Origin of the sequence: Comamonas jiangduensis, from assembly GCF_030162955.1 — a bacterium.
Taxonomy (GTDB): domain Bacteria; phylum Pseudomonadota; class Gammaproteobacteria; order Burkholderiales; family Burkholderiaceae_C; genus Comamonas; species Comamonas jiangduensis.
Window position 1 is genome coordinate 114219 of record NZ_JARXOV010000001.1, and the last position, 55543, is coordinate 169761.

General features: G+C 60.5%; 56 protein-coding genes and 1 pseudogene (2 of these 57 only partly in view). 23 read left to right on the forward strand and 34 right to left on the reverse strand.

From position 1 onward, the window contains the following. The 3 genes in view from tal to pgi are tightly spaced (at most 51 nt apart) and all read left to right on the forward strand, a layout consistent with a single transcriptional unit that may run on beyond the window. Window positions 1–451, forward strand: partial view of a transaldolase gene (gene tal, locus QEP12_RS00480; RefSeq protein ID WP_284213023.1) — the final stretch only. It extends 497 nt beyond the left edge of the window; only the last 451 of its 948 coding nucleotides appear in the window; the start codon falls outside the window, past its left edge; it ends in the stop codon at window positions 449–451. 51 nt (window positions 452–502) lie between these two features. Then, window positions 503–1621 (forward strand): beta-ketoacyl-ACP synthase III, encoded by a 1119-nt coding sequence (locus tag QEP12_RS00485; protein ID WP_174863916.1) that lies wholly within the window; start codon window positions 503–505, stop codon window positions 1619–1621. Between the two features lie 7 nt (window positions 1622–1628). Further along, window positions 1629–3230 (forward strand): glucose-6-phosphate isomerase, encoded by a 1602-nt coding sequence (gene pgi / locus QEP12_RS00490; RefSeq protein WP_284213024.1) that lies wholly within the window; start codon window positions 1629–1631, stop codon window positions 3228–3230. A gap of 167 nt (window positions 3231–3397) precedes the next feature. Here pgi and groL read toward each other — a convergent pair whose 3' ends face one another. From groL to metK, 8 genes are all read right to left on the reverse strand, one after another. Next, a complete protein-coding gene (gene groL, locus QEP12_RS00495; protein ID WP_219162888.1) occupies window positions 3398–5044 on the reverse strand; it encodes a chaperonin GroEL in 1647 nt (548 codons plus the stop codon). A gap of 171 nt (window positions 5045–5215) precedes the next feature. Beyond that, the gene (groES, locus tag QEP12_RS00500; protein ID WP_174862408.1) at window positions 5216–5506 is read right to left on the reverse strand and encodes a co-chaperone GroES; all 291 of its coding nucleotides are present in this window, start codon (window positions 5504–5506) and stop codon (window positions 5216–5218) included. A gap of 248 nt (window positions 5507–5754) precedes the next feature. Further along, the gene (locus QEP12_RS00505) at window positions 5755–6258 is read right to left on the reverse strand and encodes a GNAT family N-acetyltransferase (RefSeq protein WP_284213025.1); all 504 of its coding nucleotides are present in this window, start codon (window positions 6256–6258) and stop codon (window positions 5755–5757) included. Window positions 6259–6512: 254 nt separating this feature from the next. Further along, window positions 6513–7589, reverse strand: a complete 1077-nt coding sequence (locus QEP12_RS00510) for a bifunctional nicotinamide-nucleotide adenylyltransferase/Nudix hydroxylase (protein ID WP_284213026.1) — start codon at window positions 7587–7589, stop codon at window positions 6513–6515. A 119-nt stretch (window positions 7590–7708) separates the two neighbouring features. Further along, window positions 7709–8905: a nicotinate phosphoribosyltransferase gene (gene pncB / locus QEP12_RS00515; RefSeq protein ID WP_284213027.1), complete on the reverse strand. Its 1197-nt coding sequence runs from the start codon at window positions 8903–8905 to the stop codon at window positions 7709–7711. Between the two features lie 21 nt (window positions 8906–8926). Then, window positions 8927–9754 (reverse strand): cysteine hydrolase family protein, encoded by an 828-nt coding sequence (locus tag QEP12_RS00520; protein WP_284213028.1) that lies wholly within the window; start codon window positions 9752–9754, stop codon window positions 8927–8929. A gap of 112 nt (window positions 9755–9866) precedes the next feature. After that, a complete protein-coding gene (locus QEP12_RS00525) occupies window positions 9867–10052 on the reverse strand; it encodes a DUF1328 domain-containing protein (RefSeq protein ID WP_174862417.1) in 186 nt (61 codons plus the stop codon). A gap of 306 nt (window positions 10053–10358) precedes the next feature. Then, complete coding sequence (metK, locus tag QEP12_RS00530; RefSeq protein ID WP_219162882.1) at window positions 10359–11543, reverse strand: methionine adenosyltransferase; 1185 nt, start codon at window positions 11541–11543, stop codon at window positions 10359–10361. A 127-nt stretch (window positions 11544–11670) separates the two neighbouring features. Here metK and QEP12_RS00535 point away from each other — a divergent pair, with 127 nt between their 5' ends. Beyond that, entirely contained in the window at window positions 11671–12531 is an 861-nt protein-coding gene (locus tag QEP12_RS00535; RefSeq protein WP_284213029.1) for a lysophospholipid acyltransferase family protein, read from the forward strand. Then, entirely contained in the window at window positions 12528–13403 is an 876-nt protein-coding gene (locus tag QEP12_RS00540; RefSeq protein ID WP_174862410.1) for a lysophospholipid acyltransferase family protein, read from the forward strand. Before QEP12_RS00535 ends, QEP12_RS00540 begins: the two co-directional genes overlap by 4 nt. Here the strand turns inward: QEP12_RS00540 and QEP12_RS00545 are convergent. Next, a complete protein-coding gene (locus tag QEP12_RS00545; RefSeq protein WP_284213030.1) occupies window positions 13397–14356 on the reverse strand; it encodes an alpha/beta fold hydrolase in 960 nt (319 codons plus the stop codon). The two genes, QEP12_RS00540 and QEP12_RS00545, sit on opposite strands and share 7 nt — an antisense overlap. A gap of 56 nt (window positions 14357–14412) precedes the next feature. Beyond that, a complete protein-coding gene (yihA, locus tag QEP12_RS00550) occupies window positions 14413–15171 on the reverse strand; it encodes a ribosome biogenesis GTP-binding protein YihA/YsxC (RefSeq protein WP_284213031.1) in 759 nt (252 codons plus the stop codon). A 69-nt stretch (window positions 15172–15240) separates the two neighbouring features. Here yihA and QEP12_RS00555 point away from each other — a divergent pair, with 69 nt between their 5' ends. From QEP12_RS00555 to ccsB, 3 genes are all read left to right on the forward strand, one after another. Then, window positions 15241–15864, forward strand: coding sequence for a c-type cytochrome (locus QEP12_RS00555; RefSeq protein WP_174863901.1), 624 nt, complete (start codon window positions 15241–15243; stop codon window positions 15862–15864). A 116-nt stretch (window positions 15865–15980) separates the two neighbouring features. After that, complete coding sequence (locus QEP12_RS00560) at window positions 15981–18149, forward strand: cytochrome c biogenesis protein ResB (protein WP_284213032.1); 2169 nt, start codon at window positions 15981–15983, stop codon at window positions 18147–18149. Beyond that, complete coding sequence (gene ccsB / locus QEP12_RS00565; RefSeq protein WP_219162875.1) at window positions 18146–19486, forward strand: c-type cytochrome biogenesis protein CcsB; 1341 nt, start codon at window positions 18146–18148, stop codon at window positions 19484–19486. Before QEP12_RS00560 ends, ccsB begins: the two co-directional genes overlap by 4 nt. A 102-nt stretch (window positions 19487–19588) precedes the next feature. Here ccsB and QEP12_RS00570 read toward each other — a convergent pair whose 3' ends face one another. Both QEP12_RS00570 and QEP12_RS00575 read right to left on the reverse strand, forming a co-directional pair. Beyond that, on the reverse strand, window positions 19589–19780 hold the full coding sequence (locus QEP12_RS00570; protein WP_174862418.1) for a YqaE/Pmp3 family membrane protein: 192 nt from the start codon (window positions 19778–19780) through the stop codon (window positions 19589–19591). 49 nt (window positions 19781–19829) lie between these two features. Beyond that, a complete protein-coding gene (locus tag QEP12_RS00575) occupies window positions 19830–19964 on the reverse strand; it encodes a hypothetical protein (RefSeq protein WP_284213033.1) in 135 nt (44 codons plus the stop codon). A gap of 215 nt (window positions 19965–20179) precedes the next feature. On the opposite strand from QEP12_RS00575, the gene QEP12_RS00580 reads away from it, so the two are divergent. Then, a complete protein-coding gene (locus QEP12_RS00580; protein ID WP_174862413.1) occupies window positions 20180–20677 on the forward strand; it encodes a YbhB/YbcL family Raf kinase inhibitor-like protein in 498 nt (165 codons plus the stop codon). A 203-nt stretch (window positions 20678–20880) separates the two neighbouring features. Here QEP12_RS00580 and QEP12_RS00585 read toward each other — a convergent pair whose 3' ends face one another. Next, the gene (locus tag QEP12_RS00585; protein ID WP_174862414.1) at window positions 20881–21522 is read right to left on the reverse strand and encodes a histidine phosphatase family protein; all 642 of its coding nucleotides are present in this window, start codon (window positions 21520–21522) and stop codon (window positions 20881–20883) included. Window positions 21523–21858: 336 nt separating this feature from the next. Here QEP12_RS00585 and QEP12_RS00590 point away from each other — a divergent pair, with 336 nt between their 5' ends. From QEP12_RS00590 to QEP12_RS00605, 4 genes are read left to right on the forward strand one after another with little or no spacing between them, the layout of a single operon-like run. Then, window positions 21859–23457: an ABC transporter substrate-binding protein gene (locus QEP12_RS00590; RefSeq protein ID WP_284213034.1), complete on the forward strand. Its 1599-nt coding sequence runs from the start codon at window positions 21859–21861 to the stop codon at window positions 23455–23457. Window positions 23458–23461: 4 nt separating this feature from the next. Then, the gene (locus QEP12_RS00595) at window positions 23462–24427 is read left to right on the forward strand and encodes an ABC transporter permease (protein ID WP_174862415.1); all 966 of its coding nucleotides are present in this window, start codon (window positions 23462–23464) and stop codon (window positions 24425–24427) included. A 10-nt stretch (window positions 24428–24437) separates the two neighbouring features. After that, complete coding sequence (locus QEP12_RS00600) at window positions 24438–25376, forward strand: ABC transporter permease (RefSeq protein ID WP_284213035.1); 939 nt, start codon at window positions 24438–24440, stop codon at window positions 25374–25376. 2 nt (window positions 25377–25378) lie between these two features. Next, entirely contained in the window at window positions 25379–27115 is a 1737-nt protein-coding gene (locus tag QEP12_RS00605) for an ABC transporter ATP-binding protein (protein ID WP_284213036.1), read from the forward strand. Window positions 27116–27169: 54 nt separating this feature from the next. Here the strand turns inward: QEP12_RS00605 and QEP12_RS00610 are convergent, their stop codons facing one another. The 4 genes from QEP12_RS00610 to QEP12_RS00625 all read right to left on the reverse strand — a co-directional run bounded on the left by QEP12_RS00610 (window position 27170) and on the right by QEP12_RS00625 (window position 30535). Further along, a complete protein-coding gene (locus QEP12_RS00610; RefSeq protein WP_284213037.1) occupies window positions 27170–27460 on the reverse strand; it encodes a hypothetical protein in 291 nt (96 codons plus the stop codon). A gap of 63 nt (window positions 27461–27523) precedes the next feature. After that, window positions 27524–28540 carry a DUF3644 domain-containing protein gene (locus QEP12_RS00615; protein WP_284213038.1) on the reverse strand — a complete coding sequence of 339 codons (1017 nt, stop codon included), beginning with the start codon at window positions 28538–28540 and terminating at the stop codon, window positions 27524–27526. Between the two features lie 369 nt (window positions 28541–28909). Then, on the reverse strand, window positions 28910–29803 hold the full coding sequence (locus QEP12_RS00620; RefSeq protein WP_284213039.1) for an EamA family transporter: 894 nt from the start codon (window positions 29801–29803) through the stop codon (window positions 28910–28912). Between the two features lie 270 nt (window positions 29804–30073). After that, complete coding sequence (locus QEP12_RS00625) at window positions 30074–30535, reverse strand: methyltransferase family protein (RefSeq protein WP_284213040.1); 462 nt, start codon at window positions 30533–30535, stop codon at window positions 30074–30076. A 40-nt stretch (window positions 30536–30575) separates the two neighbouring features. On the opposite strand from QEP12_RS00625, the gene QEP12_RS00630 reads away from it, so the two are divergent. Both QEP12_RS00630 and QEP12_RS00635 read left to right on the forward strand, forming a co-directional pair. After that, window positions 30576–30749 (forward strand): hypothetical protein, encoded by a 174-nt coding sequence (locus QEP12_RS00630; RefSeq protein WP_284213041.1) that lies wholly within the window; start codon window positions 30576–30578, stop codon window positions 30747–30749. Between the two features lie 82 nt (window positions 30750–30831). Then, window positions 30832–31026, forward strand: coding sequence for a heavy-metal-associated domain-containing protein (locus tag QEP12_RS00635; protein WP_284213042.1), 195 nt, complete (start codon window positions 30832–30834; stop codon window positions 31024–31026). A 206-nt stretch (window positions 31027–31232) separates the two neighbouring features. On the opposite strand, the pseudogene cueR reads toward QEP12_RS00635, so the two are convergent. The 6 genes and pseudogenes from cueR to QEP12_RS00665 all read right to left on the reverse strand — a co-directional run. After that, window positions 31233–31610, reverse strand: a pseudogene (cueR, locus tag QEP12_RS00640) (Cu(I)-responsive transcriptional regulator); the annotation flags it as partial. A 284-nt stretch (window positions 31611–31894) separates the two neighbouring features. Next, a complete protein-coding gene (locus QEP12_RS00645; protein ID WP_284213044.1) occupies window positions 31895–34396 on the reverse strand; it encodes a heavy metal translocating P-type ATPase in 2502 nt (833 codons plus the stop codon). 205 nt (window positions 34397–34601) lie between these two features. Continuing rightward, the gene (locus QEP12_RS00650) at window positions 34602–35108 is read right to left on the reverse strand and encodes a YjjA family protein (protein ID WP_284213045.1); all 507 of its coding nucleotides are present in this window, start codon (window positions 35106–35108) and stop codon (window positions 34602–34604) included. Window positions 35109–35403: 295 nt separating this feature from the next. Beyond that, window positions 35404–36111: a DUF4136 domain-containing protein gene (locus tag QEP12_RS00655; protein WP_174862420.1), complete on the reverse strand. Its 708-nt coding sequence runs from the start codon at window positions 36109–36111 to the stop codon at window positions 35404–35406. A 169-nt stretch (window positions 36112–36280) separates the two neighbouring features. Then, the gene (ttcA, locus tag QEP12_RS00660; protein ID WP_431308047.1) at window positions 36281–37252 is read right to left on the reverse strand and encodes a tRNA 2-thiocytidine(32) synthetase TtcA; all 972 of its coding nucleotides are present in this window, start codon (window positions 37250–37252) and stop codon (window positions 36281–36283) included. Between the two features lie 5 nt (window positions 37253–37257). Continuing rightward, window positions 37258–37632, reverse strand: coding sequence for a dihydroneopterin aldolase (locus QEP12_RS00665; protein WP_045267681.1), 375 nt, complete (start codon window positions 37630–37632; stop codon window positions 37258–37260). A 246-nt stretch (window positions 37633–37878) separates the two neighbouring features. Here QEP12_RS00665 and QEP12_RS00670 point away from each other — a divergent pair, with 246 nt between their 5' ends. From QEP12_RS00670 to trxC, 3 genes are all read left to right on the forward strand, one after another. Further along, window positions 37879–38889 carry a class I SAM-dependent methyltransferase gene (locus tag QEP12_RS00670; RefSeq protein WP_313603862.1) on the forward strand — a complete coding sequence of 337 codons (1011 nt, stop codon included), beginning with the start codon at window positions 37879–37881 and terminating at the stop codon, window positions 38887–38889. Window positions 38890–38904: 15 nt separating this feature from the next. After that, complete coding sequence (locus QEP12_RS00675) at window positions 38905–39111, forward strand: DUF2905 family protein (protein WP_174862422.1); 207 nt, start codon at window positions 38905–38907, stop codon at window positions 39109–39111. Window positions 39112–39258: 147 nt separating this feature from the next. Next, a complete protein-coding gene (trxC, locus tag QEP12_RS00680) occupies window positions 39259–39699 on the forward strand; it encodes a thioredoxin TrxC (RefSeq protein WP_174862423.1) in 441 nt (146 codons plus the stop codon). 35 nt (window positions 39700–39734) lie between these two features. Here trxC and QEP12_RS00685 read toward each other — a convergent pair whose 3' ends face one another. From QEP12_RS00685 to QEP12_RS00705, 5 genes are all read right to left on the reverse strand, one after another. Further along, a complete protein-coding gene (locus QEP12_RS00685) occupies window positions 39735–40895 on the reverse strand; it encodes an aminotransferase class V-fold PLP-dependent enzyme (protein ID WP_284213047.1) in 1161 nt (386 codons plus the stop codon). 103 nt (window positions 40896–40998) lie between these two features. After that, window positions 40999–42177, reverse strand: a complete 1179-nt coding sequence (locus QEP12_RS00690; protein ID WP_284213048.1) for a GGDEF domain-containing protein — start codon at window positions 42175–42177, stop codon at window positions 40999–41001. A 71-nt stretch (window positions 42178–42248) separates the two neighbouring features. Then, window positions 42249–42614, reverse strand: coding sequence for a DUF779 domain-containing protein (locus QEP12_RS00695; RefSeq protein WP_174862426.1), 366 nt, complete (start codon window positions 42612–42614; stop codon window positions 42249–42251). Window positions 42615–42752: 138 nt separating this feature from the next. Next, window positions 42753–44273 (reverse strand): acetaldehyde dehydrogenase ExaC, encoded by a 1521-nt coding sequence (exaC, locus tag QEP12_RS00700; protein ID WP_284213049.1) that lies wholly within the window; start codon window positions 44271–44273, stop codon window positions 42753–42755. 145 nt (window positions 44274–44418) lie between these two features. Further along, window positions 44419–45660, reverse strand: coding sequence for a multifunctional CCA addition/repair protein (locus QEP12_RS00705; RefSeq protein ID WP_284213050.1), 1242 nt, complete (start codon window positions 45658–45660; stop codon window positions 44419–44421). An 83-nt stretch (window positions 45661–45743) separates the two neighbouring features. On the opposite strand from QEP12_RS00705, the gene QEP12_RS00710 reads away from it, so the two are divergent. Both QEP12_RS00710 and queC read left to right on the forward strand, forming a co-directional pair. Continuing rightward, window positions 45744–46199: a hypothetical protein gene (locus QEP12_RS00710; RefSeq protein WP_284213051.1), complete on the forward strand. Its 456-nt coding sequence runs from the start codon at window positions 45744–45746 to the stop codon at window positions 46197–46199. 68 nt (window positions 46200–46267) lie between these two features. Next, the gene (gene queC, locus QEP12_RS00715; RefSeq protein WP_284213052.1) at window positions 46268–46972 is read left to right on the forward strand and encodes a 7-cyano-7-deazaguanine synthase QueC; all 705 of its coding nucleotides are present in this window, start codon (window positions 46268–46270) and stop codon (window positions 46970–46972) included. Between the two features lie 14 nt (window positions 46973–46986). Here queC and QEP12_RS00720 read toward each other — a convergent pair whose 3' ends face one another. The 3 genes from QEP12_RS00720 to QEP12_RS00730 all read right to left on the reverse strand — a co-directional run bounded on the left by QEP12_RS00720 (window position 46987) and on the right by QEP12_RS00730 (window position 48631). Beyond that, window positions 46987–47670, reverse strand: a complete 684-nt coding sequence (locus tag QEP12_RS00720) for a glutathione S-transferase family protein (RefSeq protein WP_284213053.1) — start codon at window positions 47668–47670, stop codon at window positions 46987–46989. Between the two features lie 93 nt (window positions 47671–47763). Beyond that, window positions 47764–48039, reverse strand: coding sequence for a hypothetical protein (locus QEP12_RS00725; RefSeq protein WP_284213054.1), 276 nt, complete (start codon window positions 48037–48039; stop codon window positions 47764–47766). Window positions 48040–48058: 19 nt separating this feature from the next. Further along, window positions 48059–48631 carry a 5-formyltetrahydrofolate cyclo-ligase gene (locus QEP12_RS00730; RefSeq protein ID WP_219162849.1) on the reverse strand — a complete coding sequence of 191 codons (573 nt, stop codon included), beginning with the start codon at window positions 48629–48631 and terminating at the stop codon, window positions 48059–48061. 14 nt (window positions 48632–48645) lie between these two features. Between QEP12_RS00730 and QEP12_RS00735 the strand changes: the two genes are divergently transcribed. After that, window positions 48646–50628 (forward strand): lytic transglycosylase domain-containing protein, encoded by a 1983-nt coding sequence (locus tag QEP12_RS00735; protein WP_284213055.1) that lies wholly within the window; start codon window positions 48646–48648, stop codon window positions 50626–50628. Between the two features lie 126 nt (window positions 50629–50754). Here QEP12_RS00735 and QEP12_RS00740 read toward each other — a convergent pair whose 3' ends face one another. The 3 genes from QEP12_RS00740 to QEP12_RS00750 all read right to left on the reverse strand — a co-directional run bounded on the left by QEP12_RS00740 (window position 50755) and on the right by QEP12_RS00750 (window position 54362). Beyond that, entirely contained in the window at window positions 50755–51552 is a 798-nt protein-coding gene (locus tag QEP12_RS00740; protein ID WP_174863219.1) for an aspartate dehydrogenase, read from the reverse strand. A gap of 153 nt (window positions 51553–51705) precedes the next feature. Continuing rightward, window positions 51706–52650, reverse strand: coding sequence for an MBL fold metallo-hydrolase (locus tag QEP12_RS00745; RefSeq protein WP_284213056.1), 945 nt, complete (start codon window positions 52648–52650; stop codon window positions 51706–51708). Window positions 52651–52652: 2 nt separating this feature from the next. Beyond that, on the reverse strand, window positions 52653–54362 hold the full coding sequence (locus QEP12_RS00750) for an AMP-binding protein (RefSeq protein ID WP_284213057.1): 1710 nt from the start codon (window positions 54360–54362) through the stop codon (window positions 52653–52655). 212 nt (window positions 54363–54574) lie between these two features. Here QEP12_RS00750 and QEP12_RS00755 point away from each other — a divergent pair, with 212 nt between their 5' ends. Continuing rightward, entirely contained in the window at window positions 54575–55057 is a 483-nt protein-coding gene (locus QEP12_RS00755) for an Lrp/AsnC family transcriptional regulator (RefSeq protein WP_219162845.1), read from the forward strand. 328 nt (window positions 55058–55385) lie between these two features. Next, window positions 55386–55543: the start of a GNAT family N-acetyltransferase gene (locus QEP12_RS00760; protein WP_174863465.1), read on the forward strand. 553 nt of this gene lie beyond the right edge of the window; only the first 158 of its 711 coding nucleotides appear in the window; the start codon lies at window positions 55386–55388; the stop codon falls past the right edge of the window.

Here is a 55543-nt window from a genome sequence, read left to right on the forward strand (position 1 = left end):
GCTGATATCGCCTTTTGTAGGGCGTATTTACGATTGGTATAAAAAACAGGCAGGGGCGCAGTGGGATGAGCAGGCGATGTCTGGAGCCAACGACCCAGGCGTGCGTTCTGTGCGAGCCATCTACGAGTACTACAAGCACTTTGGGATTGCCACGGAGGTGATGGGGGCCAGCTTTCGCAACACCGGCCAGATTGTGGCCTTGGCGGGGTGTGATTTACTCACGATTGCGCCTGAGTTGTTGAGTCAGCTCAGCCAGAGCACTGCACCTGTGCACCAGGTGCTGCGCGCAGACACCGCTTTGCAGCAGTCGCTGCAAGCGGTGCAGTATGACGAAGCAGGCTTTCGCTTTGCGCTGAACGAAGATGCCATGGCCACGGAAAAGCTGGCGGAAGGCATTCGAGCTTTTGTGGCCGATGCCATCAAGCTTGAGCAGCTGATTGTGGCGGTCTGATCATTACACTTACGGGCTACGCCGCACATGGCGTGCCATGGAATTATTTTTATGCATTCAGTCGTCATTAGCGGCACGGGTTTGTATCAGCCTCCGCACACCATCACCAACGCTGAATTGGTGGAAGCATTCAACCGTTATGCGGATATTCAGAATGCGCGGTATGCGGCAGACATTGCCGCGGGCACCCATGGGGCGCTGCAACACTCCAGCGTAGAGTTCATTGAAAAGGCCTCGGGTATCCGCCAGCGGTATGTGATGGAGAAAACAGGGGTGTTGGATCCGCTGCGCATGTACCCGCGTTTTGAAGAGCGCGGCGATGATGAGCTTTCACTGATGGCTGAAATCGCCGTTGCTGCTGCGCGTGAAGCGTTGCAGCAAGCGGGCAAGACCGGTGCAGACATCGACATGGTGCTGTGTGCCGCCTCCAATATGCAGCGCGCCTATCCTGCCATGGCGGTGGAAATCCAGCAGGCTTTGGGGGCTGGGGGCTATGGCTTTGACATGAACGTGGCGTGCTCGTCGGCCACATTCGCCATAGAGCAAGCCGTCAACGCCGTGCGCTGTGGTACGGCCCAGTGCGTGCTGGTGGTGAACCCTGAGATTACTTCGTCACACCTAGAGTGGCGCGATCGCGATTGCCATTTTATTTTTGGAGACGTGTGCACCGCCCTCATTATTGAGCGCGCCGAGACAGCGGTCAGCACAGAGGCATGGGAGGTCGTCGGCACCCAGCTGGCCACCCAGTTCTCCAACAATATTCGCAACAATTTTGGTTTTATGAACCGCAGCGAAGACAGCGACCCGGCTGCGCGTGACAAGACTTTCCGACAAGAAGGCCGCAAGGTGTTCAAGGAGGTGGTGCCGATTGCCGCTGCACATATTGCAACGCATTTGGAAAAGCTGGGGCAAACCCCGCAGCAGGTGCGTCGCTTCTGGTTGCACCAGGCCAATTTGGGGATGAACCAATTGGTCTTGAAAAAGCTGGTGGGCGAGTCCACCGATGACCGCGCACCGTTGATTCTGGATGAGTTTGCCAACACGGCCTCCGCAGGTTCCATCATTGCCTTCCACAAATACCGCGCTGACCTGGCAGCCGGTGATACGGGCGTCATTTGCTCTTTTGGTGCGGGGTATTCGGTAGGCAGCGTGGTGGTGCGTAAGCGCTGAATGGAGTATGGGTTTGGTTTGTGATGCAACGCCGCAATGGGCACAGCTGGACGCGCACTTTCAGTCATGGGGGGCGGGGTTTGACTTGGTGCAAGCGTTTGCCTCCGATGCGCAGCGCTTGGAAAAACTCAGTCAGAAGGCACCGTATGTGTTTGCGGACCTGTCCAAAAATTGGCTGCAAGAAAGTACGGAACAGCAGTTGAGCGCACTGGCACGTGCCTGCGGTGTACACACGGTGCGCGATGCCATGCTGGCTGGGGCGGCGGTCAACACGACGGAGGAGCGCGCAGTGATGCACTGGCTGCTGCGTGCCCCCCCAGATGCGGGCTTGCTGCAAACCCATCCGGTGGTGCAGGCTTGGGAGGCACCTGTGCAGCAGGCGCTCCAGCAGGTGCACAGCACGCTGGATGCCATGCTGGCGCTGGCCGAGCAAGTGCGCAACGATGAGCGCATTACGGATGTGGTCAATATCGGGATTGGTGGCTCGCACCTGGGCCCCGAAGTGGTGGTGCAGGCACTGGAAGACTGGGTAGCGCCTGGTAAGAATTTCCACTTTGTCTCGAACGTCGACGGCCATGAGCTGGGACACGTGCTGCGCAAGGTCAAGCCACAGAGCACCTTGTTTTTGATTGCCTCTAAATCGTTCACGACGGCAGAGACCATGCTCAATGCGCACTCCGCGCGCACCTGGTTTTTGGCCAACGGTGGCACGGAGTCTGATATTCAGCGGCATTTCGTGGCCTTGACCACCAATACGGCTGCTGCGGCGCAGTTCGGGGTTACGCGCACACTGGGGTTTTGGGACTGGGTGGGCGGACGGTTTTCGTTGTGGTCTGCGATTGGCCTGCCGATTGCGATTGCGATTGGTGCAGAGCAATTCAAAAACCTGCTGCACGGTGCGCATGCCATGGATGCACATTTTTTTAGCGCCCCGGATGCCCACAATCTGCCTCTGCGCTTGGGTATGCTGGATGTATGGAATCGCAATTTCTGCGGTTTTGGCAGCCGTTGCATTGCGCCTTATAGCCATGGTTTGCGCCGCCTGACGGCTTATCTGCAGCAGTTAGAAATGGAAAGCAATGGCAAGCGTGTTACACGCGATGGCAAGCCCTTGCAGGTGGCTACCGCGCCGGTGGTGTGGGGTGAGCCCGGCACCAACGGCCAGCACGCTTTTTTCCAAATGCTGCACCAAGGCCCTGATGTGATTCCGGTGGAATTCATTGCGCTGCGCGATGGCGGCAAGTACTTGGGGGCCCACCACCAAAGTTTGGTGATCAATGCGATTGCACAAGCCCAAGCGCTGATGGTGGGGCGCAGTGGGGAAGGTGTAGAGCGGGATTGCCCGGGCAACCGGCCCAGCACCTTCTTGCTGCTGCAGGCGCTGGACCCTGCATCGCTGGGCGCGCTGATTGCCTTGTATGAACACCGCGTGTTTGTGGCGGGCGCGGTGTGGGGTATCAACAGCTTTGACCAGTGGGGCGTGGAGTTGGGCAAAAAGCTGGCGCAATCCCTGCGTGAGCGCCAACAAAGCAATGATTGGGCGGGGGTAGATCCTTCGACCCGGGCACTGATGCAGCGCTTGGCGGAGTCGCCTGTGAACGGTAATTAAAAAGCAGAGCTGCTAGCGCTTGCTAGATAAGCGCCACAGCCGCTTTTGATGCATGTTTCAAGCGTGCGCAAGGTGCGTAAGCAGCAAAAACAAAAGGCCGCTTTCGCGGCCTTTTGTGTGTGGCAGCAGCAACCGAAGCCGTGAAGCTTCGGTCAGCAGCGGGGCAATTACATGCCCATGCCGCCCATGCCACCCATACCGCCCATGCCACCCATGTCAGGTGCAGCGCCTTCAGCCTTAGGGGCTTCAGCAATCATGCACTCGGTGGTCAGCAGCAGGGATGCCACGGACGCAGCGTTTTGCAGCGCTGTACGTGTCACCTTGGTGGGGTCCAGGATACCCATTTCCAGCATGTCGCCGTAGGTGTCGTTGGCAGCGTTGAAGCCAAAGTTGCCCTTGCCCTTCAACACTTCGTTCACGACCACCGAAGGCTCGCCACCGGCGTTGGCCACGATTTCGCGCAGAGGCGCTTCCACGGCAGCCAACACCAGCTTGATACCAGCGTCTTGTTCCACGTTGCCAGTCTTCAGCTCGCCCACGGCTTGCTTGGCGCGCAGCAGGGCCACGCCACCACCGGCCACAATGCCTTCTTCCACCGCAGCGCGGGTGGCGTGCAGCGCGTCTTCCACGCGGGCCTTCTTTTCCTTCATTTCGACTTCGGTGGCAGCGCCAACCTTGATCACGGCAACACCGCCGGCCAGCTTGGCCACGCGCTCTTGCAGCTTTTCACGGTCGTAGTCGGAAGTCGCTTCTTCGATTTGCAGGCGGATTTGCTTGACGCGGGCTTCGATTTCAGCAGCTTGGCCAGCACCGTCGATGATGGTGGTGTTTTCCTTGCCGATTTCCACGCGCTGGGCTTGGCCCAGGTCTTCCAAAGTGACCTTGTCCAGTGTCAGGCCCACTTCTTCAGCGATGACCTTACCGCCAGTCAAGATAGCGATGTCTTCCAGCATGGCCTTGCGGCGGTCACCAAAGCCAGGAGCCTTCACAGCCACCACCTTCAGGATGCCGCGGATGGTGTTCACCACCAAAGTTGCCAGGGCTTCGCCTTCGACGTCTTCGGCAATGATCAGCAGGGGACGGCCAGCCTTCGCCACTTGCTCCAGGGTAGGCAGCAGGTCGCGGATGTTGCTGATCTTCTTGTCGAACAGCAGCACGAAGGGGTTGTCCAGAATCGCAGCTTGCTTTTCGGGGTTGTTGATGAAGTAGGGCGACAGGTAGCCGCGGTCGAATTGCATGCCTTCCACGACATCCAGTTCGTTGGCCAGCGACTTGCCTTCTTCCACGGTGATCACACCTTCCTTGCCCACCTTGTCCATGGCTTCAGCAATGATGCTGCCCACGGATTCGTCGGAGTTCGCGGAGATCGAACCCACTTGGGCGATTTCCTTGGAAGTGGTCGTAGCCTTGGATTGCTTCTTCAGCTCTTCCACCAAAGCAGTCACAGCCTTGTCGATACCGCGCTTCAGGTCCATGGGGTTCAGACCTGCGGCCACGTACTTGGAGCCTTCGCGCACGATGGCTTGGGCCAGCACGGTGGCGGTCGTGGTGCCGTCACCAGCGATGTCGTTGGTCTTGGAGGCCACTTCCTTCACGAGCTGAGCGCCCATGTTTTGCAGCTTGTCCTTGAGTTCGATTTCCTTGGCCACGGACACACCGTCCTTGGTCACGGTAGGGGCGCCGAACGAGCGCTCCAGCACCACGTTGCGACCCTTGGGGCCCAGAGTGACCTTGACCGCGTTGGCCAGAATGTTCACGCCTTCAACCATGCGTGCACGTGCTTCACCGCCGAATACTACGTCTTTTGCTGCCATTTTTGGCTCCTAAAGAATTTGGTTCAAACTGGCTGCTAAGGCTTATCTGTTAAGCGCTAGCAGCTATGAAATTCAATGTTCTGGGAAGAACTTGGGTCTTTAGCCGGACTTTGCGTCCTTTACTTTGCGGCGCAAAGTGAGCCTTCGACCCCAGTAAATCGCGAGCGCGATTTACTTCTCTACGACTGCGAACAGGTCGTCTTCCTTCATCACCAGCAGTTCGTTGCCATCGACCTTGACGGTCTGGCCCGAATACTTGCCGAACAGCACGCGGTCGCCCACCTTCACGTTCAGAGCGATTTGCTCGCCCTTGTCATTGCGCTTGCCGGGGCCCACTGCCAGCACTTCGCCTTGGTCAGGCTTTTCTGCAGCGTTGTCAGGGATATAGATGCCCGAAGCTGTCTTGGTTTCGTTTTCCAGGCGCTTGACGATCACGCGGTCGTGCAGAGGACGCAGGTTCATAACATCTCCTAGATATCAATCAACAAGGTTGAAGTGGTCAGCAGCTTGGCAGGTGCCCAGCTGCTTCAAAAAACTGTGGGGAGCGTTGTTAGCACTCAAGCCCATCGAGTGCTAATAATAAGGTGAAAAATTTGCCTTTCAAGAGGCAGGGGCTGTCCAAGCTGCTACTTTTTGGTGTTTGTTTTGTAAGTTGTTGTTTTGATTGGTGGGGTGAAGCTGGCGGCAGCAGGCGGTCAGGTGCGCATCCTTCATGCCGACGCAGGGACAGGTGCTTGCTGGGCCAGGGCTTGCAGTGCTTCACCGGTCATGCGGTAGCGAATCCACTCGCTTTGCGGCTTGGCGCCCAGGCTGTCATAAAACTCGATGGAGGGTGTGTTCCAGTCCAGCACGCTCCATTCAAAGCGGCCGCAGTTGTTGTCCAGTGCAATCTTTGCCAAGTGGCTGAGCAAGGCTTTGCCGGCGCCCTTGCCGCGCTGCTCGGGCGAGACGTACAGGTCTTCCAGGTACAGGCCGTGCTGGCCTTGCCAGGTGGAGTAATTGAAGAAGTACACGGCAAAGCCCACGGGCGTGTCGCCCTCCAGGCAGATCAGGCCAAACACTTTGGGGTTGTCGCAAAACAAGGTGCGGTGCACGTGCGCGGGCGTGGCCAGCACTTCGTGCTCGGCTTTTTCGTAGATGGCCAGCTCACGCACAAAGTGCAGGATCAAATCGGTGTCGGCAATCGTGGCGGGGCGGATGGTCAGCGATGTCATGGCAATTTCCAAAATGCGAAGTGCATTGTCTGCAAGGGGCAGGCGTAGCAAAAAAAGCAAACCCGGGCTGCGCAGGTGCGCTGCGGGGGACGGTGGTGAGTGTGATGCGGATGTGCGATCAGGTCGAATACTTGGGCTGGCTGGGCATGTTGGTTGGGGCTATGCAGGCCTGCTGGGCAGGCGCCTTCATTTGCTCGGCGATGGCGGGCGATGGATGGCGAGGCTTTGCGACAGGAGATGCGCTGTGGGGTGCACTACGGCAGAGCCACCGGCAGCCCTGCGCTGCCAAAGCGTGCCAAGCAGCGGCGCAGCACGTGGAAGTGGTCTTCAAACATCTGGGTTTCCAAGCCGGGTAAATCCCTCAGCGGCACCCAGCGCGCGGTAGCGGCGTCGTCGCCGCCTTGCACGGTGGGCAACTGGGTGCCGGGAACATGGAACACAAAGACGTGGGTGATGGTGCGCCCGCGCAGGCTGCGGTCGGGGTGGTCAAACACTTCCACGCCTTGCAGGGCTGTTTGCAAGGTGTCGGTGTTCAGCGGCAGGGCGGTTTCTTCTTCCAGCTCGCGCAGGCACGACTGCCACAGCGTATCGCGCGGCTCCACAAACCCGCCGGGCAGCGCCCACAGACCTTGGCCGGGGGCGTGGCCGCGCTGGATCAGCAGCACATGGCTGTGGCACAGCAGCAGCCCGTCAACCGTCACAAACACGGGGGGATAGGGGGCGCTGGCCCAGGCAGCGTGGTAGCCGCTGAGCATGCGCCACTCGGCGCGCAGGGCGGTGTAATCAGCGCTGGTTTGCCAATCGCGCAACCACTCGGCCACGGGGGCGGGCAGCAGTGGGGTGAGCTGTGCCCATAGCGCGTCGTGGGGCAGATCGCCCAGGTTCCAGTACAGCTCGCGCGTGGGGGTGCCGTCAAAGTCGCCTTGGCGCGGCAGGCTCAGCAGCTCCCAGCCTGGAAAGCGTGCCAGGTAGTTGCTGCTATCGTCTTTGAAGTGCCCGACCAGGGCCACACGCACACCGAGCGGTACTTGGGTGTGTACGGCGGCCATGACGGCCTGCACCCAGCGTGGCTCATCGTAATAGTCGCGCACAGGCACGCAGTGTACGCGGGCGACATCGGCGGCGGGCAAGCTGCTGCGGATCAGGGTTGCGCGTTCTTGCCAGGTGAACGGGTTTTTGGGGCTGCGGGCCTGAAAGGCACTACCCAGCACCACCACCACTTGCTGCGCGGTCTGCAAAGCCTGCTGCAGCAAGGCCAGGTGGCCGAGGTGAAAGGGCTGAAAGCGGCCAATCAAGACGGCGGTGTGGGGAGCGTGGTGGGGCACAGGCATAAATAAAAAGGAGCAGCTAGCGCTTGTTTTTAAAGGATTTCAATATGTTTTGTATTTGAAACTGCCTTTGAACCAGCGCAAGCAGCTATGTTTTTCTTTGAGGCGGGGTTGCAAACCATTTAAACAATCGGATCGGCAATGCCAAACACCTGGCGCAGATAGGCGAGATAGGTTTCGTCGTCGCACAGGGTTTTGCCGGGTGTGTCAGAGATTTTGGCCACGGGCTGGCCATTGGCGCGCACCAGCTTCATCACAATGTTCAGCGGCTGCAGGCCCACATCGTTGGTCAGGTTGGTGCCAATGCCAAAGCCCAGCTGAATGTGCGGCGCAAAGTAGCGCCATAGCTCCAGCGCTTTGTCGATGTTCAGGCCATCAGAGAACACCAGGCGTTTGGTGTGCGGGTTGATGCGTAGCTTGCGGTAGTGCGCCAGCGCTTGGTCGCCCCAGTCAAACGGGTCGCCGGAGTCGTGGCGCAGGCCGTCAAACAGCTTGGCAAAGTACAGGTCAAAGTCTTGCAAGAAGGCATGCATGCCGACGGTGTCGGTCAAGGCAATGCCCAGGTCGCCGCGGTATTCCTGCACCCAGTCTTCCAGCGCGGCTTTCTGAAAGTCGCGCAGGCGCACGCCCAGTGCCTGAAAGCTTTGCAAATACTCGTGCGCCATGGTGCCAATCGGCACGATGTTCAGCTCCTTGGCCAGCAGCACGCTGGAGGTGCCTTTGAACCACTGCGGCACCTCGCGCGTGAGGGTGGTGACGACCTCGCGGTGCCAGGGCTCGGAAAAACGGCGGCGCAGGCCAAAGTCAGACAGCTCAAACGGGTGCGCCAGGGTGGGCTCATCCCGCAAGGCGCGCAGCTGTGTGATTTTGGCTTGCAGACGGCGGCGACCTTCCTCCAAGGTGCCCGGCTGCGCCAAGCGGCGGAAATACAGCTCGTTGACGATGGCCAGCACATGGATTTCAAAGCCCATCACGTGCACCTGGGGGCCATGGGCTTCAATGCGCAAGCTACCTTCGGGCGTGGCCTGCACGCGGATGAAGTTGCGCTGGAACTGGAACAGACGCAGAAAGTCGATGAAGTCGCTTTTGATGTAGCGCAGGCTGGCCAGGTACGCCAGCTCATCGGGCGTGAAGCGCAGGCTGCACAGGTGATCCAGCTCGGCATTCACCTCATCCACCAAATCGGCCAGCGGATAGGCGGTGGCATTGCGGCATGCAAAGCGGTACTCGGCCTGCGTTTGGGGGTGGCGGTGCAGCATGGCCTGCCACATGGTGAATTTGTAAAGGTCGGTGTCGAGCAGGCTGTGGATGATGGGCATGTGCTGGGCGTTTTCGTGGCGTTACAGGCGCAATTCGGTGGTGGTGCACAACTGCGCGCCCGCAGCTTGCAGGTGCTGCAAGAAGGCGGTGTGCTGCGCCTCAAAGCCGCTGACAGGGCTCATGCCATCGGTCAGCACGGTGATGCGTGGTGCAAAGTCGGCAGGGGCTTGCTGCAGCAAATGTTCGATCGTGGCGCGCACGCAGTGGCTGCTGGCCTCGCCCGCCACAATCAGCCGCTGGGCTTGCAGCAAGCTGGTCAGCAAAGTCTGGTTGAGGCAGGTTTCGGGCGCGCTGGCATCGGGCACTTCGGCTTCCAGCGCACTGTAGTGCTCTGTCCACGGGTTGCTGCCTTTGAACACGTTGCACACGGCACGCTGGTGCTGGCGTTGCCAGTCTGCGCAGGCCGACAAAATGTGCGCGTGTACGCCATGGCCCCAGCTGCCGATCTCGCAGTGCACGGGCCACACCATCAGCGTGTAGCGCCCACGGGCTTCCAGCGCATCCAGATAGGCCAGGGTGCGTGCAAGGTGCGCAGCCTGGCGTGGCTGGAACTGCCCCTGGCGCACCTGGGCGGCGGTGATGGCAGTGAATGGTGCTACCTCATCGCCGCTGCCTTGCTGCCAAAACGCTGGGTGCGCCATGTCAAACACCTGGTGGGAATCGAGCGTGACGGTGATGTGGCCGATGTGTGCGCTGTGCAGGCGCAACCACGTGGCCACACGCTGCATGTCGGCGTGCGCACCGGGCACGGGCAGTGAAGGGCGCAGGCCACTGGGGCAAAAGTTGGCGGGCAAATCGCAAAAATCGTTTTGCGGATCAATCAACAGCAAGTGGGTGTGAAGCGTCATGGCAGCAGTGGCACAGCGAAGAAAGCATGCGCCTGAGTGTAGAAGCTTGTGCAGCCTGTCCCAATGAAAAGGGCTGCATGCGCAGCCCTTGGGAGGATGTTTTCAACACCGCTTACTTGAGCATCTTGCGCGCAGCGCCCACGCCCATGGCGGCCAGCACCACAAAGATGACGGCCAAAACCAAGAACAAAATGAACAGAACCTTGGCAATGCCGGCCGCACCGGCGGCAATACCGGTAAATCCAAACAGTCCGGCAATCAGCGAGATGATGGCAAAAATGATGGCGTACTTCAGCATAGTGCTCTCCTTGTAGTGGGCTGCCACGTTGCGGTGGTAGATGCGTTCAACCATAAAGGCGCGTGCCAAATACCGTTCGTCGGTGGTGCCTGGGTTGCCGTGTAGGAGTGCGGCCCACCTGGGCGCAGGCATGAAAAAGCCCGCATGCAGCGGGCTAGTGGTGGTGGGCCGAACTTGTTGCGGCCAGCAGCGCGAGCAGTAATGCAGTGTTATCTGTTATCTGTAGAGGGTATTTGTGCACATGGCTATCGCCGTATGCGCTGTGCCCTCAGAACACATACCGCGCTGATCGCGCGGCAGTTTGCATTACTTCAAACCGGCTGCGGCGCGCAGCAGCGCCGCTTTGTCGGTCTTTTCCCAGGTGAACTCAGGCTCTTCACGGCCAAAGTGGCCGTAAGCAGCGGTCTTGGCGTAGATGGGGCGCAGCAGATCCAGCATTTCGATGATGCCCTTGGGGCGCAGATCAAAGTGTGCCGCTACCAGCTTGGCGATTTCTGCATCGGGAATCACGCCCGTGCCTTCGGTGTAGACCGTGATGTTCATGGGGCGAGCTACGCCGATGGCGTAGGCGACCTGCACCTGGCACTGGCGCGCCAGACCTGCTGCCACCACGTTCTTGGCCACGTAACGCGCCGCATAGGCGGCGGAGCGGTCCACCTTGGAGGGATCCTTGCCGGAGAATGCGCCACCGCCGTGGGGGCAGGCACCGCCGTAGGTGTCCACAATGATCTTGCGGCCAGTCAGGCCGCAGTCGCCCTGGGGGCCGCCCACGACGAAACGGCCGGTGGGGTTGATCAGGTACTTGGTGTCCTGCAGCCACTCTTTGGGCAGCACGGGCTTGATGATTTCTTCAATGATGGCTTCGGTGAACGAGGCCTTCATCTTGGTGGCAGTTTCTGACTGGTCAGGACTGTGCTGGGTGGACAGCACCACGGTATCGATACTGTGGGGCTTGCCATCTACGTAGCGCATGGTCACTTGCGACTTGGCATCCGGGCGCAGGAAAGGCAGGCGGCCATCTTTGCGCAGCTGTGCCTGGCGTTCCATCAGGCGGTGGGCGTAGTAGATGGGCGCAGGCATCAGCTCGGGCGTTTCGTCGCAGGCGTAACCAAACATCAGGCCTTGGTCGCCGGCGCCAATGTTCAGCTCATCGTCGCTGGCCTTGTCCACGCCTTGGGCGATGTCCTGGCTTTGCTTGTCGTAGGCCACCAGCACGGCGCAACCCTTGTAGTCGATGCCGTAGTCGGTGTTGTCGTAGCCAATCCGCTTGATGGTGTCGCGCGCCACTTGGATGTAGTCCACATTGGCGCCAGTGGTGATTTCGCCGGCCAATACCACCAGACCGGTGTTGGTCAGCGTTTCGGCTGCCACGCGGCTGTGGGGGTCTTGGGTGAAAATTGCGTCCAGAATCGAGTCGGAGATCTGGTCGGCTACTTTGTCGGGGTGGCCTTCGGAAACCGATTCCGAGGTAAAGAGAAAGTCGTTCGCCATTGAATAAACTCCTGTGTTGGGCAATTGCGTTGCTCGGCTACACGGAAGTCGGGCGAACGCTTTAGCAGTTTTGTTTTACGTCGCCCTGCAAGTTGCTCTATTAACTCGGCGACACCCAGCTATTGTAATGCCAACCCTTTTTCGTTTTTTGTCTGCAGTGCCATTGCCCCTCGCACACCTCATCGGTGCCTGTATGGGCTGGTTGGCATGGGCGTTTTCACCGACCTATCGTCGTCGCTTTGCGGCCAATAGCGCACAGGCGGGTTACACCTTTGCACAGGTGCGGCCGGCCGTGGGCCATGCGGGGCGGATGGTGGCCGAGCTGCCACGCCTGTGGCTCAAGCAGACCCCAGTCAATACGGTGCATGGCACCGATGTGGTGGAGCAGGCATGGGCCAAGGGAAAAGGCATTTTGTTCCTGACGCCGCATCTGGGCTGCTTTGAGCTGTCGGTGCAGGGTGCCGCCAGTCTGTGGTCGCAAGCGCATGGCCCCATCACGATTTTGTACCGCCCCGCCAAGCAGCCATGGTTGGCGCAGATGATGCTGACGGCACGCAATCGTGGAGGCATTCAGGCGGTACCGACCACGTTGTCGGGTGTGCGCCAGATGATCAAAGCACTGCGCAAAGGGCAAGCGGTAGGGTTGTTGCCGGATCAAGTACCCCCGCACGGTCAGGGCCAGTGGGCCCCGTTTTTTGGCAAAGATGCCTACACCATGACACTGGCGGCACGGCTGGCATTGCAAACCGGGGCGAGCGTGATTTTGGCGCGCTGCGAACGTTTGCCAGCCGGGCGCGGTTATGAACTCTTTTTTGAAGCGCTGCCCATGCAACTGTCGGAGCAGTTGGATGCTGCGGTGGTGCAATTGAACCAGGCCATGGAACATACGATTCAACAATGCCCCACCCAGTATCTGTGGGGGTATGGCCGTTACAAACAGCCGCGCCAAGAAGCTGCTGCTTCTGCGGATGAAGGCGGTGCGGCATGAGCTGGAGCAAGCTGGGCATTGCCTGTATGCATGGTTTGGCCAAGCTGCCATTGCCCGTGTTGCGTGGGCTGGGGCGTGTGGTGGGCAATGTGCTGTATCTGGTGGCCGCACCCCGACGCAAGGTGGCATTGCGCAATTTGGAGCTGTGTTTTCCTGAAAAAACGCTGGCAGAGCGCAAGGCGATTGCCAGAGAAAGCATCGTGGTGTTTTGCCAGACGTTTTTGGACCGCAGCTGGCTGTGGTTTGGCTCGGAAGCCTTGGTGCGCAGCCGTGTGCAATTGACCGGCGCCGTCCATGAGCTGGAAGGCGACACCCCCACCATCGTGTTTGCACCGCATTTCTACAGCATGGATGCGGGCGGGCTTGCGCTGCCTTTGAACACCGAGCGTGAATTTACGTCGATCTTTGCCACCAACCCCGACCCGGTGCTGGATGCCTGGTTCATGGCGGGGCGCCAGCGTTTTGGCAAGGTGCGCATGCTCAACCGGGCAGATGGTGTCAAACCCATTATCTCGGTGCTGCGCAAAGGTGGCTTGCTGTATTTGCTGCCCGATATGGACTATGGCAAAAACGATTCGGTGTTCGTGCCTTTTTTCCAGGTGCCAGAGACGGCGACCATTCCCTCGCTCTCGCGTTTTGCCCGCTTGGGCAAAGCCAAGGTGGTGGGGCTGTACAACCGGATGACGCCCGAGGGCTATGTGGCGGAAATGACGCCCGCGTGGGACAACTTTCCCACGGAAGACCACGTCGCTGATACAGCACGCATGAACCGTGAGCTGGAAGCAGCCATTCGCACCATGATTCCGCAGTACTACTGGGTGCACAAACGTTTTAAGACACGCCCTGATGGGCAGCCATCGCTGTATCAATAATCAAGGGTAAAATCAGTGTTTTGGCTAGTGCTGTCAAGCGATGATAGCTCTCTTTTTGGTAAAGACTGGCTCAGTATCTGGTGCAGTTGGCGAATGACCAAGTCTGGGCGCTCGTGCACCAGCCAGTGGCTCGCATCTGGCGCATAGGTGAGGGAGAGGTGCGGCACCCATTGTTCCAAACCGTTCAGGAGTTCGGGGAGCAGGGCCTTATCTTGTTGCCCCCACAAAATATGGGTGGGAACCGCCGTATGCAGCAGCGCATCAGGCAGCTGAAGCTGGTGAATGCCTTGGTCATCGTCGCGAGGTGGGGCCAAAGGGCTGGCGCTGTAGTAGTGGCAGGCCGTGGCAAGTGATTGCTGCCAATGTGCCAGGTAAACGGCTTGCAACTGCGGTGTGAGCCAGGCCGGCAAGTCGCCCTGTGGCGTGCGGAAAAAATCCCACAGCCGCTGGGCACCATCGGCCAGGAGCAATGCAGGCGCATCGCTGCGGCGCAGAAAGTGCATGTATTGGCTGGCCGCTTGCTGCGCAGGGTTGTGCTGCAGCTCACGCACAAAAGCACCGGGGTGTGGTGCGTTGATGATGAGCAGCTGTTGCAGCGCAGTGGGATGCTGAATCGCCAAATTCCATGCCAGCGCGCCACCCCAGTCGTGGGCGATCACGGCGGCCGCTGGCCGACCGGGGCTTTCGGCGGCGATCAATGCCACCAAGTCCTGCACCAAAGCTTTGGGTTTGTAAGCGTCGATCGATGACGGCTTGCTGGATTGCCCGTAACCCCGTAAATCGGGCGCCAGGCAGCGCCAACGGTCTGCAAAAGGCGTCATCACCCCATCCCAGATAAAGGCTCCTTCAGGAAATCCGTGCAAAAACAGCAACAGGGGTTTTCCAGGGGCGCCACAGCTGCGGCACTCGAGCGTGACGCCGTGTGGGAGCTGGTGGCGGATGGTTTCGATCATGGCACTTCCTTGTAGGAGCCGCCATGGTGGCGCAGCGGCGCGCCCGCGTCTATGCGTTATTGCGCGGGGGTGTCGGTGGCAGGGGGCTGCACTGCGGGTGCGGTACCAGCCTCTGCGGCAGGGGGTGTTGCCGTAGAGTTCAAGCCTGCAGGGTGGCACCAGTGCCACAGCAATTGCGCCACCTCATCCACACCTTGCTTTTTCAGTGCCGAGAACATGCGCACTTCACCACCGCCCGCATTGAGTTTGGTGATGGACAAAATCTTGGCTTGCTCGGAGCGCGTCAACTTGTCGGCTTTGGTGAGCAAGATCAAAAACTTCAGGCCACGTTCTACGCGCGGGCGAATAGCATCCAGCAACGCTTCATCCAGCTCCGTCAAACCCAGGCGGGGGTCGCACAGCAGCACCACGGCGCTCAGGCTTTCGCGTTGCATCAGGTAGTTGAGCATCACCCGCTGCCAGCGCTCTTTGTCCGAGCGCGATACTGCGGCATAGCCATAGCCGGGCAAGTCAGCCAACACCGCATCGGTGGTGCCTTGTTTGCCCAGCGAAAACAGGTTGATGTGCTGGGTGCGGCCCGGTTTTTTGGAAGCAAAGGCCAGTTGCTTTTGCTGCGTTAAGGTGTTGATGGACGTGGATTTGCCTGCGTTGGAGCGGCCCACGAAGGCAATTTCAGGCACGTCTACCGTGGGCAGATGGTGCAGCTGAGCAGCCGTGGTTAAAAAGCGTGCCGTGTGCATCCAGCCCATGGCGAGCTTGGGATCAATCAGGTCAGAAGTTTGACCCGAAGCAAATGCGGGGGAGTTGGTCGTCATGGGGGGTATTAAGCGTTGGGGCCTCATTGTAGAATCTGGCAGTTTTGCGCACATAACCAGACCCACAATATGAAGTTGCTCGCCTCTTTGCTGACGTCTGCCGCACTGGCAGCACCCGCTCTCCCGGCCTTCGCGGCGGGCGATACACCGGCCAAACCCGACCTCGTCAAAGGTCAAGCCAGTTTCGAAGCTGTATGCGCAGCTTGTCATGGTGCTGATGGCAATTCGACTATTGTCCTCAATCCTAAATTGGCACAACAGCATCCAGAGTATTTGCTCAAGCAGTTGCATGACTTCAAGGATGACAAGCGTGCAGACCCGATCATGAAGGGTTTCGCCACGATGTTGTCGGATGAGGAAATGCGCAACATCACGGCCTGGTTGGCCACGCAGCCTGCGAAGAACGGTTTTGCAACCGACAAGAACCTGGTGCAGTTGGGTGAGCGCATCTACCGTGGCGGCGTACCAGATCGCAAGATTGCGGCGTGTGTCAGCTGCCATAGCCCTAACGGCGCTGGTATTCCTGCACAGTACCCTCGACTGTCCGGGCAGCATGCCGATTACACTGTCAAGCAATTGAATGCTTTCCGTGATGGCTCGCGTGCCAACAACCTTCAGATGAAGGATGTGGCTGCCAAGTTGAACGATCGCGAAATCAAGGCTGTGGCGGATTACATCGCCGGCTTGCGTTAAATCAAGTTTTCGCTGTTCAAGCGGGAACTTGCCGCCCATAACAAACCCCAATAAAGGCGGGACCATCGAAATCTGATGGCCCCGCCTTTTGTCTTTAGGGCCTTGTGTCTTTTTTCATGTCAGATTCTTCTTCCGGCAAGCCGTCCCATCGTGAGCAACCGCAGCGCATGCGCGCTTTGCTGGAATTGCTGGCTTCCATGCGCTTTGCGATTGCGCTGCTCACCATCATTTGTATTGCTTCGGTGATTGGCACGGTGCTCAAGCAGCATGAACCCAGTGTCAATTACGTCAACCAGTTTGGCCCTTTCTGGGCGGAGCTGTTTTTGGCGCTCAAGCTCAATGCGGTGTATAGCGCGTGGTGGTTCTTGCTGATTTTGGCGTTTTTGGTGACCAGCACCACGCTGTGCCTGCTGCGGCACACGCCCAAATACATGGCGGATTTGCGCAATTACAAAGAAAACATTCGTGAGCAAAGTCTCAAGGCTTTTCACCACAAGGCACAGGCTGTATTGAACGAGCAGCCACAAGCTGCCGCACAGCGCATTGGCGGCATTCTGGCGCGCAGCGGTTGGAAGGTAAAGCTGCAAGAGCGGGAGACGCCCGCAGGCAAGGGCTACATGCTGGCAGCCAAAGCCGGCGCGGCCAACAAGCTGGGCTATATCGCAGCACACTCGGCGATCGTGATGATTTGCATTGGTGGCTTGCTCGATGGCGATATGGTGGTGCGAGCCCAAATGTGGCTGGGAGGCAAGACCCCCTACACCGGTGCAGGGCGTATTTCGGATGTGCCGCCAGAGCACCGTCTGTCCCTGCGCAACCCCACGTATCGTGGCAATTTGATGGTGGCAGAAGGCACACAAGCGGGCACGGCCATCTTGAACCAGTCGGATGGGGTGTTGCTGCAAGAGCTGCCTTTCTCGGTGGAGCTCAAGAAGTTCGTTGTGGAGTACTACGACACCGGCATGCCCAAGCTGTTTGCCAGTGATGTGATCATTCACGACAAAGAAACGGGTGAACAGCTCGAAAAGCGCATTGAGGTGAACCACCCTGCCAGCTACAAAGGCATTGAGATTTACCAGTCCAGCTTTGACGATGGTGGCTCGCAAGTGAAATTGCGTGCCGTACCGTTTACAGCCGGTGGTGAGGCGTTTGAGGTGGAAGGCTACATTGGCAGCGCCACCGAGTTGATGCGCGCAGGCTCATCCAAGCCCGCAGATGTGATGACACTCGAATTCACCGAGCTGCGCACCATCAACGTGGAAAACTTCAGTGGCCAAAAAAATGCGAATGCGGCAGTGGATGTGCGCAAGGTGGATTTGCGCAGCTCTATTGAGTCCCGGTTGGGTGGCGGCCACAAAACGGCGAAGCCCCAAGATCTGCGCAATATTGGCCCCAGCATTGGCTACAAGTTGCGCGATGCCTCGGGCCAAGCGCGTGAGTACCAGAACTACATGAGCCCTGTCGATTTTGGCGATGGTGTGTCCATGTTCTTGCTGGGTGTGCGAGAGAACCCTTCTGAGGCTTTCCGCTACCTGCGTATTCCTGCCGATGACCAAGGCAGCATGCAAGGCTTTATGCGCATGCGTGCTGCACTGCAAGATCCCGCCATGCGCGAAGAGGCGGTGCGCCGCTATGCCAAGCAGGCCGTCCCCGCTGAGCGCGAAGATCTGCGTGAGGCCTTGACGCAGTCGGCACTGCGTGCGGTGAACCTGTTTGCTGGCAGCGGCAAGCTGGTCAACGGCGTGCCAGATGGCGGTTTGCAGGCGATTGGCCAGTTCATGGAAGCGAATGTGCCCGAGGCTGAGCGCGAGCGCGCCAGCGAAGTGCTGATTCGCATCTTGAACGGCGTGTTGTACGACCTGGCGCAGCTCAGCCGCGAAAAAGCAGGTCTGAAGCCGCTGGAAGCTGGCGAGCAAACCTTGGGGTTCATGACGCAGTCGGTCTTTGCCCTCAGCGATGCGCAGTTTTATCCCGCACCGATGGCCTTCATGATGGAGGACTTCAAGCAGGTGCAAGCCAGTGTGTTCCAGGTGGCGCGCGCTCCCGGTAAAAACATTGTGTATCTGGGCTGCCTGTTCCTGATCATCGGTGTGTTTGCCATGCTGTATATCCGTGATCGCCGCTTGTGGATTTGGGTAGCGCCGCAAGGCGATGCGGCACAAGCAACCATGGCGCTGTCCTCCAATCGCAAGATCATGGACACTGACCGCGAATTTGATAATTTGAAGCAAAAGCTGCTGGCCACTTCGGCTGCAGCCGCCTCTCCCACGGAGCGTTCTGTATGAGTAGCACCACGACTACTTCCACCATCACGTTGAATGAAGGCTATTTTGTGCGGCGCAACTGGTTTGACTGGTTGTTTGCCGTGCTGGTCGTCGCTGGTGGCTTGTTTTCCTTGAACCAGTACAGCCATGCCATGAATGGCTACGAAAAAGGGATTTTGATTGGCACGATGCCCGCCATGATTTGGCTGGGCTGGTTCTGGCGTCCGCTGAACAAGCTCATGCTGGCGATTGCGGCCCTGTCGCTCTTGGCCATCTGGCTCTACCACGGCCCTGATGGCGTGGCGCACATTGACCGCTCGGAGACGGTGTTTGGCCTGAAATACTTTTTGTCGAGCCAATCCGCCATTTTGTGGATGAGCGTGCTGTGCTTTATGGCCACCATCTTCTACTGGATCAGCCTGTTTGCGAAGGGCGAGCGCGATACGTTTGGCGCGATGGGCTCGCGCATGACCTGGGTGGCCATCACGCTGGCGCTGGTGGGCACCATGGTGCGCTGGTTTGAGAGCTATTTGCTGGGCCCTGATATTGGCCACATCCCCGTGAGCAATTTGTACGAAGTGTTCGTCATGTTCATCTGGATGACGGCGCTGTTTTATCTCTACTACGAAGACCAGTACCAAACGCGTGCCTTGGGCGGCTTTGTGATGCTGGTCGTCAGCGCAGCGGTAGGCTTTTTGCTGTGGTACAGCATTGTGCGTGAAGCACATGCCATCCAGCCTTTGGTGCCTGCGCTGCAAAGCTGGTGGATGAAGGTGCACGTGCCTGCGAACTTTATTGGCTACGGCACATTCGCCTTGGCCGCCATGGTGGCGTTTGCCTACCTCATCAAGCAGCAGGCGCAGGAGACCAAGTGGTACAAGCTGGCGCCTTTGTGGCTGCTGGGTGTGGCGCTGTGTTTTGAGCCTTTGGCTTTCCGCCAGAGCCAGGAAACCGGCAGCAGCTACTGGATCATTTATTTCGGTATTTCTGCGCTGATCGTCGCGGCCATTTTGGCAGCGCGCAAACCGATTGCCGCGCGTTTGCCCGCCTATGAAATCTTGGACGATGTGATGTACAAATCCATCGCCGTGGGCTTTGCCTTCTTCACCATTGCCACCGTGCTGGGTGCGCTGTGGGCGGCAGAGGCATGGGGCGGTTATTGGAGCTGGGATCCGAAGGAGACGTGGGCGCTGATCGTCTGGTTGAACTATGCCGCCTGGTTGCACATGCGCCTGATGAAGGGGCTGCGCGGTACCGTCTCGGCATGGTGGGCGCTGGTGGGCTTGGCCATCACCACCTTTGCTTTCCTGGGCGTGAATATGTTCTTGTCGGGTCTGCACAGCTATGGTGAGCTGTAAGCCGTAGGCCATAGCCGGTCAGCAGCATATCCGCTGCACACCCCCACCAAAAAGGAGCGCATTGCGCTCCTTTTTTTATTCGATTTTAGAGTCGCAGCCGTATCAGCGGCCACCCAGTGCTTCTTTGATTTTCTGATCGGTTTTGTATTGGCTCAAGGCATAGACCGCCCAGATCGCTGCTGGCACCCAGCCGATCAATGTGATTTGCAGAAGCAAGCGCAGCAGGCCCGCAAAAGGGCGGCCGATGGTGAAAAACACGGAAAAGGGCAAAAGCAAAGCAAGCAGCAGGCGCATGGCAGAACGGGGGTGAAAATCAGAAAAAGTCGACAACGAAGGTCGCAATCTAGCATTCGTCAGCCAAACCGTGGCTGCCTTGGGTCAAGGCGCAGGCAGGGATGCTGCCTGCTGTGGGGCGCGCTTCGGGCCAGATGTCGTGTGCGGTGTAGACCTGTGGGATCTGGCGCAGGGCTTGGGCCAAGGCGGCACCGTGCCCACCCCGGCTGCGCCAGCAGCGCAAACATCCAATTGCCTCCAGTACCTGCATCACTGGCCAGCCAAAGGCTGCGCTGGCAGCAAAGCACAAGCGTGGAAATAAGCGGTTTTCTTGAATAAAGCCATGCGCTTGAGGGCTCCGTGAAACGGGCTGTCTGCAGCAGGCATACTGCACAGCTTGTGACCAAGGAGATCGCCAACATGACAACTTTCACCCTGACCAGCCCCGACATTCCTGCAGGCGGCACGATTGCGCCCGTGTTTGAGTCCGACATGTTCGGATGTGGCGGTGCCAACGCATCGCCGGTTTTGCAGTGGAGTGGCGCCCCCGAAGGCACGCAAAGTTTTGCGGTGACCGTGTATGACCCCGATGCGCCCACAGGCTCCGGCTGGTGGCACTGGATGGTGGTGGACATTCCTGCCAGCGTGACCAGTCTGGCGGCCAATGCCGGGGAAAAAGGCGGTGCCAACTTGCCCGCAGGCGCGCGCCAAATGCGCAACGACTACGGCATTTTTGCGTGGGGCGGCATGTGCCCACCACCCGGTGACAAGCCGCACCGCTACATCTTCACCGTGCATGCGCTGTCGGTAGCCAAGCTGGATATGCCAGACGACGCCACCACCGCCATTGGCGGCTTCATGATCAACGCCAACACGATCGCCAAGGCGTCGTTCACATCGACCTATGCACGTGCCTGAATGGCGTGAGCTTGCATAGGGATTGCTTGCACCCGCCAGCAGGGTGGGCTGTCAAATAAAAGAGCGGCTAGCGCTTGTCTATCAATGGTTTGCGATACAAAAATATCGTAAATCGTTATAGAGCAAGTGCTGGCCGCTTCTTTTTTCTTCACTTGTGCCACAGCCCCGGTGTGCACAGGCGCTGCGGCCTGGCAGCTGATGAATCAGCTGATGAATTCGTCGCGTACCGCTTGCGACAGGTGGGCCGTATCGCCCCAGCCCACCAGCGTCAGCCCCTCGGGGGTCCACAGCAGGCGGTTGATGGCGGCGTTGCCCAGCTCCCAGCTGCGCGGCGCTTGCAGATCCTGGCGCGTGGCCAAGCGGTAGAGCATGTCCATCACGCCGCCGTGCGCCACCAGCGCAATTTGCCCACCCAGGTGCTGGGCCGCCAGACGGTCTACGGTGTGCTGAATGCGCCCGCGCAGCATGTGCAGCGATTCGCCGCCGCCGTCGGGCACAAATTCGGGGTCGCGCTTGCGCCAGCGCAGCGCGTGCTCGGGCGAATCGGCCTCAATCTCGTGGAAGGTGCGGCCTTCAAAACTGCCAAAACAGCGCTCGCGCAGCCCCGTGTCGGGCTGGACGGGGCAAGCGGTGGCGCTGCCCACGGCCTGCGCGGTTGCCAAGGCGCGCTGCAAGTCACTGCTGTAGATGGCGTCAAACTGCTCATCGGCCAGCGCAGCGCCCACACGCTGGGCTTGCCACAGGCCCACGTCATTGAGCGGAATGTCCAAATGCCCCTGGATACGGGCATCCACATTCCAGGAGGTTTCGCCATGGCGGATGGCAACGATACGGGTAGCGTGCATGCGGCATACAGGCGGGTTCAGCGCCCAGAGTCAAAACAGAGCAAACAGGCCCGAGCGCTGCAAAGCAGCAGCGCGGGCCAGCCCACCATTGTCCGGCATTCGTACATACCTTGCCTGAAGCGGCAGCACAAGGATTTTTGCGTGAAGGCACAGAAATGCATGAGCTTATTGCGTGGCGTTACGTGTGCTTCGCTATAAAGATGAGCGGATAACAAATCAAACGACAGGCGGTAGGGGCGCAGCAGGTGCATTTTTTGCTTGCTAGGCCTAACCCTAGAGCGACTTATCCGTGGCTCGTGGCATACCGTCAACCTCACCTTCCTTTTTGGAGACAACATGATCTTGAAGACCCTGGGCACTGCGATGCTGGCCGCTGGCCTTTTGACTTCCGCCGCATTGGTGCAAGCTGAAACCGTACGCTGGGCGCGCTCTGCCGATGTGACCACCCTGGACCCCCACGTCTTCAACACGGGCACTAACTTTGTGTTGATGCACCAGATGTATGAAACCTTGGTCAACCGTACCAACGACGGCAAGCTGGTGCCCCTGCTGGCCACCGAGTGGAAGTTGCTCGAAGGTGATCCGACCGTGTGGGTCTTCAAGATTCGCCCCAATGTGAAGTTCCACGATGGCAAGCCGCTGAGCGCCAAGGACGTGGTCTTCTCGCTCAACCGTGCCAAAGGCCCGAATGCGCAGGTGAAGTCGCTGCTGGCTTCGGTGGAAGACATCAAGGCGGTCGATGACTTGACCGTGCACGTCAAAACCAAAGGCCCGAACCCGATTTTCCCGAACAACCTGACCAACATCTTCATCATGAATGAAGCATGGGCCAAGGCCAACGGCGCGCTGGAGACGCAAGACGCCACCAGCAAGACCGAAAACGGTGCCACCCGCGCCGTCAACGGCACCGGCGCTTTCACGCTGGCCAGCCGCGAAGTGGACAGCCGCACCGTGATGAAGCAAAACCCCAACTACTGGGGCAAGGGCAAAGTGGGCGATGTGACCGAGCTGGTGTACCTGCCCATCAAGTCGCCCGCCACCCGCGTGGCGGCCCTGCTGTCCGGTGAGGTGGACTTTGCCCAAGACATCCCCGCGCAAGACGTGGCGCGCCTCAAGCAAGACGCCAAGCTGCGCATCAACGAAGGGCCAGAAAACCGCTCCATCTTCCTGGGGCTGAACGTGGGCACGGCAGAACTGAAGTCCAGCAACGTCAAGGGCAAGAACCCCCTGGCCGACCCCAAGGTGCGCCATGCCATGGAGCTGGCGATTGACCGCGATGCCATCAAGCGCTCGGTGATGCGTGGCCTGTCCAACCCCTCGGGCGTGATGGCGCCGTCGTTTGTCAATGGCTACGACAAAGCCATGGCCGCCTACCCCAAGGCCGATGTGAACAAGGCCAAGGCCTTGCTGGCGGAAGCGGGTTACCCCAATGGCTTCACCCTCACCTTGCACTCGCCCAACGACCGCTATGTGAACGACGAAGCCATCAGCACCGCGATTGCCGGCTTCCTGGGCCGCGTGGGCATCAAGACCGAAGTGTCCTCGCGCCCCATCGCGCAGCACAGCGTGTCCATCGTGAATGCCGACAGCGACTTCTACCTGTATGGCTGGGGTGTGCCCACCTATGACTCGGCTTACATCTTCGACTTCCTGGTCGCCACGCGCGGCAAGGAAGGCCGCGGCGCGCAGAATGCCACGCACTACAGCAATCCTGAGCTGGACGCCAAGATCATCTCGCTGTCTTCGGAAAGCGATGTGGCCAAGCGCAACGCCACCATCAAGGACATCTGGCAAGTGGTGCAAAAAGAGCGCTTCTACATTCCGCTGCATGACCAGGTCATCCACTTCGCTTCGGTCAAGTCCATCAACGTTCCCGTGCACCCCGACAACGTGCTGCACTTCAAGGACGTGAAGATCAACAAGAACGCGAAGTAAGCCTATGCTGGTCCATCTGCTGCGCAGACTGGGCCAGTCAGTTTTGGTACTGCTGGCCGTCTCGCTCATTTCCTTCATGGTGTTTCGCCATATTGGCGACCCCACCATCAGCCTGTTGGGCGAAGACGCCACGCTGGAAGAACGCACAGCCCTGGTTGAAGAGCTGGGCTTTAACAAATCCGTCCCCATGCAATACCTGTCCTATGTGGGCAAGGTGCTGCAAGGGGATCTGGGGATCTCGTACCGCTTGAAGCGCCCCGTGGCCGACGTGATTGCCGAACGTCTGCCCGCCACGCTGGAGTTGGCCATGACCGCCGCCGTGCTGGCGCTGGTGATTGGCGTGGTGCTGGGGGTCTATACCGCGATCAAAAAAGATGGGTGGCTCAGCCGCTCCATCATGACGGTGTCGCTGGTGGGTGTGTCGCTTCCGACCTTCCTGATTGGTATTGGTCTGATCTATCTGTTTGCCGTCGAATTGCGCTGGCTGCCGTCCTTCGGGCGGGGCGAGACCGTCAAGATCGGCGGCTGGGAAACCGGTTTCCTCACGGCCTCGGGCTGGGCAGCGCTCATCATGCCTGCCATCACGCTGGGCTTTTACAACATGACGCTGATCATGCGCCTGGTGCGCGCCGAGATGCTGGAGGTGCTGCGCTCCGACTACATCCGCTTCGGCCGTGCCCGTGGGTTGCATGAAAAAAGCCTGTACTTTGGCCACGCGCTGCGCAATACGCTGATCCCCGTGATCACCATTGCCGGCCTGCAAATCGGGTCGCTGATTGCCTTTGCCATCGTGACGGAAACCGTCTTCCAATGGCCGGGCGTGGGCCTGTTGTTCATCTCCTCGGTGCAGGGTGTGGACGTGCCGCTGATTGCTGCCTACCTGATGTTCATCGCGCTGCTGTACGTGGTGATCAACCTGTTCGTGGACTTTTTGTATGTGCTGGTGGACCCCCGCCTGCGAAAGAAATAAGGGGGCTGCAATGACCGAATCTGTTAAATCCGCGCCGGCCCCGACCGGCTGGAAGGCCAGCGACTCGCCCGTCAAGCGCGCCTTTGCCCGCTCGCGCTTGGTGCAAGTGGCCACCGGCGTACTGGCCCTGCTGGTGCTGGCCACTATCTGCGCGCCGCTGCTGGCGCTGCACAACCCCTTCGATCCGGGCAGCCTGGACCTGATGGACGCTTTCACCCCACCCTGGAGCCAGGGCATGGGTGAGATGTTCTACCCCCTGGGGGCGGACGACCAGGGCCGTGACGTGTACTCGGCCATCCTGTATGGCCTGCGCATGTCCGTGTTCGTGGGCGTGTCCGCCGTGGCGCTGTCGCTCATCATCGGCGTGCCGCTGGGCCTGATCGCCGGCTATGCCGGCGGCTGGTTTGACACCCTGCTGATGCGCATTGCCGACGTGCAGCTGACCTTCCCGGTCATCCTGGTGGCGCTGCTGATCTTCGGCATCGCGCGCGGCCTGCTGCCCGAGGGCTACCGCGACGACATGGCCGTGTTCGTGATCATCATCGCCATCGGCCTGTCCGACTGGGTGCAGTACGCCCGCACCGTGCGTGGCGCGGTGATGGTGGAAAAGCAGAAGGACTATGTGCTGGCCGCCCAGCTCATCGGCCGCAGCAAGACGGCCATCCTCACCAAGCACATCCTGCCCAATATGCTGGCGCCCATCCTGGTGATCGCCACCATCAGCTTTGCGCACGCCATCGTGGCCGAGTCCACGCTGTCCTACCTCGGTGTCGGCCTGCCGCCCACCGCGCCCTCGCTGGGCACGCTGATCCGCATCGGCCAGAGCTTCTTGTTCTCCGGCGAATGGTGGATCCTGCTGTTCCCTTCGCTGGTACTGCTAGCCCTGGCCCTGTCCGTGAACCTGGTCGGCGACTGGCTGCGCGACGCCCTGAACCCCAAGCTGCAATAAACATGACCCCAGACACACACCAACCCGTGCCTGCCGGTGATGTCACCGGCACCCCCGTGCTGCGCGTGCGCAACCTCAGCGTCACCTTCGACACCTACAAGGGCCCCGTGCACGTGCTGCACGACGTCTCCTTCGACATCTTCCCCGGCGAAATCCTGGGCGTGGTGGGTGAATCCGGCGCCGGCAAGTCCATGACCGGCTCGGCCGTCACCGGCCTGATCGAGGCACCGGGCCGCATCTCCGGCGGCACGGTGGAGCTGCAAGGCCTGCGCATCGACAACCTGCAGGGCGAAGACCTGCGCCGCATCCGCGGCAAGCGCATCGGCACCATCTTCCAGGACCCACTGACCAGCCTGAACCCGGTCTACACCGTGGGCGATCACCTGGTCGAAACCATCCGCACCCACCTGCCGGTGAGCGAGAAGGAAGCCGAAGCCCGCGCCCTGGCGCTGCTGGAAGAAGTGGAAATCCCGCATGCCAAGGAGCGCATGGCGCAGTACCCGCACCAGTTCTCGGGCGGCATGCGCCAGCGCGTGGCGATTGCCCTGGCGCTGTGTGCCGAGCCCGAGCTGATCATTGCCGACGAGCCCACCACGGCGCTCGACGTGTCGGTGCAGGCGCAGATCATTGCCCTGCTGCGCCGCGTGTGCAAGGAGCGCGGCGCCGCCGCCATGCTGATCACGCACGACATGGGCGTGATCGCTGAGACGGCCGACCGCGTCATGGTCATGTACCACGGCCGGGTGCTGGAAACCGGGCCCGTGCGCCAGGTGCTGGACGCCCCGCGCGACCCCTACACCCAGGTGCTGATGGCCGCCATCCCCAGCGTGCACCAGCGCGTGGAACGCCTGCCCGTGCCCGAAGTGGGCGGTGGCCCGGTCGCCAAGGCCGTGCCGTGGACGCCCAAGCCCGAAGATGCTGCACGCAGCAAGAACCTGGTGGAAGTCAAAGACCTGTGCAAGGACTACGACCTCTCCTCTGGCTGGCTGGCGCGCATCTTGGCTGGCGGTGAAAAGAAGATCCTCAAGGCGGCCGACCACGTCAGCTTCAGCATCCGCAAGGGCACGACCTTCGGCCTGGTGGGCGAATCCGGCTCCGGCAAATCCACGGTGGCACGCATGGTGGCCGGGCTGACCCCGCCCACCAGCGGCCAGATCCTGTTCGACGGCGTGGACAAATGGAGCCCCGCGGCCAACACCGTGGCCATGCGCCGGCGCTTCCAGATGATCTTCCAGGACCCGTACGCCAGCCTGAACCCGCGCTGGACGGTGGAGCAGTTGATTGCTGAACCCCTGGTGGTGCTGGGTCTGACCTCGGGTCCCGCCGAGACGGCCGAGCGCGTGCAGGAAGCCCTGCGCCGCGTGCGCATGAAGCCCGACGACGCCAAGAAGTATCCGCACCAGTTCTCGGGCGGCCAACGCCAGCGCATCGCCGTGGCGCGCGCCCTGGCCAGCAAGCCCGAGTTCATCATCTGCGACGAGCCGACCTCGGCCCTGGACGTGTCCGTGCAGGCCCAGGTGCTGAACCTGATGCGCGACCTGCAGGACGAGTTCGGCCTGACCTACCTGCTCATCAGCCACAACCTCGCGGTCATCCGCCACATGTGCGACGACATCGGCGTCATGCAGCGCGGCAAGCTGGTGGAAGTGGGCGATGCGCAGGTGGTGCTGGACGATCCGCAGCATGCCTATACCAAGGATTTGATGGCAGCGATTCCGGACATTGCGCACGTTCATTGAACGTGGGGCAGCTGGGGGACCGCTGCTTTCACAACTTGGTTTGGATGAGAAGGCTCACGGCTTCGGCTGTGGGCCTTTTTTGATTGTTGGTGTTTTTGGCTTCTGGCGCTCATCTAGCAAGCGCTGGTAGCTATGTTCTTTTTGTTTTGCTTCTTGGTTTGGCTTTTGCGGTGTGTTTGTTTGCAGAGGCCGCTTATCGCGCGGCGGCGACCCGATTTCTTTTGCTTCGTCAAAAGAAACCGGGGAAAGAAAAGACGACGCTTGCAGCGGGCTTGTCCGGCAGAACTCGCTGCGCGCTTGCAGCGCTACGCTCAAACAGCCGCCGGAAATATGCAGGACATCCACGAAGTAAGGCGCGACGCTTGCGCGCGCATCACTTAACTCACGTAGTGAGCAAAACGGACGAAGTTATGTTCGTGAAGTTTTCTTTTTATTTGGCGGTTTTTTGTACTTGGATGAATTGTCTAAGCAGTGTTGGGTGACTTGCTTCACCCAAGGCTCATACCAATACCAGTTGTCGACAACTTGGGTCCCGAGACCTTTGGATGGATTTTTGGCGTCGAGCTTTTGCCAAAGTTCAGTATGGTGATGCATTGAAAAACTCAGATAGCCAGCTTCATGCATTTTTTCGACAACTTGTTTTGGTAAAAACTTCGGCTTTTCAGTTTCTTTTATAACTGCATAGCTTTTGTTGATATTTTTTGCTAAATCTGAATCAGCCTTAATGAATTCGATAACTTTATCAGCTTGGCCTTTATGGTTTGCTGTTTTAGGAACAAACAATATACGATAAGAGAATTTTGGATCATCAAACTCTTCTTGAGTTAATTCCGAGTCAAAGTCATTGATAAAAGTTTCAATATTTTTTGGAAGCCCTGGTGCCTCACGAAGAGCATTCCATTGATCAGTGTTAATTGCTGAAAATTGCAAACTAAATGATAAATGTTTTTCAATACCAAATTCCTCGCCAAAATGCTTTTTAATTAATTCATTGTAATTTAAACAGCAAGCTTGAAATCTTGCACTCAAGTGTTCATCTAAACGACTAGTCATTTGATGCTCAATTTCATGGCGGAGACCAATTAGAAATCGTAAATTTTTTGAAGCTGCAGAATCAACTGGTGATAGATCATCATTTAAACATCGCTCTAGCTCCCAGAATTTAAAAGCGCCTTTAGACGTTTTGTCAAACTTTTTTCGTACTCCAATTAATTTAAAATATCTATACTCAATTTCTAATTTTCTGTAATAAGCATGAAGTAAATATGTCCATGCAATAATAATAAGTACAATAAATATTTCTGATTTAAATGTGATTGAGGGATTGTTGAAAATTTGAACTGCTGCTAGAGCGGCTTCCCTAGATTTTTTTACAAGCTCATTTGAAATTGAGCCTACTTTACGTATTCTTTGCATTTTTTGCATCTCCTAATTCTTTTTTGTTTGTATATGTAAATTTTGAATTCTATGAGATGTGAAGCATGTCCCACGCGCGCGCAAGCGTCGCGCGGACCAGGAATAAAAAATCAAATCTCCGGCGGCTGTTTGAGCGAAGCGCTTGTCAAGCGCGCAGCGAGTTCCGCCGGACAAGCCGCCTGCAAGGCGCGCGTTTTCTTTCCCCGGTTTCTTTTGGCAAGACAAAAGAAATCGGGTCGCCGCCGGTCGACTACCGGCTCCTGTCTTAAAACAAAGCAAGCCGTAAAAAAGACAAAAGGCCTGAAGCCCCCAACAAGGTTTCAAGCCTTTTATGCCGCTAACGCTGACGTATCAAGCGCCACCAGCTACGCTTTTAGATCAAGCAGCCTCCGCCATCGCGGGCACCGGCTTCGCCCGCCGCGCCTGGGCCGTCAAGGCGCAGCCCATGGAGGCGGTCATGATCAGGCCAACCGCCACGCACTGCGTGAAGCTCAGCACCTCGCCCAAAAACACCAGGGCCAGGAGCGCGGCCACGGCGGGTTCCATGCTGGTCATGGTGCCGAAGACGTGCTTGGGCAGGTGCTTGAGGGCGAACAGCTCCAGCGAGATCGGGATGGCGCTGGAGATCAGGGCCACGCCCAGGCCGGTCAGCAGCACGCTGGGCGACAGCAGCGCGGCACCTGCATGCGCCACGCCCACGGGCACCACCACCAGGGCGGCCACTGCAGCGCCCAAGGGGGCGGTGATGCTGACGGGCAGGTGACCCACGCGCTTGCCAAAGACGATGTAGCAGGCCCAGCCGATGGCGCCGATGCTGGCGTAGGCAATGCCTGCGGCATCGAGCGTGTGCACATCATGGCCCAGGGGCAGCAGCAGGCCCAGACCGATCACGGCCAGCGCAATCCACCCATAGTCCAGCGGCCGGCGCGATGACCACACGGCCACACTCAAGGGGCCTGCAAATTCGATCGCCACGGCAATGCCAAACGGCAGGGTACGCAGTGCCAAGTAAAACGACAGGCACATGATGCCCAGCGTGGCGCCGTACAGCGCAATCGAGCGCAGGTCTTGGCGTGCAATCGGGGTGCGCCAGGGACGCCAGAACAGCAGCATGAGCGTGGCCGAAAAGCCCAGCCGCAGCGCGGTGGTGCCTTGCGCGCCCACTTCGGGGAAGAGGGCGTTTTTGGCCCACGACGTGCCGGTGCACAAGAACACGATGGAGCCCAAAATGGCCAGTATGGGAAACAAATAAGCGAGGCGCTGGGCAGACATAGAGCGTGAATGTAGCGCTTTGGTGCGGGGCCTGCTACTTGCAGGGGTGGCCGGGCGGCGGCGCATGCCGCAGGTGCTGTGCAGCGTGTGACAAAAGCAGTGGGGTGGCAGTGGTTGGCTGCCGGGCTGAAGAGCGGATTTCGCAGCGGGCGGGTGCGCAGGACGGCAAGCTGGTTTGTAAGCCTTTTCATGCGCCAGCGCTTGTCGGGAAAGCGCTGGCTGCTATTTTTTCTGCTGCCAAGGGCTGAGTGCGCACCGCGCCCCTGTGCTTTACAGCCAGCGCCGCACCTGCGCGCGATAGCGCTGAAACTCGTCACCAAAAATCTGCGCCAGTGCGCGCTCTTCGGGGGCAATCTGAAAGCGCTGGATGTACAGCACAAAGGCCAGCACACCCAGTAAGGCCCAGGGCGCGGCCAGGTAGCAGGCCCAGGCCAGCAGCAGCAAGGCAAAGCCCACATACATGGGGTTGCGCGAATAGCGGTACACGCCCGTGCGCACCAGGCTGGAAGCGGTGTCTGGCTTTAAGGGGTTGACGGTGGTGTGCGCCTGCCGAAAAGACCACACCCCCGCCACACAAAACGCTGCACCGGTCAGCAGCACCAGCAAGGCCATGCCCCAGCGCAGCGGCGCAGCCAGTGCCAAGATGGGGCTGTACTGCGCGATGCCCCACATCAGCAGGGCGCAAGCGGTAGCGACCAGTGGCGGGGGGATTTTGTGTTCCAAGGCGTGCATGCATCACTCCGGGTAGGGGGACAGTTAGAAAGTTGCCAGCATGAAGCTTGAAGTCGCTGCAAGGTCAAGCAGCTGGAAAGTGCCTGAAAAATGCCTGCATGGGTTGCCGAAGCTGAGGCAGTCTGCAGAAAAAAATTTGTGGCATGGGTTTAAGGTGTTTTTGGCCCTTGGCGCAGGTGCAGCAAGCGCTGAAAGCTCTTGCATTGATAGCTGAGATGCATGCATGGAACCGCTTGACCTTCCCACCATGTCAAGGCTTACGCTGCCTGCATTCCCTAGACACAAGGAGTTGAACCATGCAATTTCAGATTGACAGCATGACCTGCGGCGGCTGCGGCCGCAGCGTGACCAAGGCGATCCAATCCGTGGATGCCGCCGCGCAGGTAACGGTGGACATCCCCACCCACACGGTGCAGGTGCAGACCACGGCCCCGCAGGCCGCAGTGGTGGCGGCGCTGGAAGAGGCGGGCTACCCCGCGCAGGTGCTTTAAGCGCTGCCTCCGTGCAATAAAAAAGGCCATGTGCGTTGGTACATGGCCTTTTTTTGTGGATGGCAGAGGGCGTTGGACCGCAGCGCAGCCAATGGCTAATGCTGCTTGGGTGGGCAGCAAGTTGCACCGTCTGCAGGTTGAGCGCTGTCCGTGCGGTTTGGATTGCCGCAGGTTGGTGGAGGCGGTGCGCAGAGGTCGGCCGTCTCCAGCCCTTGCAGGATGGGGCAGTCGGGCCGTTCATCGCCAGCGCAGCAGGCGGTCAGTGCCTGCAGGGTGTCGGACATTTGCTGCAGCTCCTGAATGCGCCGCTGCAGGTCCTGGATGTGCTGCAGCGCCACGCGCTTCACGTCCGCGCTTTTGCGACTGCGGTCGCGCCACAGGTCCAGCAGGTCGTGAATCTCCGCCACCGCAAACCCCAGATCGCGCGCGCGGCGGATGAAGTGCAGCATGTGCACATCCGACTCGCTGTACGCGCGGTAGCCGGACTCGGTGCGGTGGATGGGCGGAATCAGCCCCACCGACTCGTAATAGCGAATCATCTTGGCCGACACGCCCGAGGCCTTGGCCGCTTCTCCGATGTTCATGGGCTTTCTCCGAAAATTTTCACAGTGCACCGATGGTTGGGAACATGTGGCACTGCGCTGGCACTACGGCAGACCTGCCGCAGCGCTGCTGCGCGACAGGTCGGCATCCATCTCCTGACGCGCCGTGGATGTTTGAGCGGTGCGCTGGTACAGCGCACAGCGAGTTTCGCGGCGGGTAGGTCCAAGCGCATCTTTGGTGACTTTCTGGGCGCACCCAGAAAATCACTCGGCTGCCGGGATGAACTCCCGGCCTCTGCCGTCAAAGACGGGATGGTCGCAATCGATCAGGCCGCAGCCTCTGCCATCGGCGCCTGAAAGCTGCGCAAGCGCAAGGCATTGCCCAGCACAAACACACTCGACAGTGCCATGGCACCGGCCGCAAAAATCGGCGACAGCAGGACACCATACGCGGGATAGAGCGCGCCGGCGGCCACGGGGATCAGCGCCGTGTTGTAGGCAAAGGCCCAGAACAGGTTCTGCCGGATGTTGCCCATGGTGGCCTTGGACAGCGCAATCGCATTCGGCACGCCCTGCAGGTTGCCGGACATCAGCACCACGTCGGCGGCTTCCACGGCCACGTCGGTGCCGGTGCCGATCGCGATGCCGACATCGGCCGCGGCCAGCGCGGGGGCGTCGTTGATGCCATCGCCGACAAAGGCGACATGGCCGTGCGTGGCCTGCAGCTGCTGCAGCGTGGTCACCTTGCCTTCGGGCAGCACCTCGGCCACCACTTCATCAATGCCCAGGCGCGCGGCAATCGCCTGCGCGGTGCGGGCGTTGTCGCCGGTGATCATGATGACCTTCAGCCCCAGGGCATGCAGGGCGGCAATGGCGCCGGGCGTGCTGGGCTTGATGGGGTCGGCCACGGCGATGATGGCGGCCAGTTGCCCATCGACCGCCACGTACAGCGGCGACTTGCCTTCGCTGCCCAGGCGCGCCGCCGTGGGGGCGAAGCGCGCCACGTCCAGCCCCAGGGCGTGCATGAAGCGGTCGGCGCCGACCTCGACGCGCTGGCCCAGGGCCGTGGCGCGCACGCCCATGCCGGTGATGGAGGCAAAGTCGCTGAGGGCGGGCACGGTCAGCTGCTCGTGCTCGGCGGCTTGCACGATGGCGCGGGCAATCGGGTGCTCGGAGCGCGATTCGGCGGCCGCGGTCAGCGCCAGCACCTGGGCGCGGTCAAAGCCCTCGGCCACTTCCAGGTCGGTCAGCGCGGGGTGGCCTTCGGTCAGGGTGCCAGTCTTGTCCACGGCCACGGCCTGGGTGTTCTTCAGCAGCTGCAGCGCCTCGCCCTGGCGGAACAGCACGCCCAGCTCGGCGCCCCGGCCGGTGCCCACCATGATGGACGTGGGGGTGGCCAGGCCCATGGCACAGGGGCAGGCGATGATGAGCACGGCCACGGCATTGACCAGCGCAAAACTCAACGCCGGCGCGGGGCCGAACACCAGCCACACCAGGAAGGTGAGCACGGCGGCGGCCATCACGGCGGGCACGAACCACAGCGTGACCTTGTCCACCACGGCCTGGATGGGCAGCTTGCCGCTCTGGGCCTGCTCCACCAGCCGGATGATCTGGGCCAGCACGCTGGCGCTGCCCACGGCCGTGGCGCGCAGGGTGAAGGCGCCGGTCTGGTTGACCGTGCCGCCCACCACGCGGTCATCGATGGTTTTGGCGACGGGCACGGGCTCGCCGGTGATCATGGATTCGTCCACATAGCTCTGGCCTTCCCGCACCGTGCCGTCCACGGGCACGCGCTCGCCGGGGCGCACCTGGATGAGGTCGCCGGTCTGCACGTCGGCCGCTGGCAGCTCCACCCACTGCCCGTCGCGCTGCACGCGCGCCGTCTGCGGCTGCAGGCCGATGAGCCGCTGTATGGCCTGCGAGGTGCGGCCCTTGGCGCGGGCTTCCAGCATGCGGCCCAGGAGGATCAGCGCGACGATGACGGCGGCGGCCTCGAAGTACACATTCACCGTGCCTGCGGGCAGCAGGCCGGGCAGGAAGGTGGCCACCAAGGAATAGCTGAACGCCGCCAGCGTGCCCACGGCGACCAGCGAATTCATGTCTGGCCCGCCGCGCAGTAGCGCGGGCAGGCCCTTGGTGTAAAAGCGCCGCCCGGGAATCAACAGCACCAGCGTGGTCAGCACACACTGCAGGTACCAGCTGTTTTGCAGGCCGATGGTGCCCGCCACCCAGTGGTGCATGCCGGGGATCAGGTGCGAGCCCATCTCCAGCACAAACACTGGCAGCGCCAGCACCGTGGCCAGGGTGAAGTCGCGCTGCAGCGCGGCGTATTCGGCTTCCTTGTGTGCAGCCTGGGCCTCGGCTTGCGCCCGCGCGGCCTGGGTGTCGATGGGTTGGCCGGGGTAGCCGGCCTTGTCCAGCGCGGCCAGCAGGGCCTCCAGCGTGGCGCTGCCTTGGACCGTGGCGCGCTCGGTGGCCAGGTTCACCTGAGCCTCGGTCACGCCGGGCACTTTTTTCAGTGCACGCTCTACCCGGCCGACGCAGCTGGCGCAGGTCATGCCTTCCACGGCCAGCTCGATGGTTTGGCTAGGCACTTCGTAGCCGGCTTTTTCAATCGCTTGCACCACGGCGGCCATGTCGAGCTTGCCCGCGGGCTGGATGTGGATGCGCTCGGTGGCCAGGTTGACGCTGACTTCGGCCACGCCCGGTACTTTGCGCACGGCTTTTTCGACCCTGCCCACGCAGCTGGCACAGCTCATGCCTTGCACGGGCAGGCTGAGAGCCGCAGTGGCGGAGGGTGAAGCTGGAGTGGGGGTGGGGGCATTCATACGCAGAACCTGTATCTCGAAGAGAAGGAATGGAGGCTAGCCTAATCCTTGACATCATGGGAAGGTCAAGCGCAGGGGTATGGCGCTGCTGCAGGGGAGAAAAAAGGCCAGCAGCCATTGCAAGCCTTTTTGGTGTTTAGCGCTGATGCAGCAAGCGCTGGCAGCTATGGTTTGTGTATTGAATGCGTGGAACGCATCGAACGCATCAAAGCAAAGATTTGGCGTTGTCCAGCACAAAGTCGCAGGCTTTTTCCTTAAGGTCGCCTTGGAGCTTGTCCATGCTGAATGTTTGCCCGTTGCTGCCGGTAATCATGCCGCCCAGGCCCTGCAGATAGCCCGGGTCTTTGGGCGCCTGTTGCTGCTGCGTGCCCATGCCCAGTTTGCCCAGCAGCTGGGCTTTCACCTGTTCGGCCTTGTTGGGGTTCAGGTAGTTGTTTTTCAGGCAATAGGTGATCACACCCGCCGCATTGCCGACCGAGCCCGATGCCGGTACGCCCAGCGAAGACAGTAGGCCTCCTGCGGCGGCGCCACTACCGCTGCCCAGCAGGCCGCCCAAGGCCGATGTGCTGCCGCTGCTTTCTGCGGGGGTGCCGCTGCCGCCCAACTGCGTGGCTTGCTGGCGCAAGGTGTCGCCCCAGTTGGCAGCTTGGGCGGTCCAGGCAGCGGCGCACCAAACGGTGCCCAAGGCGATGCTGCGTATCCAATGTTTCATAGCTCACTCCCCAAAAGGATTGCAATGCACACAAGTTACCACGCAGTGCGATCGCAGGGCTGTGGGCGCATGTAGCCATTTGCAAAATGGGCGGTGGTGGGGGCGTGTATGGGGGGCCAAAGCTCGTAGGGCAGTGCTTTCCCGGGGCACCTACGGGGGGGCTGCGCAGGGAGCGGCGTGTGGATGGCTGGTGGCCAGAGCCTCGGTTGGAGTACATAAAAAAAACAGACCTCCAAGGCCTGTTTTTTATATAGAACCACGCTGCAAGCGTTGCCAATGTGGCAGTGCTGTACGTTCAGCGGTTCACGGGTGCTGGCGCCGTCACCGCTGGCGTTGCCGTGCTTGGGGTTGCGCCAGCGGGGGCGCTGGGAGACTTGGTAGCCAACGGGGCGAGCGTGGTGCGCACGGTGCGGCTGCCCTGCGGGGGATGGGGGAAGTCGCTCAGCGCTGCATCGAACAAGATGTTCCAGATCACGTTGTCGTCCATCCAGACTTCATCGTAGGCGGCCGACGTTTCGTAGACGATTTTCTGGCTTTGCTGGTCGCGCAGCACCAGCTTGACGCCACGGTAATACACCATGGGCGGGGTATCCATCCATTGCATGCCCATTCCGACGCGGGGGCCGCCCCAGCCCATGCCAAAGCCGAAGCGTGGGCCGTAGAACCAGTCGTCATACGCCGGATGGTAGGCGCGGCCTTGGCTGGCGTTGGCGCCAACTTGCACGACCAAGCGGGCCAGGTCAGGGCGTGGGTCGCGCGTCAGGCCCACGCGCTGCAGGGCTTTTTCGGCGGCAGCCTCCACCTTGGCAAAGCTTTGCTGCTGGCTTTGGGACGGCAACAGTTCCATGCGGTAGGTGGCTGGCAGCGTGATTCCCGCCATGCTGGAGTAGCTTTGGACGCTGGACGTGATCTCACGGGGGCCGCTGGCACAGCCCGCTAACAATGCAGCACCGGCAATCAGTGCAGCGCAGGCCCAGCGACGAGATGGGGGGAGGTGGTTCATGGGAGGTACTCCTCGTTCATGGTTGTTCTTTGCCTGAACGTCAGAGCAACGATACACCGAGCAAGTTCCTGGTGCATGCAGGCCGAGCGCTCAAAGCCGGGTTTTGCATAAAAAAAGCCCCGTCAGACGGGGCTTTGAACAGAAGGGGCGCGCTGTGTGTGGCGGCGATTTAGCCAATTTGCACCACTTGCACGCCACCGGGCAGGGTGGGGGCGGTGGGCAGCTCTTCATGGTCAAACGCCATGTCGCCGTTGGGGTCGGCAATGCCGGTGGCCTTGGCGTCCTTGAAGTTGTGCAACTGGGGATCCATCATGTGCGTGGTCACGATGTTGCCCATGGCGCGGAACATGCTCTCGATGCGGCCGGGGAACTTCTTGTCCCACTCGCGCAGCATATCGCCCACGGCCACGCGCTGCAGGCCGTCCTGGCTGCCGCACAGGTTGCAAGGAATGATGGGGAAGTTCTGGTACTGCGCCCAGCGTGCGGTGTCCTTTTCTGGCACATAGCACAGGGGGCGAATCACCACGTGCTTGCCGTCGTCCGATACCAGCTTGGGCGGCATGCCCTTCATGCGGCCGCCGTAGAACATGTTCAGCATCAGCGTCTGCACGATGTCGTCGCGGTGGTGGCCCAGTGCTACCTTGGTGCAACCCAGGCGGTCGGCCACCGAATACAAAATCGCACGGCGCAGGCGCGAGCACAGGCCGCAGGTGGTCTTGCCCTCAGGAATCACGCGCTTGACCACCGAGTAGGTGTCTTGCGTTTCGATGTGGTAGTCCACGCCGATGGACTGGAAATACTCGGGCAGGATGTGGTCAGGGAAGCCGGGCTGCTTTTGGTCCAGGTTCACGGCCACGATCTCGAACTTCACCGGCGCGCGTTTTTGCAGCTTGCGCAGGATGTCTAGCAGGGTGTAGCTGTCCTTGCCGCCGGACATGCAGACCATGATCTTGTCGCCTTCTTCGATCATGTTGAAGTCCATGACCGCACGGCCGACTTCACGGCACAGGCGCTTTTCCAGCTTGATCTGCTCACGTTCGATCTTGATCTTGCCGGGCTTGGCCTCGGTAGCAGCATCTGCGGCGGGGTTTTCGGCAACGGCTTCTTCGGCCATCCAGGGGTTTTCGGTCACAGCATTCATGGGGTTCACCATTGTCCGGTTTCGACGCGAATGGCTACTTCGCAGTCGTCAAAAATCTCTAACTTGGCAATCTTCACACGCACGCCCAGCACGCCGGGCAGTGCCATCAGGTTTTGTGCCAGCACACCGGTCAGGCGCTCCAGCAGGTCGGTATGACCGGCGGTGCACGTGTCGATGATGGCGTTGCGCGCCAGTCGGTAGTCCAGCACCTGGGCAATGTCATCGCTGGCGGGCAACAGGGGCTGCACACCCATGTTCAGCTCGGCATCGACCTGAATGGGTTGGGCTGCCTCACGCTCGAAGTCAAGAATGCCCAGGCGTGCGTTCAAGCGCAGCCCTGAGAGAGAAATCGTGCGTTGGCCGGTGGTAACCGATGACATAGTGGGTGCCCAGAGCGCCGCTGGCAGGCCTGCATCTTCTGGCAATTTGCGTATCAATCTTGGTGGGAGGGCACCGTCAACAACCCCCTGTGTACTGCGGCTTGCGCCGTTTTGGCACGCAGCGCGCTCCGCTGGGGTGACAATGCAGGGGTCATGACAGAACCCACAATTTTAACGAACGCATTGCGTTTGCATATCGACAAGGCCATTGCCCAAGCGGGTGGATGGATAGGTTTTGACCAATTCATGGCCCTGGCCCTGTACACGCCGGGGCTGGGTTACTACGCGAATGACACGGCCAAGTTTGGGGCCATGCCGGATTCTGGCAGCGATTTTGTGACCGCACCCGAGCTGTCGCCCGCCTTCGGCCAACTGCTGGCCGCGCAGGTGGCCGAGGCCTTGGCCCAGACGGGCACCCACGAAGTCTGGGAGTTTGGCGCAGGCACGGGCGCGCTGGCCTTGCAGGTGCTGGACGAACTGCAGCGCCTGGGCGTGGCCATTGAGCGTTACACCATCGTCGATCTGTCGGGCACGCTGCGCGCTCGCCAGCAAGCGCGTTTGGTCGCGCACGCCCCCAAGGTCGTGTGGGCCAATGAACTGCCCGCGCATATGCAAGGCGTGGTGATTGGCAACGAGGTGCTGGATGCCATGCCCGTGCGCATCATCGCCCGCGTCAATGGCCAATGGTACGAGCGCGGGATTGCCGTGGAAGAGGGCGAGCTGGTCTGGGCCAACCGCCCCACCGACTTGCGTCCGCCGCTGGAAGTAGAAGGCGAGCACGACTACGAAACCGAGATTCACCCCCAAGGCGAAGCGTTTATTCGCACGCTGGGGGAGCGTTTGCAGTGCGGCGCGGCCTTCTTTATCGACTACGGCTTTGGCGAAGGCGAGTACTACCACCCGCAGCGCCACATGGGCACCATGGTCTGCCACTACCAGCACCAAGTCGACAGCAATCCGCTGGATAAAGTGGGCCTCAAAGACATTACCGCCCACGTTAACTTCACGGGCACCGCCGTGGCGGCCCAGGACGCGGGCATGGAGGTGCTGGGCTACACCACGCAGGCGCACTTTCTCATCAACTGCGGTCTGCAAGCCAAGCTTGATGCGATGAGCGCTACCGAGCGCCCCAGCGCCATGAAGCTGATGCTGGAGCACGAGATGGGCGAGCTGTTCAAAGTGATTGGCCTTGCCAAGGGCGTGGAGCCTTGGGATGCCCTGGGCTTTGTGCGCGGCGACCGCACACACCGTCTCTAAGCCACGGAGCCCTGCATGATCCGCTGGATGCTGCTGATCTTTATCCTGCTGGTGCTGGTCAACAGCACGTCGGGCATCTTGCGCAAAGTGGGGCTGGGGCGGCTGCCGGGCGATTTCACCTTCCGCCTGCTGGGGCGCGAGGTGTTCATACCCTTTGCCAGCGCGGTGCTGGTGACGGTGCTGCTCTTCAGTACCATCAAGCTGGTGGCTTGGCTGTTTTGATGTAAATGTATAGCTGCTAACGATTGCTGGATAAGCGTCGGGCGCATATTTGGCATCTAACCTTCAACTGCATGCGGCGTGGGATGGCGGCTTGCAAAACGGCGCACCGTCACCATGTGTAGGTTTTGCACAAGCCCTGGAGCTGCCATGACCGTTATGGACCCCCTGCACATCGTGTGCCCCCATTGCCACAAAACCAACCGCGTAGCCCAAGCAGCGATGGGCAGTGCGCCCCACTGCGGCAGCTGCCACCAAGCCCTGTTCACGGGCGAGCCCGTGCAGCTGGATGCAGACAGCTTGGCCAAGCATGTGGGCCGCAGCCATATCCCCGTGGTGGTGGACTTTTGGGCGCCGTGGTGCGGCCCTTGCCGCATGATGGCACCGGCCTTTGCACAGGCCGCGCAGCAACTCTCCCCCCAGGTGCGCTTGGCCAAACTGGATACCGAAGCCCACCCCCAAGCCGCAGCGCCCTACGGCATCCGCAGCATTCCCACCATGATTGTTTTTAACGGCGGCAAGGAAGTCGCCCGTATTTCCGGTGCTTTACCGGCGGGCGAAATTGTGCGCTGGGTGCAGTCGGTGGTGTAAAGGCGCGCGTGGCAACTGCAGTACCGCCGAGGTTTTTAAATGATAGCTGTGGACGCTTGCGCAGCCTGCGTTAGAAGTGCTTTTATGGCATGCAATAGCGCAGTGATATCCGCTGGGGTGGTGTGCCACGCCACCGATGCTCGTACCACGGCGTCTAAGCCCCGGCCTTGCATGTCCAGTGGCGCAAAGCCCATGCCGCTAGCGGCAACCTGAATGTTGTGGCGCAGCAGGGCGTGCTGTACTTGCGCGGGCGTTGATCCTTGCACCGTGAACGCCACGATGGCGCAGTCATCGGGTGCTGAAGGCAGGTGACGGAGGGTGACACCGGGCACCGCTGCCAAGGCGCTACGCAGTTGGCTGGCACGCTGGGCAATCGTGGTAAAGCGCTCGGGCCAGCCTTGGGAGGCAGCCTCCTCCAAGGCGGCGAGCCAACCCAGTTTGAGTGCGATGGAGGACTCTGACTGCTCCAGCACCCGGGCATCGTGGCGCAATGCGGGGCCTGCAGCGGTGATGGGGCAAGAGACGTGGTCCACGGTCATGGGCTGCAGTTGGGCGGCAAAGCCGGGCTTGAGGTACACCAAGCCTGTGCCTCGGGGGCCGCACAGCCATTTGCGTCCGGGGGCCGTCAGCGCGTCGCAGTGCAGCGCCTGCACATCCACCGGAATATGTCCCAGCGCCTGCGCCGCATCCACCACATAGGTGATGCGGTGGCGGGCACACAGCTGGCCCACGGCAACGGCGTCATAGATGGTGCTGCCATGGGCGGGCACCCAGGTCAGTGCGATGAGACGCACCCGCTCATCCAGCATGGCTTCAAGTGCGACCAGATCGATGGCGCCATCGGGCGTGCAGGGCATGGTTTGCAGCACACAGCCGGTGCGATTTTGCAACTGCAGCAGCATGGCGTAGTTGCCGCCCCATTCGCCGGGAGCAACCAGCACACGGTCGCCGTGTTGCAGCGCCAGCATACCCACGACCGCGCACCAGCCGTGGGTGTTGCCGGTGGTCAGTGCAATGTCTGCCGGCTGGCAGTGCAGCAGTGCGGCCAACTGGGCGTACAGCGCCTGCAACTGCGGCTGTGCCTGCTGCGCTGCGGCGTAAGGGCCTGCGTGCTGCTCACGCTGCAAGTGCGCGGTGATGGCGTGCAAGGCACGGTCGGGCATGAGACCGGCAGCGGCTTGGTTGAAGTAATGCATGGCACAAAAGCAGCACAAACTGCGGGAAAGCGAACAGGGCTTCATCCTAGCGCAGGGGTCTGGTCACTCCGTCCTTCAGAGGGCGGGTGCTGCCTTGGTGGCCTCAGGCAGTGGTGAGTGCAGCGTCTGGGTTGATGGTGGTTGCTCCTTCCACCTGCAGACAGTTGCGGCCAGTTTTTTTGGCCAGATACATCAGTTGATCGGCACGCTGCAGCGCCTCTTGCAGGTGCTCCTGGGCGCGCAGTCGTACCATGCCAAAGCTGGCTGTCACTTGCCGTTGGGGCTCTGGCGGGCACCAGCAGGCGCGCGCCATCTGGGCTTGGATGCGCGCTATCAGTTTTTGGGCTTGCTCAACGGTGGTGTGCTTGAGCGCCAGCACAAATTCATCGCCACCCAGCCGTGCGGTGACGTCTGCCTCTCGGACCAAGCTTTGCAAAATGTGGCCAAACTGGCGCAGCACCTCATCCCCGACGGCATGGCCGTACTGGTCGTTGATGCCTTTGAAATGATCCAGATCGCACATCACCAGCACACGAAATCCTCGGGCATAGGGCGTGGGAGTGCAGCCTTCTTCAAAGGCCCGGCGGTTGACTAGGTTGGTTAAGCCATCATGATCCCGCTCTGCGCGCAGCTTGGCCGTGGAGTCCGCCAAAGCGCAGGCGATGAGTGCTGCGGTATAGATTGCAATGACTGCCAGCAGCACCATCAGATTGACCCGTAAAAAGGTGATCTCGGTGAGCGGGCCCAAGGGCGCTGGCGTGGCTGTGAGCAACCCCACAGGGCGCAGCCACATCAGCAGTGTGGCCAGCGTAAACAGGGTCACCGCAATGCGATCGGCGGTATGGCGTTGCGGCGCCTTCCAAACGCGTGGCACAACCAGGGACAGCACCATGGCCATCGAGAGCGCGACGATGGCCCTGCGCGCGACCGTGTCAGGGGTGTGGAGGGTGTACCAGGCGATGCCGCCCAGCATCATCAGGCCGATAGCCCACAGGGCATAAGACGGCACGGTGCGGCCCATGCGTATTGCAATGGCACGTGCAGCGTATATCGCTGCCAGCAAATACAGGCTTGCAGCGCCTGCGGCGACCAGAAACCCAGGGTTGGTGCCGCCGAAAATGTCTGTGGCGAAGGCCAGCGTTACCAGCGCGTAGCTGCTTGCTTGCCGCAGCAAATAGCGGTGTGCGCGCAGAAAAAAACTACCGATGGTGCAGGCAGTAGCGAGCAGCAGCAGAAAGACCGGAATCGCGACGGCATAGTAGTGAAAGCTCGTTGCATGCATGGGAACCTCGCTCATCGACATGGAGGGCGGCAAAGCGGGCTTTGTCTGGTGGTGGGGCAGCGTCGCCGTGCTTAGGGCGTGCGCAGGGCGCGCAGCTCTTCATCGCTGAACACCCGCGAGCGTGTGAGGAAGGCTTTGCCTTCGGGCCCCTCCAGCGACAGCGTGCCGCCGCCGTGGCCGTCAATCACATCGATGATGAGTTGCGTGTGCTTCCAGTACTCAAACTGCGAGGTGCTCATGTAAAAGGGCAGGCCACCGATCTCGCCCAGCTTCACATCACCCGGGCCAATGGTCAGCTCCCCCTCGATGTAGCAGTTGGCGGCGCTGTTGTCGCAGCAACCGCCGGATTGGTGGAAGAACAAATGGGGCCCGTATTTGGCCTTGAGCACCTCAATCAGCGCCAAGGTGGCGGGCGTGGCAATGACGCGATCGACCATGGGTGCTCCTTGTTGAAAAAGATAGCTGCTAGCGCTTGATGGATAAGCGCTAGTGGCTGTTTTTATTACAATTTTAGGATGGAGGTTGGTGCGGTTGGCCGGTGTAGCACCTCGCCTGCGGGGTGCTACACCCACCGTTTAGAAGAACCCCAGTTTGGACTCGGAGTAGCTCACCAGCAGGTTCTTGGTCTGCTGGTAGTGGTTGAGCATCATCTTGTGGTTCTCACGCCCCACGCCGGATTCCTTGTAGCCGCCAAACGCTGCGTGCGCGGGGTAGTGGTGGTAGCAGTTGGTCCACACGCGCCCCGCCTTGATGCCGCGCCCCATGCGGTAAGCCACGTTGCCGTTGCGGCTCCAGACGCCCGCGCCCAGGCCGTAGAGCGTGTCATTCGCCAGCTCCAGCGCTTCGGCTTCGGTTTTGAAGGTGGTCACGGCCAGCACGGGGCCAAAAATTTCCTCCTGGAAGATGCGCATTTTGTTGTGGCCTTTGAAGATGGTGGGCTGCACGTAGTAGCCCCCTTCCAGCGCACCGCCCAGCTGGGCCTGGGCGCCGCCAATCAGCACTTCGGCGCCTTCTTGTTTGCCCAGATCGAGGTAGGACAAGATTTTGGTCAGTTGCTCCTTGCTGGCCTGCGCGCCCATCATGGAGCTGGGATCCAGCGGGTCGGCATGCTTGATAGCGGCCACGCGCTGGAGCACCCGTTCCATGAACTTGTCGTAGATGGACTCGTGAATCAGCGCACGTGATGGGCAGGTGCAGACCTCGCCCTGATTGAAGGCAAACAGCACCAGACCTTCGATGGCCTTGTCCAGAAAGCTGTCGTCCTGGTCCATCACATCGGCAAAGAAAATGTTGGGCGACTTGCCGCCCAGCTCCAGCGTGGCCGGAATCAGGCTGTTGGCGGCGGCCTGGGCAATCACGCGGCCCGTGCTGGTGGAGCCGGTGAAGGCAATCTTGGCAATGCGCTTGCTTTGCGCTAGCGGCATGCCTGCCTCGCGGCCAAAGCCGTTGACGATGTTGAGCACACCCGGTGGCAACAAATCACCAATGATGCCCATGAGCACCAAGATCGAGATGGGCGTTTGCTCGGCAGGTTTGAGCACCACGCAATTGCCTGCGGCCAGCGCAGGGGCCAGCTTCCACGCTGCCATCAGGATGGGGAAGTTCCACGGAATGATCTGCCCCACCACGCCCAGCGGCTCATGGAAGTGGTAGGCCACTGTGTCGTTGTCGATCTGGCTGATGCCGCCTTCCTGCGTGCGGATGGCCCCCGCAAAGTAGCGAAAGTGGTCGGCGGCGAGCGGAATATCGGCGTTCAGCGTTTCGCGGATGGCTTTGCCGTTGTCCACCGTTTCCACATAGGCCAGCAGCTCTTTTTTGGCGTCAATGCGGTCGGCAATCTGCAGCAAGATATTGCCGCGTTCGGTGGGGCTGGTTTTGCCCCAGGCATCGGCAGCGGCGTGGGCGGCGTCCAGCGCTTTTTCAATGTCGGCGGCGGTGCCGCGTGCAGCCTGGGTGTAGACCTTGCCGGTGATGGGTGTGGTGACGTCGAAATACTGCCCCTCGCTGGGGGCCACCCATTGACCACCGATGTAGTGGTCATAACGGTTTTGGTAGGTGTGTAGCGCGCCGGACTGACCGGGAAGTGCATAGGCCATGGGAAAACCTCCAGAACAAAGCAAACAGGAATGGGTGGGTGTGGGCATGCGCTGCAAAGTGACGCCCGACCTGTGCATATTCCGCCTTGTTCCAGAGGCTGCGTTTAGCGGTTTTCCCTTGCTGGAAACCCCGTAGCGTATTGGCTTACAACGCCGCCAAAGCCTGTGCCACGGCCTGCGTGCGTGCGGCGGTGACTGCTTCGCCAATCGCTTTGCCTTGGAGGCCTTGCTGGGCGGCGGCTTGGGCAATCGGCGCCGTGTTGACCGCCAGCGCGGCGTTCAGCGCGGCCTGTAGGCGCAGACGCTGGGGGTAGGGCTGGGCTTGCAGACCCGTGCGGCCCCGGGCGTCGCATTCGCAGGCCAGCAATGCTTCAGTAAAGCGCTCGGGTTTACGGATGGCGTCGCAGCGCTCCAGCAGGCGCATCACGGCGGCGGCGTTCAAGTCGCTGCTGCGGTGGATGTTGCCGTGCTCGCGCGCCACCACGTCGGCCAGCTCCTTGCAGTCGTTGGGCACGCGCCAGCGGTCGCAGACTGCTTGGAGCAGCCGGGCGCTGCGCTGCTCATGGCCAATGTGGCGCGGCAGCATATCGGCGGGTGTGGTGCCTTTGCCAAAGTCGTGGCACAGGCAGGCAAAACGTACCGTGAGCGGTGCATGCAACTGCGCGGCCATGTCCAGCACCAGCATGGCGTGCACGCCGGAGTCCACCTCGGGGTGGTACTCGGGGCGCTGCGGCACACCCCACAGGCGGTTCAGCTCGGGCAGGATGACTTGCAAGGCACCGCAGCTGCGCAGCACCTCAAACATGCGCGAGGGTTGGGCTTCCATCAGCCCGCGGCGGATTTCCTGCCACACGCGCTCGGGCACCAGGTGGTCGGCCTCGCCAGCTTGCACCATCTCGCGCATCAGTTGCAGCGTTTCGGGGGCGACGCTGAAGTCCTCAAAGCGCGCCGCAAAGCGGGCGACGCGCAGGATGCGCACCGGGTCTTCGCGGAACGCGTCGGTCACATGGCGCAGCAGTTTGGCTTGCAAATCCGCTTGGCCGTTATAAGGGTCAAATACGGCTCCAACGCCCGCCCAGTCTGCGGGGGCTGCTATGGCATTGATGGTCAAGTCACGCCGCGCCAAGTCTTCTTCGAGTGTGACGTCGGGCGAGGTATGCACCACAAAGCCGCGGTAGCCCACACCGCTTTTGCGCTCGGTGCGCGCCAGTGCGTATTCCTCGTGGGTTTGGGGGTGCAAAAACACGGGAAAGTCTTTGCCCACGGGCGTAAAGCCTTGGGCTGTCATGTCTTCGGGGGTGGCGCCTACGACCACCCAGTCGGTGTCATGAAAAGGGCGCTGCAACAGGCGGTCGCGCACGGCGCCGCCGACCTGGTAAATCTTCATGCCAGCAAGTGTAGAGGCGTGTGCGCGGGAATGGGCTTTGTTGCTAGAGTTGCCCCCTTCTTGCCTTGTTTGTGCGTGCTGCCATGTCCCTGCTTGCTTCTTTGACGATTGCCCAACTGAACCCCGACGGCAGCGTGCCCGTGCCTGAGGCGCCAGATGCGCAGGCCCAGGCAGCAGCGGCTGCCCTGGAGCGCCAGGCGCAGTGGGAGGCCATGCAGGCGCAGATGAAAGAGCTGCAAGCGGTGCTGGCCATGCCGCTCAAAGACATCTTGGCCGAGCACGACAAGCTCAAAAAAAATGCTGCCGCCTGGGATGCCTACGCCGCCATGTGGATGCTGGGCCAGCGCGCCATGCGCCGCGTGGCCATGGACTTGGCGGCCAAACAGGGCGTGAGTGAAGAGGATGTGGTCAAGCAGGCCTTGGCTTATGCCACCGATGTGTTGAACAGCGAGGGCGAAGACTTGGGCGGCTCGGTGGCACCTGCACAGCTGGAGCACATTGGCCGCCACAAGCCGTTTTTGCGCCAGCAGTTCAAATAGGCAGACAGCGGGGCGGTGCATGCCCCAAGCGCGCAGGGGACGTACGCGAGCGTGCTGTAATTTCGCCCATGCATACGACCGCACTTGTGATGTTTTCGGGTGGACAAGATTCCACCACCTGCCTGGCCCATGCGCTTTCTCAGTACGAGCGCGTAGAAACCTTGGGTTTTGACTACGGCCAGCGCCATAGCGTGGAGATGACGCAGCGCCTGCGCGTGCTGGAAAAAATCCGTACCGACTTTGCGCAGTGGGCGCCCAAGCTGGGGGACGACCACGTGCTGAGCCTGGATGTGCTCAAGCAAATTGGCGGTTCTTCGCTGACCGATGATGTGGCCTTTGCCATGCAGGCCGATGGCTTGCCCAACACCTTTGTGCCGGGGCGCAATCTGCTGTTTTTGACACTGGCGGGGGCGCTGGCCTACCGCCGTGGGCTGCAAGTGATTGTGACCGGCGTTTGTGAAACGGATTTTTCAGGCTACCCGGATTGCCGGGACGACACCATGAAAGCCATGCAACTGGCGCTGAACCTGGGGTTGGAGCGCCGCCTGCGTATTGCCACGCCGCTGATGTGGATTGACAAGGCCGCCACGTGGCAGATGGCGCATACGCTGGGGGGAGAGGCGCTGGTGCAGCTGATCGTGCAAGAAACCCACACCTGCTACGAAGGCACGCGCGATGTGCTTCACGATTGGGGCTATGGCTGCGGCACCTGCCCTGCCTGCGATCTGCGCGCCAAGGGCTGGCAGCGCTGGAAGCAGGTGCAGGCGGTGTAAGTGGGGGCAAACGTTTAGCGCTGCGTGCGGTAAGGCTCGTCTTCTGGCACAAAGTCGTGCTCGGCCAGCGCGGCGTGTATCCACTCCTGCACCGCTGGCAGTGCACGCACGCGGTCCATATAGGCGCGAATGGCGGGTGGCACGGGCAGGTCGTAGGTGTGCAGGCGCATGCACACCGGGGCAAAGAACGCATCGGCCATGCTGAAAGCGCCAAACAGCATGGGGCCGCCGTGGGTTTGCAACTGGGTGCTCCACATCTCGACGATGCGCGCCACATCCGCGCGCACACCGGCTTGCTCGGCCCAGACTTTGGCGCCCACCTCGGGCAGATGGGCTTCGATGTTCATGGGGCAGTGGCTGCGCAGGGCGGTAAAGCCGCTGTGCATTTCTGCGCACAGGCTGCGTGCGCGGGCCCGGTCGGCCACCGCGCGGGGCCACACGCCGGCGTGGGGGAAGGTTTCTGCCAGATATTCGGCAATCGCCAGCGTGTCCCACACGGCCAGGCCGTCGTGTACCAGCAGCGGCACATTGCCCGTGGGGCTGAGCGCCCGCATGGTCTGCTTGAACTGGGAGCTGGGCGCAAAGCTGTCAAAGCGCACCATGACTTCCTCAAAGGCGATGCCCAACTGGTGCATCGCCACCCAGGGGCGCATCGACCATGAGGAGTAGTTCTTGTTGCCAATGTACAGCTGCAGCATGGTGCGCTCCTTAAAGGAAAGCATAGCGCCTAGCGCTTGTAATGCTTGGGTTTGAAGTGGATAGCTGTTGCAAACCTTTGAAGTACCAGCGCCTTAAGCTTCTTTTTTTGCACGGGGGCGCAAACTGGCCTGGGCGGCCTGGGTTTGTTCCACCATGTGCGACAGCCACACCTGGCTCTCGGGCAGGTCAAACAGAAAGTCCCAGATAGCATCGTGCTGGCGCGGCGTGAGGCTGCGTGGGCCATGCTTGCGCATGTGGCGCTGCAGGCGTTGCACCTCGTCAGGCGTGAGCGGCTCGTGCATGGGGGTTAGCGGGGGGCGCTGCAGCAGCAGACGCTGGGGAACCGATTTCTTTTTGCGAACAGGCATACCAATAGTCTAAGCACCATCACACCGGCCAAACGACGCCGTTGTCGTTCAGGATGGCGTCTAACGGCACATCGTGGGGTTCTGGCAGGAAATCTTCAATAAAACCCTGCGTAAAGCCCAGCCCCACCGTGAATGGGCGCGGGCTGAGGCTGGAGAGCGTGCGGTCATAAAACCCACCGCCATAGCCCAGTCGGTAGCCGCCGGGGGCATAACCCACACAGGGCACAAACAGCAGGGAGGGGGTAATCACCTCGGTGTCTTTGGGTTTGGGAATGCCGTAGGCATCTTCTTCCATCGGGCAGCCGGGGTGCCAGGCGTGAAAGCGCATGGTCTTGGTCACTTTGTCGATCACCGGCAGGCCGATGCGGCGGCGCTGGGGTTTATCGAGCAATTCGCCATCCTCTTTCCAACGGTGCAGCACCGGCAAGGGGTCAAATTCGCCCTTGATGGGCCAGTAGGCACCGATGACCAGATCGGGGCGATGCACCAGCCAAATGCGCATCACGCGTTGTAAATCGTCTGCGCACTGTAGGCGGTCTGCCATATTCAGGCGTTGCTGTACCAAAGTGCGTCGAAGGGCCGTTTTGTCCATCACATAATTCCCCCATGCAATTGCACAAGATTCTGACACCGCTTTGCGCGGCTGCACTTTTAAGCCTTCCCGTTTCTTGGGCAGCAGCCCAAACAGCGGCGGACAATGTTTTGCTGCAAATGCAGGAAGCGGCGCGCAAAGGCGACAAAGCGCGGCTTTCTGCGTTGCTGCCGCAGGCGGCAGGCCACCCGCTGGAGCCGTGGGCGGCGTACTGGGAATTGAAGGCACGCTTGAACACGGCAGCACCGTCCGAGGTTGATGCGTTTTTACAACGTTGGCGTGGCACTTACCAAGAAGACCGGCTGCGCAACGACTGGCTGCTGCTGCTGGGACAGCGCCGCCAGTGGAATGACTTTGCGCGCATGCTGCCCGAGTACCGCATGAACGACGACAAGGAAGTGCGGTGCTATGACCTGGCCATCCAAACCATTGAGCAGCGCCAGCCCGAGCACGCGACGCAAGAAGTGGTGCGCCTGTGGCATGGGCAGCGCGATGCCGATGACGGCTGCACCTATGCCGCCAGCGAGTTGTATGCCATCAAAAAACTCGACGACAACGACATCTGGAAGCGCGCACGCCTGTCCGCAGAGCTGAACCGCCAGACCGGGGCGCGCCGTGCCGTGGCCATCGTCGCGCCGGATGCTTTGCAGCATGTGAGCGAAGTGTTTGCATCGCCCGCGAAATACCTGGCAGGCACCAGCAAGGTGCGTGGCGACACACGCCGCGAGCTGGCTTCGCTGGCGCTGATCCGCATTGCCAGCAATGACCCGGAACAAGCCGCCAATTTGATGGACACGCGCTGGGGCAGCCAGCTGCGCGCCGAAGAGCGCGACTGGGTGTGGGGGGTGATCGGCAAGGTCAGCGCACGCCGCTTGTCCAGCGATGCCGTGGACTACTTTGCCAAGGCTGGCAAGTCCGAGCGCATGTCCGAAGAGGCGCAGGAGTGGATGGTGCGCGCCAATTTGCGCGCCGGCAACTGGAAAGCCGTGCGCAAGACGATCGATGCCATGCCCGCTGCATTGCAAGCTGACAGCGCCTGGGTCTACTGGAAGGCGCGCGCTTTGCTCAATGACCGCCACGTGAGCCAGGCCGAACAGGCCGAAGCGCAGCGTTTGCTGCAAAGCATTGCCAGCGTGAAGGGCTTCTATGAAAAGCTGGCGCTGGAAGATTTGGGGCAAGTGGTACAGATGCCGCCTGCGCCCCAGCCGCTGACACCGCAAGAGCAAGCTGCTGCGGCCCAAAATCCTGGGCTGCAGCGTGCGCTGTATGCCATCAACATGGGGCTGCGCAGCGAAGGTGTGCGCGAGTGGAATTACACCGTGGGACTGCACATTCCCGGCGGAATGACCGACCGCGAACTGCTGGCGGCGGCCGACTTAGCGTGCAAACAGCAAGTGTGGGACCGCTGTATCAACACCAGCGAGCGCACCCGCGAGGTGATCGACTGGAAGCAACGCTTTCCCATGCCATTCCGCGATGCCGTGATTGCGCAGTCCAAGAATATTGGGCTGGACCCGGCGTATGTGTATGGCTTGATCCGCCAGGAAAGCCGCTTCATCATGGATGCGCGCTCACACGTGGGGGCTTCGGGTTTGATGCAGGTGATGCCTGCTACAGCCCGATGGACAGCCAAGAAAATTGGCATGACGGACTTTCAGCCCAGCATGATCAACGACCGCGATGTGAACATCGTCATCGGCACGTCCTACCTGAAGCTGGCGCTGGATGACTTTGATGGCTCTATGCCGATGGCCGCAGCGGGCTATAACGCGGGGCCAGGTCGCCCGCGCAATTGGCGCAATGGCCCCGTGCTGGATGGTGCGATCTGGGCCGAAAATGTGCCTTTCACGGAAACACGTGATTACGTGAAGAAGGTACTGTCCAACACCACCAACTACGCGGCCTTGATTACCGGCCAGCCCCAGTCGCTCAAAGCCCGGCTGGGCACCGTAGGCCCGAAGGTGACCATGGCGGAATACAACCGCGATTTGCCGTAAGTTGAATTTACGCCCCCCTAAAAATGGCTGCCCGCATGGCAGCCATTTTTGCGTGGAGCGCTGTATCTGCTGCAGCGTTCTGTGCTGCGCCGATCGGTGAGGGACGAGGGGTGTAGGCCGCAGCCCTTACATCACCCACCTGCCCGTGCGTTGCACGATGGCGCGCACGATGCTGTAGACCGTCAGGGCGGATGTTTTCGGATTGGCCGCCAAGGGCCTGCCTTGCAAAGTCAGTTCCATGCAGCCAAAAGCACCGCGGGCTTGGATGTGGTGCACATTGGTGTCGACGGCGGGGTCGGCAAACAGGCGCACCGTGGTGTGATCCAGCCCCAGCCCGGCCAGTGCCACCGTTGCGGCCACATTGGCATTTTTGGGGTAACGCAAAGCAGCTTCGCGCGCGGTGCCCTCAAAAATGCACACTGCTTCGCACAGGCTGGCCAGCTCGCACCCTGCTTCAGCGGGTGTGCCCACCCATGCCAGAGGCGGTTTGCGCCCGCTGTAGATCACTTGATCCAACCCTCCGAGCTGGGCGGCAGACAGGGCATCTACGCCTCCAATCGCGCCAGATACCAGCTGTATCTGGGTGTTGCCGGCTGCGGCGGTAGCCTCTAGGGCTTGCGCCATGCCGGGCGCACTCAAAGCCCCGATGGAGGCCACCACGCAAGCAATGCCGCGCTCCAGCGCGGGCTGCACATGCTGCGCAATCGCACTGTGGCCGGCGCACTCCACCAACAGAGCGGGGTGTGCATCGTCTGGGAGGGCGTGCACGAGCTGCGCGCCCGGTGCTAAATCTGCCACCGCCTCCAGCAGCTGCGGCGTGATCCGTGACACCACCACCCACTTGGGGTGTACGTGGGGGTGCTGCTGCAACAGCGTCAGCACACTGCGTCCGATAGCGCCGCACCCTACCAGTGCAATTTCCATGGTGAATATCTCCCTGCTTCCTTTTCTGTTGCTCTGAACGCACCGTACAGCCCGAAAGCCGAAGGGCCTGGGACAGCAGCGTGTACGCAGGTCTTTTAACCGATTGTGGGCAGTGCAGTGGGGAACTGGGTGTGCAAGACAGCGGCACAGCAATCAGCGGTTGCACAGCATGGTGGTGCCATCGTGCTGCTCGATGGCGGCTGCGCCACTGCCCACCAGTTCTTGCACCAACTGATCCAACCAAGCCTGCTGTGTGTGCGCAGCGAAATACTGGGCGTGCAATAGCCCGATGTAGGGGGTTTGCAAGCACCAGTCATGTGCTTGCTGCAGCGGCAGGGTTTGCCACTCCAGCAGCTTGTATTTGAGTAGTACCTTGGCTGCGTAGCGGGCATGGCGCTCAGGGCGCTGCACAAAGCCTTGCAGGCGTTGGCGGGCCGTGGTCAGTGCGCTGGCAACATCGCTGAACATGGGGCCGTGGCCGGGCAGCACCAAGGCGGGTTGCAAGGCTTCAATCACATCCAGGGTGGCAGCGACTTCTTCAAACGCCTGGATGCCTTCAATTTCCGGGAAGACCACGCCAAAGCCGTGCTCCCAGAGTGCGTCGGCTGAGATCAGTATGCGGCGTTCAGGCTCAAACAAGATGATGGAGTGCGGGTCATGTCCCGGCGCAGCATGGACTTGCCAGGTTTGCGCGCCCAGTTGGATGTCGGTGCCCGGTTGCAGCACATGCTGTGCCTGAAAGGGAGGGCATGTCTGGCCGGTTGGGGTGTAGCTCAGCGCAACCGGGTCCCACTGCGCCACATGCTGCGCTTGGCCCGGGGCAATCCAGGTTTGTGCGCTGGGCCACTGCGCCTGCAAGGCCGCGTTGCCACCGCAGTGGTCGCTGTGCAGATGGGTGTTGAGGATGCGCGTGAGTGGCTTGCCACCAATGGTGCTGCGCACCAGATCCACGGTTTGTGCGGCGTGCACCCAGTACCCGGTGTCTAGCACAGCGGCGCTGTGTGCATCCACAAACACGATGTTGTTCGCAGACAGCCAACCCCTTTCCAGGAAAAACATACCGGGCCACAGGCCCGGTGTTGATGTGGTGGCGGGCATGTTCAATGCGGGGCTGGCGCCTTGGCAGCGGCGGGGGTGTTACGCAGTTCGCGGCGCAAAATTTTGCCCACATTGGTCTTGGGCAATTCTTCGCGAAACTCGATGTATTTGGGGCGCTTGTAGCCCGTCAGGTTGTCGTGGCAGTAGCGCATCAAACGTTCTTCGGTCAGCGAGGGGTCGTTTTTGATGACAAACACCTTGATCGCTTCGCCCGAGTGTTCATCGGGCACCCCCACGGCAGCGCATTCCACCACACCGGGGCATAGCGAGATGACGTTTTCCAGCTCGTTGGGAAAGACGTTGAAGCCACTGACCAAAATCATGTCCTTCTTGCGATCAATGATCTTGGTGTAGCCCCGCTCGTCCATCACACCGATATCACCGGTGCGCATAAAACCATCGGCGGTGAAGGCTTTGGCGGTTTCTTCGGGCTGGTTGTAATAGCCGCGCATGACGTTCGGGCCTTTGATGCAGATTTCGCCGTTTTGCCCTTGTGGGACGTTGTTGCCATCATCATCTTTGATAGCGATATCAATGCCCGGCAGGGGTAGGCCAATCGTGCCGCTGAAGTGGGTGGCGGTGACGGGGTTGTTGGTGCCAATGGCGCACGTCTCGCTCATGCCCCAGCCCTCAATCATGACTTTGCCGGTCACTTTTTGCCATTGCTTGGCGGTGCCTTCCGAGGCGGCCATGCCCCCCGCTTGGGAGACGGCCAGCGCGGAGAAGTCGATGGCACGGAACTTCTCGTTTTGCAGCAAGGCGTTGAACAAGGTGTTCACGGCCGGCAGAGTGTGGAAGGGGCGCTTGCGCAGCACTTCGACAAATTTGGGAATATCGCGCGGATTGGGAATCAGGCTCAGGCTGGAGCCTTGGCGCAGCGCCAGCAGCAGCAAGGTCAGGGCAAAGATGTGGTACAGCGGCAAGGCGGCAATGCTGTGCAACTTGCTGAGGTTGGTTTGCCCCTGGTAGGCGGGTGCAAACCACGCCTCTGCCTGCAAGGTGGCAGCAATGATGTTGCGGTGGGTGAGTACCGCGCCCTTGGACAGGCCCGTGGTGCCCCCGGTGTATTGCAAAAAGGCGATGCTGTCGTGGTTGACGGAGGGCTTGCGCAGCGGCTTGCCTGCACCGATGGACAGTGCTTTCTTGAAGGGCGTGACGCTGCGGCCATCCAGCGCAATCTCGTACTTGGGCACCATTTTGGCGAGGTGCCGTACGGCAAACGTGATCCATGCGCCGTACGCTGCACCCAGCAAGTCGCCCATGGCGGTCATGCACACATGCTGGATACGCGTGCGCCCAATCACGTCCGCCAAGGTGTGCGCGAAGTTTTCCAAGATGATGATGACCGTGGCGCCAGAGTCTTTGAGCTGGTGCTCCAGCTCACGCGCGGTGTACAGCGGATTGACGTTGACGCAGGTGTAGCCTGCGCGCAGCACGCCCGCCATGCTGACGGCAAACTGCGGAATATTGGGCAGCATGATGGCGACCCGGGCGTCGGGCTCCAACTGCAGGCTTTGCAGCCAGGCGCCGAGCTGCTGGGAAAGCTTGTCCAGCTCGCCATACTTCATCCACACATCCATGCACACGCTGATGGGCTGATCGGCATACTTTTTCAATGAATCTTCCAGCAGTTCCACGACGGAGCTGTATTCCTCAGGCTTGATATCGTGAGGAACCCCGGCGGGATATTCCTTCAACCACATTCGATCCATGTCAGTGCCTTTCATTGCAGAAGTTGCGATGCCTGCAAACATTCTTGAAGGCTGCCCCTGATTTGGGGATGGGGCTTTACCTAGGAAACGGCGCAACAGAGGGTTAGCACGGGCGCTCCAATATCAAAATAAAGGCGTGAGGTAATGCTTGTTTGCAAAAATCTGCAGCCAACTCTTATATATGACTGATTGCCTGCCTAAAATTCCACCACATGACTGCAGAACACACCCTCGATAAGCTTGACCGATCCATCCTGCGCCGGCTGCAGGAAAATGGCCGTGAAACGTATGACGTGATTGGCGAGCAGGTGGGCCTCTCACCCAGCGCGGTGCTGCGTCGCGTCAAGCGGCTGGAGGAAGCGGGGGTGATTGAGCGCTACGTGGCCCTGGTGCCACCTGAAAAAGTGGGGTTGGGCCTGACGGCATATTTGAATGTGCGGCTGGAAAAAAGCTCTGAAACCCACAAGCGCAACCCCATGGATGCGTTCAAGCAAAGCGTGCAAAACTGGCCCGAAGTGGTGGAGTGCGCATCACTGACCGGCGAGATGGATTACCTGCTGCGCGTGGTGGTGGCGGATATGCAGCACTACAGCCGCTTCATCATGGAAACCTTGCTCAAGCATCCCAGTGTGTCCGATTGCAAAACCAGCTTTGTGCTGGACCGTGTCAAGGCGACGACCTCGGTGCCCGTATAAAAATAAAAAGATAGCTGCTCTCGTATTATTTATAAGCACTTCGACGTGTTTTGGCTTTGAAATTGCTGTCAATCAAGCGCTAGCAGCTCACTTTTTGATAAGAATTGGAAAACAGCGCCTGCGGGCGCTGTTTTTTGTGGTGCAAAAGCCGCGTTCGGGGCACACCACCCCGGCAAGATTGGGCCCCCTCATATCCAGGGTAAAGGTTTTATGTTGCAATGCAGCAAATACACGTAAACCCTAGGTTTTGGCTGTGCACCGTATAGATATCAAAGTGTGGTGCAATGGCTGAAACCACGCGCCAAGCCTCTCGCACAGGACTTTGACCATGACAGAGCCCCTCCGTTGGATCACTTCTCCTTGGAAAGCCAGCAAGCAATGGCTGCGCAAGGCATCGGCCAAGCGCAGCGTGCCCAGCATGGTGCCGATTCGCGAACTGTCCGAGCGCCACCGCGCGCGCATCCGCGCGCACTTGCTCAAGCTTGA

Coding starts and splice junctions, on each gene's coding strand:
- QEP12_RS00690 (WP_284213048.1), bottom strand. CDS start 42,177: ATGCATGCAACGAGCTTTCACTACTATGCCGTCGCGATTCCGGTCTTT.
- groES (WP_174862408.1), bottom strand. CDS start 5,506: ATGAACCTGCGTCCTCTGCACGACCGCGTGATCGTCAAGCGCCTGGAA.
- QEP12_RS00670 (WP_313603862.1), top strand. CDS start 37,879: ATGGCCCTGGCCCTGTACACGCCGGGGCTGGGTTACTACGCGAATGAC.
- QEP12_RS00485 (WP_174863916.1), top strand. CDS start 503: ATGCATTCAGTCGTCATTAGCGGCACGGGTTTGTATCAGCCTCCGCAC.
- QEP12_RS00520 (WP_284213028.1), bottom strand. CDS start 9,754: ATGACGCTTCACACCCACTTGCTGTTGATTGATCCGCAAAACGATTTT.
- QEP12_RS00665 (WP_045267681.1), bottom strand. CDS start 37,632: ATGTCATCGGTTACCACCGGCCAACGCACGATTTCTCTCTCAGGGCTG.
- pncB (WP_284213027.1), bottom strand. CDS start 8,905: ATGCCCATCATCCACAGCCTGCTCGACACCGACCTTTACAAATTCACC.
- QEP12_RS00685 (WP_284213047.1), bottom strand. CDS start 40,895: ATGCATTACTTCAACCAAGCCGCTGCCGGTCTCATGCCCGACCGTGCC.
- pgi (WP_284213024.1), top strand. CDS start 1,629: ATGGGTTTGGTTTGTGATGCAACGCCGCAATGGGCACAGCTGGACGCG.
- QEP12_RS00755 (WP_219162845.1), top strand. CDS start 54,575: ATGACTGCAGAACACACCCTCGATAAGCTTGACCGATCCATCCTGCGC.
- exaC (WP_284213049.1), bottom strand. CDS start 44,273: ATGGCCTATGCACTTCCCGGTCAGTCCGGCGCGCTACACACCTACCAA.
- QEP12_RS00555 (WP_174863901.1), top strand. CDS start 15,241: ATGAAGTTGCTCGCCTCTTTGCTGACGTCTGCCGCACTGGCAGCACCC.
- QEP12_RS00720 (WP_284213053.1), bottom strand. CDS start 47,670: ATGCTGCAGCTGTACATTGGCAACAAGAACTACTCCTCATGGTCGATG.
- QEP12_RS00635 (WP_284213042.1), top strand. CDS start 30,832: ATGCAATTTCAGATTGACAGCATGACCTGCGGCGGCTGCGGCCGCAGC.
- QEP12_RS00650 (WP_284213045.1), bottom strand. CDS start 35,108: ATGAAACATTGGATACGCAGCATCGCCTTGGGCACCGTTTGGTGCGCC.
- QEP12_RS00625 (WP_284213040.1), bottom strand. CDS start 30,535: ATGCACGCCTTGGAACACAAAATCCCCCCGCCACTGGTCGCTACCGCT.
- QEP12_RS00750 (WP_284213057.1), bottom strand. CDS start 54,362: ATGGATCGAATGTGGTTGAAGGAATATCCCGCCGGGGTTCCTCACGAT.
- groL (WP_219162888.1), bottom strand. CDS start 5,044: ATGGCAGCAAAAGACGTAGTATTCGGCGGTGAAGCACGTGCACGCATG.
- QEP12_RS00545 (WP_284213030.1), bottom strand. CDS start 14,356: ATGATCGAAACCATCCGCCACCAGCTCCCACACGGCGTCACGCTCGAG.
- QEP12_RS00745 (WP_284213056.1), bottom strand. CDS start 52,650: ATGCCCGCCACCACATCAACACCGGGCCTGTGGCCCGGTATGTTTTTC.
- QEP12_RS00615 (WP_284213038.1), bottom strand. CDS start 28,540: ATGCAAAAAATGCAAAGAATACGTAAAGTAGGCTCAATTTCAAATGAG.
- QEP12_RS00595 (WP_174862415.1), top strand. CDS start 23,462: ATGCTGGTCCATCTGCTGCGCAGACTGGGCCAGTCAGTTTTGGTACTG.
- QEP12_RS00505 (WP_284213025.1), bottom strand. CDS start 6,258: ATGACATCGCTGACCATCCGCCCCGCCACGATTGCCGACACCGATTTG.
- QEP12_RS00600 (WP_284213035.1), top strand. CDS start 24,438: ATGACCGAATCTGTTAAATCCGCGCCGGCCCCGACCGGCTGGAAGGCC.
- QEP12_RS00630 (WP_284213041.1), top strand. CDS start 30,576: ATGAAGCTTGAAGTCGCTGCAAGGTCAAGCAGCTGGAAAGTGCCTGAA.
- trxC (WP_174862423.1), top strand. CDS start 39,259: ATGACCGTTATGGACCCCCTGCACATCGTGTGCCCCCATTGCCACAAA.
- QEP12_RS00710 (WP_284213051.1), top strand. CDS start 45,744: ATGTCCCTGCTTGCTTCTTTGACGATTGCCCAACTGAACCCCGACGGC.
- ccsB (WP_219162875.1), top strand. CDS start 18,146: ATGAGTAGCACCACGACTACTTCCACCATCACGTTGAATGAAGGCTAT.
- ttcA (WP_431308047.1), bottom strand. CDS start 37,252: ATGAATGCTGTGACCGAAAACCCCTGGATGGCCGAAGAAGCCGTTGCC.
- queC (WP_284213052.1), top strand. CDS start 46,268: ATGCATACGACCGCACTTGTGATGTTTTCGGGTGGACAAGATTCCACC.
- QEP12_RS00675 (WP_174862422.1), top strand. CDS start 38,905: ATGATCCGCTGGATGCTGCTGATCTTTATCCTGCTGGTGCTGGTCAAC.
- QEP12_RS00725 (WP_284213054.1), bottom strand. CDS start 48,039: ATGCCTGTTCGCAAAAAGAAATCGGTTCCCCAGCGTCTGCTGCTGCAG.
- QEP12_RS00590 (WP_284213034.1), top strand. CDS start 21,859: ATGATCTTGAAGACCCTGGGCACTGCGATGCTGGCCGCTGGCCTTTTG.
- QEP12_RS00655 (WP_174862420.1), bottom strand. CDS start 36,111: ATGAACCACCTCCCCCCATCTCGTCGCTGGGCCTGCGCTGCACTGATT.
- QEP12_RS00510 (WP_284213026.1), bottom strand. CDS start 7,589: ATGCCTGTGCCCCACCACGCTCCCCACACCGCCGTCTTGATTGGCCGC.
- QEP12_RS00730 (WP_219162849.1), bottom strand. CDS start 48,631: ATGGACAAAACGGCCCTTCGACGCACTTTGGTACAGCAACGCCTGAAT.
- QEP12_RS00735 (WP_284213055.1), top strand. CDS start 48,646: ATGCAATTGCACAAGATTCTGACACCGCTTTGCGCGGCTGCACTTTTA.
- QEP12_RS00570 (WP_174862418.1), bottom strand. CDS start 19,780: ATGCGCCTGCTGCTTGCTTTGCTTTTGCCCTTTTCCGTGTTTTTCACC.
- QEP12_RS00540 (WP_174862410.1), top strand. CDS start 12,528: ATGAGCTGGAGCAAGCTGGGCATTGCCTGTATGCATGGTTTGGCCAAG.
- QEP12_RS00705 (WP_284213050.1), bottom strand. CDS start 45,660: ATGAAGATTTACCAGGTCGGCGGCGCCGTGCGCGACCGCCTGTTGCAG.
- QEP12_RS00645 (WP_284213044.1), bottom strand. CDS start 34,396: ATGAATGCCCCCACCCCCACTCCAGCTTCACCCTCCGCCACTGCGGCT.
- yihA (WP_284213031.1), bottom strand. CDS start 15,171: ATGACGACCAACTCCCCCGCATTTGCTTCGGGTCAAACTTCTGACCTG.
- QEP12_RS00695 (WP_174862426.1), bottom strand. CDS start 42,614: ATGGTCGATCGCGTCATTGCCACGCCCGCCACCTTGGCGCTGATTGAG.
- QEP12_RS00580 (WP_174862413.1), top strand. CDS start 20,180: ATGACAACTTTCACCCTGACCAGCCCCGACATTCCTGCAGGCGGCACG.
- QEP12_RS00605 (WP_284213036.1), top strand. CDS start 25,379: ATGACCCCAGACACACACCAACCCGTGCCTGCCGGTGATGTCACCGGC.
- QEP12_RS00535 (WP_284213029.1), top strand. CDS start 11,671: ATGCCAACCCTTTTTCGTTTTTTGTCTGCAGTGCCATTGCCCCTCGCA.
- metK (WP_219162882.1), bottom strand. CDS start 11,543: ATGGCGAACGACTTTCTCTTTACCTCGGAATCGGTTTCCGAAGGCCAC.
- QEP12_RS00560 (WP_284213032.1), top strand. CDS start 15,981: ATGTCAGATTCTTCTTCCGGCAAGCCGTCCCATCGTGAGCAACCGCAG.
- QEP12_RS00620 (WP_284213039.1), bottom strand. CDS start 29,803: ATGTCTGCCCAGCGCCTCGCTTATTTGTTTCCCATACTGGCCATTTTG.
- QEP12_RS00525 (WP_174862417.1), bottom strand. CDS start 10,052: ATGCTGAAGTACGCCATCATTTTTGCCATCATCTCGCTGATTGCCGGA.
- QEP12_RS00585 (WP_174862414.1), bottom strand. CDS start 21,522: ATGCACGCTACCCGTATCGTTGCCATCCGCCATGGCGAAACCTCCTGG.
- QEP12_RS00740 (WP_174863219.1), bottom strand. CDS start 51,552: ATGGAAATTGCACTGGTAGGGTGCGGCGCTATCGGACGCAGTGTGCTG.